The sequence below is a fragment of the Mesorhizobium sp. 2RAF21 genome (assembly GCF_052115345.1).
Taxonomy (GTDB): domain Bacteria; phylum Pseudomonadota; class Alphaproteobacteria; order Rhizobiales; family Rhizobiaceae; genus Mesorhizobium; species Mesorhizobium terrae.
The window spans coordinates 332,342-387,531 of sequence record NZ_JBFRGM010000001.1; the positions used below are offsets into that span (position 1 = coordinate 332,342).

Genomic DNA, 55,190 nt, shown 5'->3' on the forward strand with positions numbered 1-55,190 from the left:
CCGAGAAGGGCCTGGTGGTTCCGGTCGTCCGCAATGCCGACCAGATGTCGATCGCCGAGATCGAAAAGGAAATCGGCCGCCTTGGCCTCGCCGCGCGCGATGGCAAGCTGTCGGTCGCCGACATGCAGGGCGGCACCTTCACCATCTCCAATGGCGGCGTCTACGGGTCGCTGATGTCGACCCCGATCCTCAACGCGCCGCAGTCGGGCATTCTCGGCATGCACAAGATCCAGGACCGTCCGGTCGTGGTCGGCGGACAGATCGTCATCCGCCCGATGATGTATCTGGCGCTCTCCTACGACCACCGCATCGTCGACGGCAAGGAAGCCGTCACCTTCCTGGTACGGGTCAAGGAAAGCCTCGAGGATCCGGAGCGGCTCGTTCTGGATCTCTAAGGCCCCGCTTCCATTTGCTGCGCGGAGAAGATTATTCTCCCTGGCCGGTCGAAACGACCGGCCGGCAAACGACTTTCGCTTGTAACTGATCATGGCGAGGCGCTCCGCGTCTCGCATCAGGGGGACAAGGAATATGGAAGCTGTTGCAGCATCGACTGAAGTCTGGGTTCTTGGCTGGAGCGCCGCGCTCCTGCTCGTACAGGTCATCGCCCAGGCTTCCACCATCGGCGATCTCGGCCCGAAATACCTGTTCAGCGCCCGCGACGAAAACCGCGTCTCGAAAAACGTTTTGGCCGGGCGCCTTCTGCGTGCCTTGCGCAACCTGCTCGAGACCTATCCGGCCTTCATCGCCCTGGTGCTGGCGCTTGCCCTCACCGGCAAGACCGGCGGCATCGCCGCCACCGGCGCGGTGGTGTGGATCGTGGCGCGCGTGCTCTACCTCATTGCTTATGCGGCGGGCATACCTGTCGTTCGCACAGTGATCTGGACCGCCTCCATCGTCGGCCTGGCGATGATGCTGGTCAGGCTGCTCGGCTGACACGGCAAGGGAATTGATCGGGGAAATAATGGAAGCAGCGGCGGCGTCGGTTGAGATTTTGGTCCTGGGCCTGAGCGTTGCGTTCCTGATCGCCCATATCCTGGCACAGGCGCTGGCGCTCGATCTTTCCGGCGATATCAGCGTCAGATATCTGCTCGGCCCGCGCGATCAGGGGCGCCAGACCAACAGCGTGCTGGCGGGACGGCTGACGCGCGCGCTCGGCAACCTGCTCGAAACCTATCCCGCCTTCATCGCGCTGGCGCTGGCGCTAGCCGTCACCGGCAAGACCGGCGGGCTTGGCGCCACCGGCGCATGGCTGTGGTTTGCCGCCAGGATCGTGTATCTCGGTCTCTATGCGGCGGGCGTTCCGGTCCTGCGCACCATCGTATGGTTCGTCTCCCTCCTCGGTCTCGTCTTGATGCTGGTCAGGTTGATGGCTTAGGACTGGGCAGGGCTGCGACGGGCAGGATATCGATCGATGCACTACGTCTATGAATTCCTCGGCCTGATGGCCGTCTTCTCGGTCCTGGTGGTCTCGCCCGGCGCCGATTTCCTGCTCGTCGTGCGGCAAAGCCTGGTGCACGGCCGGCGCACGGCCATTGTCACCAGCTTCGGCATCGGCGCCTCGCTGCTGTTCCACATCGGCTACACCATCCTCGGCATCGGCATCATCGTCGCCAAATCGCTGTTCCTGTTCGGTCTGCTGAAATGGGCGGGTGCGGCCTATCTCGTCTATCTCGGCTGGAAGTCGCTGCGCGCCGACACCTTCGAAATGCCGGACACGGCCGAGGCGACGACGCCGGCCGCGCCGCCTTCGGCATTGCGCTGCTTCCTGCTCGGCTTCGCCACCAATGCGTTGAACCCGAAGCCGGTGCTGTTCTTCCTGTCGCTGTTCACCGCGCTCGTCAGCCACGACACGCCGGCCACGGTGCAGGCGGTCTACGGTCTCTTGATGGCGGCAACGCTGATCCTGTGGTTCGTCGCGGTCTCGTCCTTTTTCACGGTTGCCTCCGTCAGGGCGCGTTTCCTTGCCTGGGGCCGCTGGTTCAACCGCGTCACCGGCGTCATCTTCATTGGCCTTGGCATACGCCTGGCCACGCAGCAGGCGAGCTGAGCGCCGCATGTCGAGGCTGTCGGTCCTGATCCAATCCCTGGCTCTGCTCGGCGCCTCGCCAGCACTGGCGGCGTGCCCGATCGAACTCGCCGTCTATGGCGAGCGCGAGCAGGCGGCGGAGATCGATTTCAGGCCGACCATGGGCTCGGCCACGACCACCAACACCTTCAAGATGGTGGTCGGCAAGGATGTGATGCTGGATGGCGTCGTCTTGTGGAGCGGCGATGCCGCCCGCCCACATGGCTCACTCATGCACCAATGCCCCGAAGGCGACGTCACCGGCGGGGAACTCGCGGCCTGCACCGTCTGGGAAGGCGTGATCTATACGGCCGACGCCAAGGGCGCGGTCGACCTTCTGCCCAATGAGCGCAAGGACGCGCCGGCCACGCTGATCTTCCCCGATCTCGCCGGACAGCTCGGCCGCTCAGCCATCCACGATAAATTGCCCAAACTGCCTTGGGATGTCTTTGCGCTGAAAGGCTGCCAGGAATGACCGCGCCCGGAAAAACCCTGCTCGTCACCGGCGGCAGCCGTGGCATCGGCGCCGCAGTGTGCCGGCTGGCGGCCGGAGCGGGCTACCGCGTCGCGATAAACTACGCCTCCAACCAGGAGGCAGCCGAAACGCTGGTCGCCGAGATCAAGGCCGGAGGCGGCGAAGCCTTCGCCGTCAAGGGCGATGTCGGCGACGAGGCCAACGTGCTCTCCATGTTCGAAACCGTCGACAAGCGCTTTGGATCGCTCGACGCCTTCGTCAACAATGCCGGCGTGGTCGATGCCAAGGCGCGTGTCGACGAACTGAGCGCCGCGCGCCTGGAACGCATGATGCGCATCAACGTCATCGGCTCGATCCTCTGTGCCCGCGAGGCGGTCAGACGCATGTCGACGCTGCGCGGCGGCAAGGGCGGCTCCATCGTCAACCTCTCGTCCGCCGCCGCGTTGCTGGGCTCGCCCGGCGAATATGTCGACTATGCCGCCTCCAAGGGCGCCATCGACACCTTCACCCTCGGCCTGGCCCGCGAGGTCGCCAATGAAGGCGTGCGCGTCAACGCCGTCCGGCCGGGCATCATCGACACCGAAATCCATGCCTCCGGCGGTCAGCCGGGACGCGTCGCGGCAATCCGCGACAGCGTACCGATGAAACGCGAGGGCAAGGCGGAAGAAGTCGCCCATGCCGTGCTCTGGCTTTTGTCGGACGAGGCATCATATACGACGGGCTCGATTGTGAACGTAAGCGGCGGCCGCTGACCGCCCAGCAGGAAGGACAGGACCATGGCTTATGACGTCGTCGTTATCGGATCTGGCCCGGGCGGCTATGTGTGCGCCATCAAGGCGGCGCAGCTTGGCCTGAAGGTGGCCGTGGTCGAGAAGCGCGAGACTTATGGCGGCACCTGCCTCAACATCGGCTGCATCCCGTCCAAGGCACTGCTGCACGCTTCCGAAATGCTGGCCGAGGCGCAGCATTCCTTCGACACGCTGGGCGTCGAGGTCGGCACGCCGAAGCTCAATCTGAAGAAGATGATGGCGCATAAGGACGCGACCGTGGCGTCCAACGTCACTGGCGTCGCCTTCCTGTTCAAGAAGAACAAGATCGACGCCTTCCGCGGCACCGGCAAGGTGGTCTCCGCCGGCAAGGTTTCCGTCACCGGCGAGGACGGCAAGGTCCAGGAGATCGAGGCGAAGAACATCGTCATCGCCACCGGGTCCGACGTCGCCGGCATTCCGGGCGTCAAGGTCGACATCGACGAGAAGGTCATCGTCTCGTCCACCGGCGCGCTGTCGCTGGAGAAGGTGCCCGGTCATCTCGTCGTGGTCGGCGGCGGCGTCATCGGCCTCGAGCTCGGCTCGGTCTGGTCCCGCCTCGGCGCCAAGGTCACCGTCGTCGAATATCTGGATTCCATTCTCGGCGGCATGGATGGCGAAGTGTCCAAGCAGTTCCAGCGCATGCTGGCCAAGCAGGGCTTCGAGTTCAAGCTGGGCGCCAAGGTCACCGGCGTCGCCAAGGCCAAGAAGGGCGCGACGGTCACGTTCGAACCGGTCAAGGGCGGCGCGGCCGAGACCATCGAGGCCGACGCTGTGCTGATCGCCACCGGCCGCCGGCCCTACACCGACGCGCTCGGTCTCAAGGAGGCCGGCGTTGAACTGGACGAGCGCGGCCGCGTCAAGACCGACAACCATTGGCGCACCAACGTGCCCGGCATCTATGCCATCGGCGACGTCATCGCCGGGCCGATGCTGGCGCACAAGGCCGAGGACGAAGGCGTTGCCGTGGCCGAAAGCATCGCCGGCCAGGCCGGTCATGTGAACTACGACGTCATCCCGAGCGTGGTCTACACCAGCCCCGAAGTCGCCTCGGTCGGCAAGACCGAAGAGGAACTGAAGAAGGCCGGCATCGACTACAAGGTCGGCAAGTTCCCCTTTACCGCTAATGGCCGCGCGCGCGCCATGCTGCACACCGACGGTTTCGTGAAGATCCTGGCCGACAAGGCCAGCGACCGCGTGCTCGGCGTGCACATCCTCGGTTTCGGCGCCGGCGAGATGATCCACGAGGCGGTGGTGCTGATGGAGTTCGGCGGTTCTTCGGAAGACCTCGCCCGCAGCTGTCACGCCCACCCAACCATGTCGGAGGCGGTCAAGGAAGCGGCGCTCGCCACCTTCTTCAAGCCAATTCACCTGTGAGGTCGCGGCGCGCGCCGCATCCTCGCTTCGCCCAAAAAGAAACGGCCCGCTTTTTAGCGGGCCGTTCTGTTTTCTGGTGTCCGGTTATTGAGCCGGAGCAGCCGGAGCCGGGTTTGCAGGCGCCGGCGCGGTCGTAGCGGGTGCCGGAGTTGCCGGAGCGGGAGCAGCCGGCTTGGCCGGTTCGGCGGCGGGCGCCGCCGGTGCCGGAGCAGGCGTGCTGGCTGCCGGAGCCTCGGCCGGTGCCGTGTGCTCGCCACCGCTGCGGCCGAAGACGAAATACGCGACGACGGCCAGAACGACGATTACGAGCGCGATCAGCCAGCTGCTGCCGCCACCACCGGAGCCGGAAGAGCTGTTGGATGAATCCGCCATGGGAAGTCCTCCTGGGAGAAAGTTTTCAATCAATGCCAATCAACGCGTCGCGCGTGATTGTGTGTAAAATTTAGAAGGTGCATGGGACCAAAACAACGACGGGACCATGAAAATCACCGTATCACCCAGCTTTTTCAGCTGCGGATCGGCGAAAACGCGCTTTTTTCAGCCCACGGCGGGTTTTTCTGCTGCGGAAAATCATGACGCGCCGAACAATCGAATCAAATGGCCAGCGACGTTTCGTCAGCTCGTTCTGGCACCGAAACGATACTATTTTCGGCTGGTTACAAGCTGGCTTCAGCCGGAGCGACCAATATGGCAACAGTGCAGGGTCTTTCGGACTATGCCGGGATATTGCCCGGTGCCAATTTCTTCGACAGCTTCGCGATCGAAATCGCCGGTGAGCAGCTCGACGCGCGAACGGCGGCGGAGCGCGTGATGTCGCGCAGGCCGGCCTGGGTCGACTGGTTGCTGGCGCTGCGCAACATCCTGGTCGGCCCCTTCGGCCTGAAGACCGGGCCCGTCGACATGCCGGCCGACCAGGAGGTGATCGGCCTGTTTCCGCTGATCAGCGAAAGCCCGTCCACCGTGGTGCTCGGTCTCGACGATCGGCATCTCGATTTCAGGCTGGTGGTGAAAGTCGACGCGTTGAGCGGCAGCAGGCAGTCGATCAGCGCTTCGACGCTCGTCGCCACGCACAACCTACTCGGTCGCGCCTATCTGGCCACCATCATGCCGTTCCACCGCGTCATCGTGCCGGCGATGCTGGCGCGGGTCGCCTGAAGGGCGATCAGTTCGCCGCCGTGACGGTGTAGCCGGCCTTGCGGAAATCCTCGACCAGTCCTTCCGCGCCGGGCAGATGCAGCGCGCCGACGGCCATGAACACATTGCCCTTGGCCAGGATCGGCAAGGCGCGCTCGGCCATCACCGTATTGCGCTTGTTCACGATGGCTTCCTCGAAGGCCGAATAACCTTCCTCGTCGCCCGCCACATCCGGCAGCGTTGCCCGAAACAGCGGCCAGATCATGCCGATGTCGCCGCGCTGGTAGAGCACGATCATCGTCTCCGACACGTCGTTGATCTTGTCGCCGAGCTTCAGCGTCTCCACCAGCCCCTTGATGTGCTGCTGCATCGGCAGCGAGGCCATGGCGCGCAGCTGGTCGGTGGCCGTCTCCAGCCCCTCCAAGCCCTTGCCGGACGCCTTGGCCTGTTCCGCCAGCTTGACGTCGAGCACCGGGGCACCGGCGCTCTTGCGGGCCATCTCGCAGGCCGGCAGCGAGACCATCGCCGACAGCATCCATGGTTTCATCTTGGCGACGCTCGCCGCCGGAATGCCGCGCGCATCGAGGCCGCTCTCCAAGATCTTGGCATCCTCCGGCGGCAGCAGCGACGTCAACGTCGTGCCGTCGGTGAACATCATCAAATCAGGCTCCCTGGCCAGGGCCCCCATCATCTTGCCCTGGTCGAGCACGTCGGTCGTCTCGATGATGACCGTATTGGCGCCGTCGAAAGCCTTCTGCGCCGCCTCCGGCAGGGTCACCACGCGCGGGTCGGTCATATGCATGGTGCCGAACAGCCAGGATGGCTTCTCGCCGGGCTTTTCCAGCCTCCACAACCGGCCCTTGCCGTTGGGCACGGCGGCCGCCTCCTTTTCGATCTTCGCATAGGTGGCGGGATCGCTCTTCTGCAGCGCGGCGACCATATCGGCGCCGCTGCACGACACCATCTCGGCATGCGCGCGGCCGGCGGCCAGCAGCGCCACGATCAGGAAGGACAGGAACAGAAGCACGTTGACCGCCGCGAGCAGCTTCAACGACAGATGCGCGACACGGTCGGTCTTGGTCGGAACGAGATGCATGCCAATCGTTCTAGGCGCCAAAGGCGGCAAAACGGTTAACCGCGCGATGAAAATTGTCACCGCCCGCTGGCAAGCCGGGGCTCAGGCGCGGGGATGCGCGGCTTCGTAGATATCGAGCAGGCGGGCGGTGTCGACGCCGGTATAGATTTGCGTCGTCGACAGCGAGGCATGACCGAGCAGTTCCTGGATGGTGCGCAGGTCGCCGCCGCGGCCGAGCAGATGCGTGGCGAAGGAATGCCTGAGCGCATGCGGCGTCGCCGTCTCCGGCAGGTTCAGCGCCGAACGCAGCTTCACCATCTCGCGCTGGATGATCGCCGGATTGAGCGGGCCGCCGCGCGCGCCGCGAAACAGCGGCCCGTCCGCGCCCAGACGATAGGGGCAGAGCTTGCGGTATTCGGCGATCGCCTGGAAGGCCACCGGCAGCACCGGCACCAGCCTGGTCTTGCCGCCCTTGCCGGTGACACGCAGCACCGTCTCCGAACTATGCGCGAGATCGGCCCCGGTGAGGCCGAGCGCCTCGGAAATGCGCAGGCCCGAACCGTAGAGAAGCGTCAAGACGGCGGCGTTGCGGGCTGCGATCCACGGTTCTTCGGCAAGCTGTTCGCCGGCCGAAACCACGCGCCGCGCATCCGCCGCGGTCAGCGGCTTGGGCAGCGATTTCGGCTGTTTCGGCGCGCGCAGTGCCACCGCGCCCGCCGCATTCACCAACCCGCGCCGTTCCAGGAAACGCAGCAGCGAGCGCACACCGGCCAGCCCGCGCCCCAAAGTGCGGGCGCCGGCGCCTTCATTGCGGCGCAGGGCGAGGAAACCGCGAAAATCGGCCGGGCGCAGCGCCGCGACATCGGCGATGCCCGGCGGACCGCCGCAATGGCCGGTCAAAAATTGCAGGAACTGGCGGGTGTCGCGCTCATAGGCTTCCACCGTCAGCGCCGACAGCCGGCGCTCGCCGGCCAGTGCCTTCAGCCAGCTTTCGCGAGCGGCCTGGAGGTCCGGTTTGGCGGCGATGAGGAATTCCTGCATTGGCAGAACAGGCCCGATTGAATAAGGCAGTATTTGCCGATCAGGTTAGCAAGCGATGAAGCGCAGGCGATGAGCAAACCGAAAAATCCGATCCAGATGGCCGTCATCGGTGCCGCGCACGGCATCAAGGGCGAGCTGCGCGTGAAGACCTTCACCGGCGACCCGCTGGCGCTCGCCGACTACGGACCGCTCTACGCCAGGGACGGCCGCGCCTTCGAGATCACCGATATCCGACCCGCCAACGAGGTGGTTGTGGTGCGCTTCAAGGGCGTCAGTGACCGCAACGCCGCCGAGGCGCTGACCGGAACGGAACTGTTCGTCGACCGCTCGGCGCTGCCCGACGATGGCGACGAGGACGAATTCTACCATGCCGACCTGGTCGGCCTCGCGGTCAGGGACGATACGGGTGCCGTCATCGGCAAGGTGGCGGCGGTGCAGAATTTCGGCGGCGGCGATATTCTCGACATTACGCTCGGCTCCCGCAAGGGCGTGCTGGTCCCGTTCACCCACGCCGCCGTGCCGGAAGTTTCGATTGCAGATGGCTTCGTGCGCCTCGACCCGGTCGCGGCCGGTCTTGTCGAGGATGAGGACGGCGACGGCGAACCGAACATCGGCCCGGCGCCCGGCGACGACGGTTTCGATGCGAAGCGCCGCCCACGCGGTCCGAAAGGTGCCGGGGGCAACCGGTGAGCTTCGCCGCTTCGGTTCTCACCCTCTATCCGGAGATGTTTCCGGGCGCGCTTGGCCTTTCGCTGGCCGGCCGCGCGCTGGAGCGGGGCGACTGGTCGCTCGACGCCGTCCAGATCCGCGACTTCGCCACCGACAAGCACCGCACGGTGGACGACAGCCCGGCCGGCGGCGGCGCCGGCATGGTGATGCGCGCCGACGTGCTGGCCCGTGCCATCGATCGCACCGGCCCGCAGGGCGACCCGCGCCCGAAGCTTTTGATGAGCCCGCGCGGAAAACCGCTGACCCAGGCGCGCGTGCGCGAACTGGCGGCCGGGCCGGGCGTCATCATCCTGTGCGGCCGTTTCGAAGGCGTCGACCAGCGGGTCATCGAGGCGCGCAACCTGGAAGAAGTCTCCGTCGGCGATTTCATCCTGTCCGGCGGCGAGCCGGCGGCGCTGGTTCTGCTCGATGCAGTCGTGCGGCTCCTGCCCGGCGTCATGGGCAACGAGCGCTCCGGCGAGGAGGAGAGCTTCGAGAACGGCCTGCTCGAACACCCGCACTACACCCGCCCGCAGGAATTCGAGGGCCGGCAAATCCCCGACGTGCTGATCTCGGGCAATCACGGCAAGATTGCCCAATGGCGGCACGAGCAAGCGGAAAAGCTGACGGCCGAACGCCGGCCGGATTTGCTGGCAGGCAAATCCTGAAGGCGCCTACGCCTTCAGGAAATAATACGCCGCCAGGAACAGCCCGACGGCGATGACGAAAATACGCACCGCGTTCTGCGGCACGCGCTTGGCGATCCACACGCCAAGGTAACCGCCGAGCGCGACGGCCGGGATCATCACCAGCGCCTGCGGCCATGACACCACGCCGCCCGACACGAAGATCAGGATGGCGACGGCGGCAATGACGATGGAGAACATGTTCTTCAGCGCATTGAGGCGGTGGTAGTCGCCGCTTTGGGTAAGACCGAGCGTCGCCAGCATCATCACCCCCATGCCGGCGCCGAAGAAGCCGCCATAGACGGCGGTGGCGAACTGCATCGCGGCACCCGCGACGGACCCGACGGCGGCCGGCCGGCCGGGCTTCGGTTTCGGCTTCAGCCATGGCCCGGCGGCGAACAGAGCGGTCGCGGCGATCAAAAGCCACGGCACCATGGCGCGGAACGACGGATTGTCGAGCGCCAGAAGCAAAAGCGCGCCACCCAGCGCGCCGATGGCCGAAACGATGCAAAGCAGCATGGCGCTGCGCCAGATCGCCCTAATGTCGCTCCAATAGGCCAGCGTCGAGGTGATGTAGCCGGGAAACTGCGTGATCGACGACGTCGCATTGGCCGCGATCGGCGGAATGCCAAGCACGCTCATCGCCCCGAAAGTGAGAAAGGTGCCGCCACCGGCGACGGCATTGACGATGCCGGAAAGCAGCCCGGCGACAAAGAGGATGGCGGCGTCGATGAACGTCAAGGCGTCGGCAAGCCCCTGTCGCAAGCAATGATGCGAGGTTTGATGATGCCAGATTTACGGGCCGCATCGCCTTTGCGCAAGCAAACTCAGCCCTTGCCGAGCAGCTCCAGCAATGCCTGCGCCGTCGCCCGGGGTGCCTCCTGCGGAATGTTGTGCCCGACGCCCGCCAGGATGCGCCGCTCGAACGGGCCGGAAAACTGGTGGCCGTCTTCCTCGTCCGGCGGGCCAACGCCGTCGTCGGCGCCGCACAGCGATATGGTCGGCACCGAAATCGGCGGTTGTTCGGCCAGCCGGTCCTCGACGGGCTGCAGGACAGGATCTCCCGGCGCGTAGCCATAACGGTGCCGGTAGGAATGGATAACGATGTCGACGAAATCGGGGTTCTGGAAGGAAGCGGCCGACAGCGCGAAGGCGTCCTCCGTGAACGCCCAGGTGGGCGACCACAATTTCCACAACAGCCGGGCCAGCGCGTCGCGGTTCTCGGTCAGACCGCGCACGCCGCGCGCCGAATGGAAATAATACTGATACCAGTAGCGGTGCTCGGTCTCGGGCGAGGCCGGGTTCACGGAAGCGGGGATGTTCTGGATGTTGTAGCCGTCGCCGGTGACCAGGCAGCGCGCCCGCTGCGGCCAGAGCGCCGCCACGATGCAGGCGGCGCGCCCACCCCAGTCGTAACCGGCCAGCGCCGCTTTCTCGATCGACAGCGCGTCCATCAGGTCGACGAGGTCCAGCGCCAGCGCCGCCTGCTGGCCCGAGCGCATCGTCTCGGAAGACAGGAACCGCGTCGGCCCATAGCCGCGCAGATAAGGCACGATGACACGATGCCCCTGCGCCACAAGGAGCGGCCAGACTTCGTCATAGCAGCGCGGATCGTAGGGAAAGCCATGCAAGAGGATGATTGCATCGCCGCCGGGCTCGCCATGCTCCTCATAGGCGATGTCGAGCATGGTGGCGCGGGCGAAGCGGATAGGGTAGGGTCCGGTCATAGGCGAGCTCCCCATAAGACCGCCTTTTTTGGCATTCTGGTGCTATTTGACCAACCGGCCACGCTAAAAAATAGCGTTGGACAGGTGACAAGAGCGCGAAATAGCGCTATGTGCCGCGCCGAACCGGACAAGCATCGTCCGGACCCGTCAACTATGGCGGTGTAGTCGCCCCTGCCTGACATCCTCGGATGAAGGGCATAACCGAGCGGTCCCGGAAGTCGATTTCAGGAACTGCAAGGCGAGCGTAGGGCGCTCTGACTGTCGGAAGAACAAGAAGTGGATTGTTAAGATGGATATCCTCCGTCAGCTCGAGGCCGAACAGGTCGCCAAGATCGAAGCCAAGCGCAAGCTGCCCGAATTCCAGCCCGGCGACACCGTGCGCGTCCAGGTGCGCGTCACCGAAGGCAGCCGCACCCGCGTGCAGGCCTATGAGGGCGTCGTCATCGCCCGCTCCGGCTCCGGCTTCCAGGAGAATTTCACCGTCCGCAAGATTTCCTACGGCGAAGGCGTGGAGCGCGTGTTCCCGGTCTACTCGCCGATGATCGAAGCGGTCGAGATCGTCCGCCGCGGCAAGGTGCGCCGCGCCAAGCTCTATTACCTGCGCGATCGTCGCGGCAAGTCGGCTCGCATTACCGAGAACACCGGCGTGCGCGCCCGCAAGCTGAACGACGAGGAGCGCGAGGCGCTCGCCGCCGAGAAGGCCAAGATCGAGGCCGAGAAGGTCGCCGCCGCCGAGGCTCTGGCTGCCGAGAAGGCCGCACAGGAAGCCGCCGAGAAGAAGGCTGCCGCCGCTGCTGAAGCCACGGCCGCCGAATAAGATTTTCGGACAGATACCGATTTGGAAAAGGCGGCTTCGGCCGCCTGCAGGGTGTCCGGAACCTGTTCTGAACCGGCGGCGCAGGGCGAACATCGAAGCAAGAGTGGGCCGCCGAGGTTCCGTCATTCCCGACCTCGTGAGCGACCGCAGGGAGCGGAGCGTGTCGGGAATCCATGCCGGAACGCTGATAGTGGCAAAGCGGTCCAGACCCGGCTTCAAACCGCTTTTCGCGATTTCTACGATTGGGGAATAGCGCGAAGGAGCAGCGTCCACATTCTGGCATCGTGGAAAACCGAACGCTGCATGTGGGGACACGCCGAAGCTCTCGGGCTGTTGCTTGCCTTGAGCAGGCCCGGTCCTTCAGCGTTCCGGCATGGCTTCCCGACACTCTCCGGTCGCTTCGCTCCCTCACGAGGTCGGGAATGACGGAGTTTCTGCGACCCGCACCAAATCCAATTGCCAGCCGAGCCCGATAATCATCCCCTCACTGGTTGACTTACATTATTTTGTACACTAATGATTTGTACACAAATTAATTGGAGATGACGATGTCCGCATTGTATTCCACCGAAGCCCGCGCCGTCGGCGGCCGCGCCGGCCATGTTAAGTCCTCAGACGGCCTGATCAGCCTCGACCTTGCCATGCCGAAGGAACTGGGCGGCAAAGGCGGCGCCACCAATCCCGAGCAGCTTTTCGCCGCCGGCTATTCCGCCTGTTTCGAAAGCGCCATGCGTTTCATCGCCGGCAAGCAGAAGCTTTCGCTCACCGACGCCGCGGTGACGGCGAAGATCGATCTTCTCCCGAACGGCGAGGGCGGTTTCCGGTTGGGCGCCGCGCTCACCGCTGAAACCAAGGGCCTCGACCAGGCCGCCGCCGAGGCGCTTGTCGCCGCCGCCCACAAGGTCTGCCCCTATTCCAATGCGCTGAAGGGCAATGTCGACGTCGCCCTGTCGGTGCAGGCCGGTTGAACGTGACGGGCACGATCGAGCATGGAACTGCGCCGGGCCGGGCCGAAACGCCCCGGCTCGACCGGCAGCTTTGTTTTGCGCTCTATTCGGCCAGCGGCCTGATGACCAAGCTCTACCGGCCGTTGCTAGCGCCGCTCGGGCTCACCTATCCGCAATACCTCACCATGCTGGCGCTGTGGGAAAAGGCGCCGCGCACGGTGGGCGAATTGGGCGACACGCTTGGCCTCGATCCGGCCACGCTGACGCCGCTGCTCAAGCGCATGGAGGCGGGCGGGCTGATCAACCGCCGCCGCGACCCCGCCGACGAACGCCGCGTGCTGGTGGAGCCGACCGCGCAGGGCGAGGCGCTGCGTACCGCCGCCAGCGGCGTGCAAGCGGCACTCGCCTGCCGCGTGCCGCTCGCCCCGGCCGAGCTCGCCGGCTTGCGCGAAACACTGAATGCCCTGATCGGCCAATTGCGCGCCGCGGAAGCCGGGACCGTCGAGACGGAATAAGGCTGCGGGATCGGGAGATAAATCGTCCCCGATTCCGCCATTCCTGGGTATCGATTTCCAGTTTCCTCCTGCCGGGCGCAGCGCGGCGGCTTGCAAGGCCGCGCCAGAAGGCTAATGTCGGCGCGATCCTTTTCGACCGCCGAACCCGCGCGGTCCATTTCCCGGGGGAAGTACCATGATCCGATCGAAACTCGTGCTGGCCGCGATTGCCGCCTGCCTTCTGGCGCCGTTCGCGGCCAACGCCCAGACCTTGCCCGATCTCGCCGGCAAGAAAGTCGTGGTGGTGACGGAAAACGCCTATCCGCCGCTGCAGTTCGTCGATCCCAAGTCCGGCAAGCAGATCGGCTGGGAATATGATTTCATGAACGAAATCGCCAAGCGGCTGAACTTCAAGGTCGAATACCAGAACACCTCCTGGGACGCGATGATCCAGGCCGTCGCCGACAAGCAGTACGACATCGGCATGACCGGCATCACCATCAATGACGAGCGCAAGGCCAAGGTCGATTTCTCCGACCCCTATATGCGCAACGAGCAGTTCATGCTGGTGCGCGGCGACGAAAGCCGCTTCACCGAGGCCAAGAGCTTCGCCGCGTTGAAGGACGGCCTGATCGGCGCGCAGCCGGGCACTTCGCCCTTCTACACCGCCGTCTATTCCGTGCTCGACGGCAATGAGCACAACCCGCGCATCAAGCTGTTCGAAACCTTCGGCGCCACCGTGCAGGCACTCAAGGCCGGCGACGTTGACGTGGTGCTGACCGACGGCACCGCCGGCAAGGGTTATGTCGAGGCTTCCGAAGGCAAGCTGAAGCTCATCGGCGGCCCGCTCGGCACCGAGGATTTCGGCTTTATCCTGGCCAAGGGCTCGGACCTGGTGAAGCCGGTCAACGCGGCGATCGCCGCGCTCAAGGCCGACGGCACGATCGACGCGCTGAACAAGAAGTGGTTCCTCGACTACAAGATCGGCCAGTAACAGGCCGTAGCCGGCTCCGTCGTCCGGCGGGGCCGGCGCTTAACCGCCAGTGGCGCCGTAGCGGCTGGCGCCAGCGTGGTCGACCACGTAGAGCCAGCTGCCGTCAGCCTGCCTGCGCACGATTTCGGCGGTGAAGCCGGAATAGAAGATGTCACCATTTTCATCGGCGAGCGAAAAGTCGGCGCGCAGCAGCGCGAGATCGCCATGCTCGACGCAGAAAGTGTTGTTCGACACCATCGTGCCCGGCAATTCGATGAGTTTCCGCAATTCCGTCGCGATCGCCGCCTTGCCGGTGAGACTGGCGCCGCTGGCATCGATCAGCAGCTGCGCGTCGTCCTCGTAGAGCGAAAGCAGCTCTTCCAGCCTGCCGGCGTTGCGCAGAGCGGCAAAAGTGCCGTTCATTTGCGCGGGTCGATAGACTTTCCTTGACATTGGCTTTCTCCTGTTTCGAGAACAGAACCATGTCGTTTCAGAACTATCCAAACGGGAACCCAACATGACCGAACCGGCGATTGCCTCAGCCAGCCCTGAGACGCCCATGCCGCGCCGGCCGGACCTGTGCCCGGTCGAGGATTGGCTGGCCTTCCTCGGTCATCGCTGGAACGCACTGGTGCTGTGGCATCTCTCGGCCGGCGCCAGGCGGCATGGCGAACTGATGGCCTGCCTGCCCAATATCACAGCGAAAGTGCTGTCGGAGCGGCTCGACGGCTTGTTGCGGCGCGGGCTGGTCGAACGCGACGCGGTCTCTGCCTTCCCGCGCGGCGTCGTCTATTCGTTGTCCGAAGGCGGCCGCCAGGTCGTTGCCATCCTCGATCGCTTCGAGACCCTGCCTTCTTCCTTTCGTGAGCCGCGACATTGATCCCGCCCGCGTCCGGCAAGCAGGCCAAGGAGTTTCCCTGGTGGCTCGCGGCGGCGGCCACCATCGCGGTCGTCGCGGCAATCGCGATCTTCACCAGCGACATCTATGCCCAGGTCTTCGGCACCGTCGTGCAAGGCATCGGCATCACCATCCTGGTCGCGCTCATCGCCTTCCTGCTGGCGGCGACGATCGGCCTCGGCATTGCCTTGATGGGTCTGTCGGGCTCGATCTGGCTGAGACAGATCGCCCGCTTCTATGTCGAGATCATGCGCGGCATCCCGGTGCTGGTGCTGTTGTTCTGGATCGCCTTCGCCGGCGTCCCAGCCTTTGTCGCCGGTTGGAACTTCGTCACCTTGCCGCTGCAGCAGGCCGGCTACATCGACGCGCTCCTGGTGCGCGAGGTCTCGCTTTTGTGGCGCGCCATCATCGCGCTCGCCTTCGGCTATTCGCCCTTCATCGCCGAGATCTTCCGCGCCGGCATCCAGTCGGTCGACGTCGGCCAGATCGAAGCCGCCAAGGCGCTGGGTCTCAGCCGTGGCCAGCGCTTCCGGCTGATCGTCATGCCGCAGGCGGTGCGGGTCATCCTGCCGCCGCTCGGCAACGACTTTATCGCCATCACCAAGGATTCTTCTCTCGTCTCGGTGCTCGGCGTCGCCGACATCACCCAGATGGGCAAGATCTACGCCTCCGGCTCGTTCCGCTTCTTCGAAACTTATTCGATCGTCGCTTATATCTACCTGACCCTCACGGTCAGCCTTTCGCTCGCCTTGAGAGCGCTGGAACAACGCATGCGGCGCAGCCAGCGCCCGGCGTCGTGATCCTGGGGTTTGCCCGCTACCCGCTGTGAAGCGCCGGGCGAACTTTAGAGCGACAACACCGGGTTGACGCCGACGCCGTTCCCTCCCACGCTGGCCCGACCAGGGGAGGAGACATGGCGATGGATACCGACAAGGCGCATGAAGCGCTGGACTCCGTTTATGGCGCCGGCTCGCCTGAAGCGCTCGGCCACGCCTATGCCGCCTGGGCGGCGAGCTATGACAGCGAAACCGCTTCGCTGGGCTATCTGCTGCCGTTCCTGATCGCCGCCTGGGTCACACGTTACGTGCCGGCGGGCGAGGGGCCGTTGCTCGACGCCGGCTGCGGCACCGGCCTGACCGGCCCGCAGCTCAAGGCGCTCGGTTATTCCAATCTCGCCGGGCTCGACCTCTCGGATGACATGCTGAAGGTCGCCGCCGGCCGCCAGGCCTATGGCGAGCTCAAAAAGGCGATGCTCGGCGGCCCGCTGCCTTGGCCGGACAGGCATTTCCGCGCCTTCTTCTCCACCGGCGTCTTCACCATCGGCCATGCGCCGGCGTCCGGCCTTCACGAGCTGGTGCGCATCACCAAAAGCGGCGGCCACGCCATCTTCACCGTGCGCGACCAGGTGTTGGATAAAGGCGGCTTTCGCGACGTCTTCACCGAGCTGGAGCGGGCCGGCAAATGGCGGCCGGTCGAGGAAAGCCCGTGGTTCCGCTGCTATGCGATCGCCGACCCGGACGCGCTGGTGAAGACCTTCGTCTTCGAGGTGCTTTAGCGAAGCGGCCGGCCGAAACGCTCAGGCATTGGGCGGAAAGCGGAAATGACCGTTGAGGCGGAAGGCGAACAGCGTGTCCTCCACCCTGGCGCCGGCGCCGATATTGTGGACGACCAACGGCCGCTGGCCGTCCGGCGTCATCCGGTCGGTGACGATGGCGATGTGCGGCAGGTTGCCCGGCAGGCGCTGCGTCACCAGATCGCCCGGATGGTAGGCCTTCGGATCGTCGACGACATCCAGCGCCGCGCCCTTGCGCCTGAAGAAGGTCTCCAGATTGGGAACGCGGCGATGGTCGATGTTGCGGTCCGGCTGCTTGCGGCCCAGATTTTCGGATAGGCGGAGAAGCCGGCGCGCATGTCCTCGTTGACCAGCCGCTGCAGGTCGATGCCGAACGCCTGGCGATAGGCCCGCACCACGACGTCGGTGCACACGCCGCGCTCGGCGGGAACGTCGCCGCCCGGATAGTCGAGCCGCACATAGGCCGGATCGTAGAGAACGGTCACGCCGACCTGGGCGAGCCCCGCGTCGACCAGTTTCATGCCCCAGGCCTGCGCCGGCGCAGCCGCCACCGGCCGCGTCAACAGTGCCGGACAGGCAGCCAGCACCATCGATTTCAGCACAGTGCGACGATCGACCATGTGACACCCCTCGATACGACGGTCAGGGCAATCGAGCTTTCGGGCTTAATTTTGACCGGAGCAGGCGCAATTGCCGACCGGGTGGATTCTTGATATGAGCCTTGGGCGATGGAAGAGCTTTTCGGCGATCCGGCCTATAAGGGCTTCGTGCTGCAGGACAAGAAGCGCCTGCCCGCGCGTTTTTTCGCCCGCATTTCCGGTACGCCGACCAGCCGACTTAGCTAGTAGCCGGCCGCGCCCGTTTGCCGGCGCGCATTTCGCATCTTCCTGCTTCACATCGACGGATTTACGCACATGAGCGCACCGCGCACCCTCTACGACAAGATTTTCGACGAACACGTGGTCGACCGCCAGGACGACGGCACCTGCCTGCTCTGGATCGACCGCCACCTCGTGCACGAAGTGACCAGCCCGCAGGCCTTCGAGGGCCTGCGCTTGGCCGGCCGCAAGGTTCGTCACCCGGAAAAGACGCTGGCCGTGGTCGACCACAACGTGCCGACCTCGCCCGACCGCGTGAACGGCATCAAGAACGAGGAAAGCCGCATCCAGGTCGAGGCGCTGGCGAAAAACGCCGCCGATTTCGGCGTCGAATATTATTCCGAGAAGGACCGCCGCCAGGGCATCGTCCACATCATCGGCCCCGAGCAGGGCTTTACCCTGCCCGGCATGACCATCGTCTGCGGCGATTCGCACACCTCCACCCACGGCGCCTTCGGCGCGCTGGCGCATGGCATCGGCACCTCGGAAGTCGAGCATGTGCTGGCCACCCAGACGCTGATCCAGAACAAGGCCAAGAACATGCTGGTGCGTGTCGACGGCCAGCTGCCGGAAGGCGTCACCGCCAAGGACATTATCCTCGCCATCATCGGCGAGATCGGCACCGCCGGCGGCACGGGCTATGTCATCGAATATGCCGGCGAGGCGATCCGCGCGCTGTCGATGGAAGGCCGCATGACCATCTGCAACATGTCGATCGAGGGCGGCGCCCGCGCCGGCCTGATCGCGCCGGACGAGACCACCTTCGCTTATGTGAAAGACAAGCCGCGCGCGCCGCAGGGCGAGGCCTGGGACATGGCGCTCGACTACTGGAAGACGCTCTATACCGACGAAGGCGCCCATTACGACAAGGTGGTGGTGCTCGATGCAGCCAAGCTGCCGCCCATCGTCACCTGGGGCTCCTCGCCGGAAGACGTCACCTCCGTGCTCGGCGTGGTGCCGAACCCCGACGAGATCGAGGACGAGAACAAGCGCAACTCCAAGAAGCGCGCGCTCGATTATATGGGCCTGACCGCCGGCACCAAGATCACCGACATCAAGCTCGACCGCGTCTTCATCGGCTCCTGCACCAACGGCCGCATCGAAGACCTGCGCGCCGTTGCCGCCGTTGCCAAGGGCAAGAAGGTGGCGGCGACAGTCAACGCCATGATCGTTCCGGGCTCCGGCCTGGTGAAGGCGCAGGCGGAAGCCGAAGGGCTGGACAAGATCTTCATCGAGGCCGGTTTCGACTGGCGCGAGCCGGGCTGCTCGATGTGCCTGGCCATGAACGACGACCGCCTCAAGCCGCATGAACGCTGCGCCTCGACCTCGAACCGCAATTTCGAGGGCCGCCAGGGCTTCAAGGGCCGCACCCATCTGGTGTCGCCGGCCATGGCTGCGGCTGCCGCGATCGCCGGTCACTTCGTCGACATCCGCGACTGGCACTGATCCGACCTCTTCCCGCTCCGACGGGAAAGGACAAGATAGCATTCAAAGGCCTCCGGCATCCCCGCCGGGGGCCTTTTGGCATTTGGGGCTGGCCCGTCGCGGCGGGAAACTATCTCTTGCATTCAACCGCTTGCCGAAGGCAGGAACGCCTCGTCATTCCCGACATGCCCCGCTCCTCGGGGTCGCTCACGCGCAACCGTTCGCCGCGCCGCCCTATTGCGTGTCGCGCATCTCCAACACATCCGAACCGCCGCTGTCTTCATCACCGTTCCGCCGGCCTCGGGTCGCGTTCCGCTTTTTGCCCGTTCTGAGCCGTCGCTGTTTTCACCGGCGTTACGGCATGGATTCCCGACACGCTGATGCGCCGGTGCGGTGCAGGATGTGGATTGGACGCGTGGAGGAAGGCGCAGGTCGAAAGAAAGAACCGTGTCTGTTCAGTCGCTTGGCGTTGATCGCACAAAAAACACGCCCGGATTTATTCACGCCACTCGCCTTCAGTCGACAATCGGCGCATCGCCCTCACGGGAACCTGGTGCGCACCGGGTATCAGGGAGGGCGCCGGTGCCGGACTGGCAGCGCTAACGGTGGCGGTGTCTGGTGACGAGCCCTAAGTCCGGGCCCTGGAAAAACCCGGCCGCCGAAAATGGCGGCTTCGAGGTCCGAAGTCTGCCGTCGCGAAGGACGGCGAGGTCGGTCCGGGGCAAGAACACCGGCGGGGCGCCCGGAAGGCGCCACGTACTATTACAGAGAGGCACCGACCCGGCGCCCCGCTTCCCACCTCCCTCAAGGGGAGTGTTTTTTGACAATGGCCAGGGCGGATTTCCGCAGCGTGGCGATGAATAGATGTATCAACGCAACCCCACCGCCGTCATTCCGGCCGAGCGCAGCGAGAGCCGGAACCCATTGGCCGCACCATCGTCGAGCGCGGCCCGGTCCTCGTTCTGAACCGTTCACGCAGCCGAACCGACGCCGCATGTTTCACGGCGATCCGTGCGAACTCAGGTCCGGGCCGTGCTCAATGCGCTGGGACCAATGGGTTCCGGGTCGGCGCTCGGCTTCGCCTCGCTTGCCCGGAATGACGAACGCGCGGGACGGGCTAGCTACCCAGCCCGCGACTGCGGGCCGCCGGTCGTCCGGCGCACCCACGTAGGTGAAGAGAGTTCCGCGAAGCGGACGAAAAGCCAACTGCTTGGCTTTTCGAACGACGAACGCCGCCGCAGGCAGCGCTGCGGCCTGTGAGCAAACCATCGGTCGAAGACCGCAAGCGCGACCGCGCGTCGCGCCTCGTGGCGCGCCCCGTCCGGAGCGAACCGCTAAGCGGAGACAGCGTGGGAGGAACTATCGGCCGAAGGCCGAGCCCGCGACTGCGGGCCGCCGGTCGGTCCGGCGCACCCGCGTAGGGTCAGCCGCCAGAGGCGGCGGTGCGACCCGTGAGCGGAATTAAGCCGCCTTCTTCTTCGGCTGGATCAGGCCGCGTTCGACCAGCAGCTCGGCGATCTGCACGGCGTTGAGCGCCGCACCCTTGCGCAGATTGTCGGAGACGATCCACATGTTGAGGGCGTTATCGAGCGTGGAGTCTTCGCGGATGCGCGAGATGTAGGTGGCGTCCTCGCCGGCGGACTCGATCGGCGTGATGTAGCCGCCGTCCTCGCGCTTGTCGATGACCAGGCAGCCCGGCGCCTCGCGCAGGATATCGCGCGCCTCGTCGGCGGTGATCGGCTTTTCGAACTCGACATTCACCGCTTCCGAATGGCCGATGAACACCGGCACGCGCACGCAGGTCGCGGTCAGCTTGATCTTGGGGTCGAGCATCTTCTTGGTCTCGGCCACCATCTTCCACTCTTCCTTGGTGGAACCGTCTTCCATGAAGACGTCGATATGCGGGATGACGTTGAAGGCGATGCGCTTGGTGAACTTCTTGGCCTCGACCGGGTCGGCGACGAAGACGGCGCGGGTCTGCGTGAACAGTTCGTCCATGCCTTCCTTGCCGGCGCCCGACACCGACTGGTAGGTCGCCACCACGATGCGCTTGATGGTGGCCGCGTCATGCAGCGGCTTCAGCGCCACCACCAGCTGGGCGGTCGAGCAGTTCGGGTTGGCGATGATGTTCTTCCTGGTGAAACCGGAAATCGCGTCCGGGTTCACTTCCGGCACGATCAGCGGCACTTCCGGATCGTAGCGGAACGCCGAGGAATTATCGATGACGACGCAGCCCTGCTTGCCGATCTTGGGCGACCATTCCTTCGAGATGTTGCCGCCGGCCGACATGATGGCGATGTCGGTGTCGGAGAAGTCGTAACCTTCCAGCGCCTTCACCTTCAGCGTCTTGTCGCCGAAGGACACTTCGGTGCCCTGGCTGCGCCGCGAGGCGATCGCTACCACTTCGCTCACCGGAAAGCCGCGCTCTTCCAGGATGTTCAGCATTTCACGACCCACATTGCCCGTGGCGCCGATTACCGCAACCTTGAAACCCATAGAAAAATTCTCCTGTCGCTCTCCGCTCGCTTTGCTTGGAGAAACCCGCCGGCCACTGCGGGTCTCGCCTCCCTCGGGCCAGACCCGGGGAGAGGGCGAGAAGGCCAAGGGAGATCAGACCGTGGTGACGGTGGTTTTTTTGGCCGTAGTTTTGGTCGAGGACAGGCGCGCGCGTTGCCGCTCTCCCGCAACCATGTTGCCATGGCCGGGGAAGTCGAATGCGAAAAGAGCCATGATGAGGCCGCGCATCGGGACGTTCCTGTTCGGGACGGGCTTTTACGCTGATTGCGAAAGGAGTCAATCGCAACGAAAGCCCGACGGCAAAGTTCGGCGCGCCTGTGGCGGTCAGATCACGTTGAGCTCGCGGAACGGCCGCCCTTGCGCCACGCGCGCATAGCCGAAGGCCGAACAGTCGATGCTGCGGTAGCCGCCATGCATGATGAGTTCGGCCAGCGCCTTGCCCACCGCCGGCGCCTGCTGCAGGCCATGGCCGGAAAAACCGTTGGCGAAGATGAAGTTCGACACTTCAGGGTGCGGGCCGATCACCGCGTTCTGGTCGAGCGTGTTGTAGTCGTAATGGCCAGCCCAGGCGCGTGTCATCTTGATCGCCTCGAAAGCCGGGATGCGGGTAGCGAGCACCGGCCAGATCGTCTCCTCGAACAGCGACCAGTCCGGCTCGAAATCGGTCGGGTCGGCGGCGGTTTCGCCCTCCTCCGGCTCGGCGCCGCCGGTGATGTAGACCGAACCTTCCGGCCGTACATAGATGCCGCTCGGGTCGACCAGCAGCGGCAGATCCTCGTAGCGCTCGCGGGCCTCGAACACGAAGACCGAACGCTTGCGCGGCTCCACCGGCAGTTCGAGCCCGGCCATGGCCGAGACCTTGCCGGCATTCGGACCTGCGGCGTTGACGACGATACCGGCCTGCAGCGTCTCGCCATTGTCGAGCGTCACCGACTGGACGCGGCCGTTGTCGCGAGCAATGGCGGTGACCGAGGCCGTGATCAGGTCGACCGACTTGGTCCGCAACGCCTTGCGGAACAGCTGCAGATAGGCGTGCGCGTCGAACCAGCCCTCGCCGGAGCGGCCATAGGCGCCGGCGGTGATGCCCTCCGCCGACAACCAGGCGAAACGACGCGTCAGCGCCTCGACGTCCTCCAGGACGATGTCGGCGCCTTCCGCCACCTGCACGTCGTGGTTGGCCTTCAGGATCGGCAGGCCGTTCTCGCCGGCCAGGATCAGATAGCCGCCTTCGCGGAAGCCGATATCGGCATCGGTGCCGAATTCTTCCTTGAGCCGCCGGAACAGCTTCAGCGTGAACTGCGACAGGCGGATGTTTTCAGGGATCGAGAACTGCTGGCGGATGGAGGCGCAGGACAGCGTCGTCGCCGCATGGGCAAATTGCGGATCGCGCTCGATCAGCGCGATGGAGCCGGTGAACCCTTCCTCGCGGAGGTAATAGGCAACCGAGGCGCCGACGATGGCCCCGCCGATGATCACGATGTCGTATTGCGCCATGAACTGAAGTCCCGAATTGCCGCGCTGAAGGAAAGCAGGTTCAGCCACCCTCCCGCAAGAGCTTGCAAGGGCCAGCTTTGCCGGGCAAGAAGACCAGATGGTTGAGATTTCCTATCGTCCGCGCCGCTCCGTGCTCTACATTCCCGCCGCGAACGAGCGGGCACTGGCCAAGATCCCGGCCCTTACCTGCGATGCGGTCATCATCGATCTGGAGGACGCCGTCGCTTCCGGCGAGAAGGCTTCGGCGCGTGACAGGCTGGGCGCGATCTTCGCCGACCGCCCAAAGCGACGCTGCGAAATGGTGGTGCGCATCAACCGCCTTGGCGGCGAAAGCGGCCCGGATGATCTGGCCGCGGCCCTTGCTTGCCGGCCCGACGGCATTCTCCTGCCCAAGATCGATACGCCGCGCGACATCCTGGAAGCCGGCGATGCCCTCGACGAGGCCGACATGCCCGACGAGGTCAAGTTGTGGGCGATGATCGAGACGCCCAAGGCGCTGATCAACATCGCCGCCATCGCCGAGCTTGGCCGCGATCCCGCCTCGCGGCTCGCCTGCCTGGTCGCCGGCACCAACGACCTGATCAAGGAGACCGGCATCCAGGCGACGCCGGACCGACGCTATCTGATGCCATGGCTGATGCAGATGGTGCTGGCCGCGCGCGCCGGCGGCATCGCGCTGCTCGACGGCGTCTACAATGATTTCCACGATTCGGCCGGCTTCCTGCGCGAATGCGCCGACGCTGCGGCCATGGGCTTCGACGGCAAGACGCTGATCCATCCTACGCAGATCGAGGCCGCCAATGCCGCCTTCTCGCCGTCGCCGCGGGCGCTGGCCGAGGCCCGCGCCGTTGTCGAGGCCTTCGGCAGGCCGGAGAACGCCGGAAAAAGCGTGATCGCGCTGGAAGGCCGGATGGTCGAGCGGCTGCACCTCGCCCAGGCCGAAAAATTGCTGGCGAAAGCCACAAGCATCGGCGCATGATCGCCGCTACCCTATACAGGACAGGACCCGCTCATGCGACTTTACCGTTTTCTCACCGCCGTCGACGACGCCACCTTCTGCCATAAGGTGACAGCGGCGCTGAACAAGGGCTGGCACCTCTATGGCTCGCCGACCTATGCCTACGACAAAAAAGAAAAGGCGATGCGCTGCGGCCAGGCCGTGGTGAAGGACATAGACGGCCAGGACTATGTTCCCGGCGAGACCAAGCTGAGCGACTGGTGACGGGCGGCCGCTGAGGCCACGCATCGAAAAGTCTATTCGACGGCCGCCTCGATCCGCTCCATGTCGTCGTCGGAGAGGCCAAAATGATGGCCGATCTCGTGGATCAGCACATGGGTGACGATGTCGCCCAGTGTCTCCTCGTTCTCGGCCCAGTAGTCGAGGACGGCGCGGCGATAGAGCGTGATGCGGTTCGGCCCTTCGCCGGTCGCCGGGTTCCAGCGTTCGGCGATGCCGCGCCCCTCGAACAGGCCAAGCAGGTCGAACGGCGTCTCCAGCGACAGGTCGTCCATGATCTCGTCGGTCGGGAACTCGGCCATCTGGATGACGATCTCGCCGGTCAGCTTGCGGAATTCTTCCGGCAGATGCGCATAGGCTTCCAGCGCCAGGAGCTCCATTTCCTCCAGGGAGGGTGAAAGCTCCCCATGCCAGGTGCGGGTCTTGTAGATGCGGGCCATTCTTTGTCCTTTGACATTCGGCATATAGGCCGTTGCGGCACAATCGGCAAATGCCGGACGCTCCGGAGACGAGTGCCCGCCTGGAAGAGGAATAAATTCTTCACGACTCCGCTTGACTCTCGTTCCGCCCTCTGGAATCTATAAGAACATAACAGGAACATATCGACGGAACGGAACACCATGGCGACAAGCGCTGTGGTGCGGGACACTGTTTTTGCCCTGCGCCGCCAGATCGCGAAAATCGAAGGAACACTGGCCGAGCGCCTCGACGCGCCTGCCGGCGATGCCTTCGACGCGGATCGCATGCTGGTTCGCCGTGGCGGCGTGGCCGAAAGCCATGGGCTGCTCGCGACGGGTGCCGGCCGCCTCGACGCCGCCCTGGGCGGCGGCCTGCCGAAAGCCGCCCTCACCGAATTCCATGGCGCCGAGACGCGCGACGCCGGCACCGTCGCCGGTTTCGCGCTCTCCCTTGCCGGCCTGGCCTTGAAAGCGGCGGGCTCGCCTGCCCCCATCCTCTGGGTCGGCACCGCCGAGATCTTCCGCGAGGCCGGCTTTCCTTACGCGCGGGGTCTTCAGGCCGGTTTCGGCATCGCGCCCGAGATGTTGCTTTATGCCGAGGCGCCAAAGCTCGTCGACGCCTTGTGGATCGCCGAGGAAGCGGCCGGGCTGACGGCGCTCTCGGCCGTCGTTCTGGAGCTGCGCGGCAATTCCGAACGGCTCGACCTCACGGCGACGCGGCGGCTGCATCGGCGCGCGCAGATGGCTGGCCGGCCCGTATTCCTGCTGCGCCAGGCAGCCTTCGCCGAACCGACGGCCGCCCCTGTCCGTCTTGTCGTCGCCCCCGCACCCGCCGCACCTCGCCTCACCGTCGCCGGACCGCTGGACGGCTCGATCGGCCGCCCGGCCTTCACCGTCACCATCGACAAGAGCCGCGCGGCACAGCCTGGACAATTCACACTGGAGTGGAACCCCGATGAACGCACATTCCTGGACAGAAAGCGCGTGGGCGGAACCGGCAAATGGCGAAGGGACGCGCAAGAAGGAGCAAAGGATCCTGTCGCTCTGGTTTCCGCATCTTCCGGCGGAGCGGATACTGCGGCAGCGCCTGGGGCGGTCGTGGCGTTCCCGCCCTTCCAGTCATCACCCACTGGTGATCAGCCATCGCGACCGCAACGCGCAACGCATCGCCGCGCTCGATGAACGAGCCGAGGCATTGCGCCTGAAACCCGGCATGGGCATCGCCGACGCCCGCGCCATGCATCCGGCGATCGACATCATCGAAGCCGATCCACAGGCGGATTTGCGCCTGCTCGAAAGCCTGGCCGACTGGTGCGACCGCTACACACCGCTGGTCGCCCTGGACGGTACCGACGGCCTGTTCCTCGACATCACCGGCTGCGCGCATCTTTTCGGCGGCGAACGCGCCATGCTGGATGAGATCCTGGCCCGGTTTTTCCATCAGGGTTTCGACGTGCGCGCCGGCATCGCCTCGACAGCCGGGGCTGCCTGGGCTGCCGCGCGATTTTCCAGGCAATGCATCGTCGAACGTGGTGATGAGGAGAGGCTCCTGGCACCCCTACCGCTGACCGCGCTGCGCCTCGATCCGCAGGTGCGCGGCAGCCTGGAAAGCGTCGGTCTTCGCACGGCAGGCGCCGTCATGGCGGCGCCACGCGCGCCGCTGGTGCGCCGTTTCGGCGCGACCCTGCTCCTGCGGCTCGACCAGGCGCTCGGCCGGCAGGATGAGGCGGTGTCGCCGCGCCTGCCCGTCGCGCCTCTTTCGGTCGAGCGGCATCTTGCCGAGCCGATCACCCTGACCGACGACATCGAGCGTCTGGTGTTCTTGCTCGCGACGGCGCTGAAAACCGATCTCGAACGGCGAGGCGAAGGCGCCAGGGCGCTCGCACTCCTGCTTTTCAGGGTCGATGGCGTGGTCAGCCGGCTTGTCGTCGGCACGTCGCGGCCGATGCGTGAGCCGCGGCTCGTCCAGAAACTGTTCCATGAAAGGCTGGCCGCGATCGCTGAGGATTTCGATGCCGGCTACGGTTTCGATCTCGTTCGCCTCGCCGTCCTGACCACCGCGCCTTTCGATATACGACAAGCCGACCTCGCCGGCGATGTCGAGGAAGACGAGGAAGGTCTCGCTCTCTTCGTTGACCGTATCCGTGCCCGCCTGGGCGATGGTGCCGTGATGAAACCGGTCGCCATCGAAAGCCATCTGCCGGAACGGGCCGTCACGACCATCCCCTACTGGGAGAACCCGCCGCAGCGTGTATCGCCGCCGAAGAAACCCGCCGCCCCCAGGAACCTGCCCACCACAACGCCTTTCCAGCCGGAACGCCCGATCCGGCTGTTCCGGGTGCCGGAACCGATCGAGGTTCCGGCCACGGAAATCCCGGATGGCCCGCCGCCGCAGTTCCGCTGGCGGCGCGCGCTGCACCGTGTCGCCAGCGTCGAGGGCCCTGAACGCATCGCGGCGGAGTGGTGGCGCAAGCAGGAGCCGACACGCGACTATTATCGCGTCGAGGATACGGACGGCCGCCGCTACTGGCTCTATCGCCAGGGCTTTTACAGCGATTCCGAACCGCCGCCGCGCTGGTTCATGCATGGGGTGTTCGCATGAAGACGGCCAACCTGCGCGCGCCATCTGCCCTGCCGGCCTATGCCGAGTTCGGCGTGCAGTCGAATTTTTCCTTCCTGCGCGGCGCCTCGCGCCCGGAGGAGTTGGTCGTGATGTCATGCGCGCTGGGCTACACCGCCATGGGACTTGCAGATCGTAATACCGTTGCCGGTGTGGTGCGTGCTTGGAGCCAATCGCGGCATATTCAGCTTTCCAACGAGACCGAGGCGGTTTGGCTGCCTTATCATCCCGGTTGCAGGTTGGTGTTCTGCGACGGTGTCCCGGATATCTTGGCCTATCCTCAGGACCGAACCGGTTGGGGGCATCTGTGCCGGCTCTTAACCGAAGCGAATCTTCGCGGAGAAAAGGGGGCTCCTCTACTTTATCTCGACGACCTCCTCAAAGGGGGTGACCATATATCTCTCGCCATACTGCCCCGTCTTTCCCCCGGCCAAGATGAACTACCGCTGTTATGCCGGTTGAAGGAACGTTTCGGTCGAAATCTGTGGCTCGCTGCCGCGCCCAAATATCAAGGCGACGACCTCTTTCGCATCGAGCAGGCTCAAGGTCTGGCACAAGCCGCTGGTCTGCCTTTCATGGCCACTAACGACATACTCTATCATTGCGCAGAACGGCGACCGCTGCAGGATGTGGTGACTGCGATCCGGCTCAACGTCCCTGTAGCCGAGGCTGGAATGGAACTCGCTGCAAATGCTGAGCGCCATATGAAGCCGACGCAAGAAATGGCTCGTCTTTTCCGTCGCCATCCACAGGCGCTTACCGAAACGCTGCGCTTCGCCGAGACCCTCAGCTTTTCACTACAGGAATTACGTCACAATTATCCCGACGAACCGACGCGCGATGGCGCAACGCCGCAGCAGGAACTGGAACGACTTGCCTGGGAAGGAGCAGTGGAGCGCTACCCTGACGGAGTACCGCAGCCCGTGTCCTCGCGTATCAGGGAAGAATTGGCCCTGGTCGGGCGAATGGGGTATGCGCGCTATTTCTTGACCGTACATGACATCGTTCGCTTCGCACGCAGCCGAGGCATATTGTGTCAAGGCCGTGGCTCTGCCGCCAATTCCGTCGTCTGTTACTGCATCGGTATAACGCCGGTCGGGCCTAATCAAATCCATGCACTTTTCGAGCGCTTCATCTCTGAAGAGCGTAACGAACCGCCCGACATAGATGTCGATTTCGAGCATGAACGCCGCGAGGAGGTTATCGCTTATATTTATGAGAAATATAAGGAAAAGCATACTGCACTTGCCGCGGCGGTGATCACCTATCGCGGCCGCTCCGCTTTGCGTGAGGTCGCCAAGGCAATGGGTCTATCCGAGGATGTCCGAAGCGCTTTGTCGAGTTCGATCTGGGGCTGGTATTCATCCGAACTTGGCGAGCGAGAGACCCAGGCCGGCGGTCTTGCCCATACGGACCCGTTGACCAGATATGTCCTCGATCTCGCCAACGAAATCATGGGCTTCCCGCGCCATCTCACGCAGCATGTCGGCGGTTTCGTCATCACCAAGGATCGCCTCGACGAGATCGTACCTATCGTCAAGACGGCAATGGACCAACGCAAGATGGTCGAATGGGACAAGGATGATCTCGACGCCGTTGGATTGCTTAAAGTCGACGTCCTGGCGCTCGGCATGTTGTCGTGCCTGAAACGCACATTCAGTTTGTTGAAAAGCCATTATCCCGCCGTCCGCGATCAATTCGATCGGCCGTATGAGCTAGCGACACTGCCGGAAGAGGATAAGCGTGTTTACGATATGATCTGCCGCGCGGATACGCTCGGTGTTTTCCAGATTGAATCACGCGCGCAGATGTCGATGCTGCCGCGACTGCGGCCGCGAGAGTTCTATGACCTCGTCATCGAAGTGGCTATCGTGCGGCCCGGTCCCATACAGGGCAATATGGTCCACCCCTACCTGCGCCGGCGGCAAGGAAGGGAAGAGGTCGAGTATTACAAGGACGAATTGAAGGAGATCCTGGGCAGGACCTATGGCGTACCGCTGTTCCAAGAACAGGCGATGAAGATCGCTATAGTTGCCGGCGGCTTCAAACCCGGAGAAGCGGACGAGCTGCGCCGCGCCATGGCAACGTTTAGACGCATGGGAACCATCGGCAATTACAAGGAGAAGATGATCGAAGGCATGGTCCGCAAGGATTACCCCCGTGAATTCGCCGAGCGCTGCTTCAAGCAGATCGAAGGGTTCGGCGAATATGGCTTCCCGGAAAGCCACGCCGCCTCCTTCGCCCTGCTCGTTTATGCCTCCTGCTGGTTCAAGACCTTTTATCCCGACGTCTTCTGCGCAGCGATCCTTAACTCGCAGCCCATGGGTTTCTACCAACCGGCCCAATTGGTGCGCGATGCGCGCGATCATGGTGTCGAAATCCGCGATGTCGACATCAATGCCTCGATCTGGGACTGCGCGCTCGAAAAAGCCTCGTTCGATCCCCAGCGCATCACATCTCGCCATGCCGAGATGCGCGGCGTCATTAAAACCGACCACGCCGTCCGGCTGGGATTTCGCCAGATCAAGGGGCTATCGGAGGATCGGATGCTGATGTTCGCGGCCCGGCGCGGCGACGGTTACGAATCCGTGCGCGATGTCTGGCTACGCTCCGGCCTCGATACTGACGAGATCGAGAAACTGGCCGAGGCCGACGCTTTCCGCTCGCTCGGCATCAGCCGGCGCGATGCGCTCTGGGCGGTGCGTGCGCTCGATGGCCGCAAGGCCACGGAAAGACTGCCTCTGTTCGATCAGCCGCAGATCAGGTTGCCCGAATTGGAGCCAGAGACGAAGCTGCCGATGATGCGACCGGGCGAGCACGTCATCCACGATTACCGGTCGCTCGGCCTGTCCTTGAAGGCGCATCCCGTCTCGTTCCTGCGCGACCGGCTCGCCCGCAGCGGCGTCACGCCGAATGCGCTGCTGTCTTCGGTGCCGGACGGCAGACGTGTCACGGTCGCCGGGCTTGTCCTCGTGCGCCAGCGGCCGGGCAACGGCAAAGCCATTTTTCTGACACTGGAGGACGAGAAAACCGTCGCGAATATCATCTTCTGGGCACGGACATTCGATCGATATCGCCCGGTTATCATGGGCGCGCGCTTCGTTCGCGTCACCGGCAAGCTGCAATGCGAGTCCGATGTCATCCACATCGTCGCCGACAAGATCGAAGATTTGACGCCCTGGCTCTCGTCGCTGCTGGAGACCGGGCAGCCGGATGCAGCGAATTCACCGGCAACTGGAAACAGGCTCTTGCCCGGGCCGTCGGACCAAAGCCGTACCGCCGACCGAGTGGATCGGAAAACAGTCCCCGAACAGGATTTCCCGACACATGCCGAAGACGCGCAGCGCGTCATGCCGAAGGGGCGTAATTTTCATTAGCGCGGCCTATCGCCAACCGCTGCGATCGACCTGCGTCATCTGGTCGCCACGGGGTTTGGAATGCATTCAGCCCTTGCCGGGTGCAATCGCCCGCGCCTCCGAAGGCAGCATGATCGGAATTCCGTCCCGCACCGGATAGGCCAATTTGGCGACACGCGAGACCAGCTCGCCGTGCTCGGCATCCCAGCTTAGCGGTCCTTTGGTCAGAGGACATACCAGCAGTTCCAGCAGCTTCGGATCGACGTCGATCTTTTTGCCTTCGCGATCGCCCATCCCTCGTCTCCCGTTCACGATCCTATTGCAGGCCGGAGCCGAAATCCTCGTTGTCGCGGGCCAGCGTCAGCTCCGTGATCGCGATCAACGTTTCGGCCCTGCTTTTCAGATCCTGTGCTTCCAGCAGCGCCTGCTTTTCGGCCGGCCCGTAAGGCGCCATCATCGACAGCGCATTGACCAGCATGGCGTTGTCGGCGCGGCTTACGCTTTCCCAGTCCGCTTCCAGTTCGTTGGCCTGCAGATAGGCGCGAAATGCCTTGAGCAAGGCGGTCCGGTCCACGCTGGCAGCCGAGGGGTCTTCGTCGAGATCGGCCAAGAAGGGCGCGATGCGGCATTGCCTGAACGGCGTGCGCACCGTGAGTTCCTGCGTGACGCGAAACCGGCATATGCCTTGCAAGGAAACGACGTAGCGGCCGTCGCCCGTTTCCATATAGGAGATAACCCTGCCGATACAGCCAACGCCGCTCAGTTCGGGTTCTCCGTCCTTGCGCAGAACGCCTTCCAGGTCCGGCTGGATCATGCCGATCAGGCGCGATCCGGCCAGCACCTCGTCCACCATTTGCAGATAACGCGGCTCGAAGATGTTGAGCGGCAATCGCCCGCCTGGCAGCAACAACGCTCCGCTCAGCGGGAAGACCGCGATCGAGGCCGGAAAATCCGCTTCAAGCCGATATCGCGCGTTTCCCGCTCGCATCCCTTCCTCTTCGTATGACCGTCTCGAAAGCCAAACACAGGTGTTGGCCCAATCGCGACGCCCAATCCGGGCGTCAGTGCGCGCAGGCCGCTTTAAGCGAAGAGCAGCGACGACAGCTTCCGGCGTGCCGAAAGTGTTGCCTCGTCGGCCATGCCCCAGGCTTCGAACAGCTGCAGCAACTGTGACCGCGCGCCATCGTCCTTCCAGCTGCGATCCGCCTTGATGATCGCCAGCAAATTGTCGGCAGCTTTTTCGCGCTCACCCAACGCATTCTGGATCATCGCCAGGTCAAAACGCGCCTCGTGGTCCTTCGGGTTTTCGGCGAGGCGTCGCTCAAATTCGGCCGGATTGCCGAGCGATGCCGCCTGGGCGGCAAGCGCCATGCGTGCGCGCAATGCGCTGATGGTCGGCGCGTCCGCCTTGGCTTCCGGCAATTGCGCGAGCACGGCCTCGGCGCCCGCGGTATCGCCCGAATCGAACAGAATTTCCGCCAACCCCGCGACTGCCTCGACAGTGTCGGGCGCCCGCTCCAGCACAGCCTGATAGATATCCGCCGCCGTCTGCACGTCGCCGGCCGTGCGTGCTTCGCCAGCCGCCGTCAGGGCCTCGGCCAGCTGCGCCAGGCCGTCGCCCTTGCCGCCGACACGATCGATGAATTCACGAATCTGGCTTTCGGGGACAGCGCCCATGAAACCGTCGACCGGTTGTCCGTTCTTGAAGGCGATCACCGCGGGGATGGACTGAATGCCGAGCTGACCGGCGATTGCCGGATGATCGTCGATGTTCATCTTGACCAGTTTGACCTTGCCACCGCCAGCATTGACCGCTTTTTCGAGCAGCGGGGTCAATTGTTTGCACGGGCCGCACCACGGCGCCCAGAAATCGACCAGCACGGGCTGGCGCCGCGATTCCTGAATGACGTCCGCGGTGAACGCCGCCGTCGTCGTGTCCTTGATCAGATTCTGGCCCGCGCCGTTCGCCGGTTCCGTCGAGCCACCCTGCCCGCCATACTGCACGGTCGTGGCATAGGCGTTGCTCATGCCGCCAAACGGATTTTGGTCGCTCATCATTCTGTCCTTTCGGCCGCGCATGCAGTGGCAGCCCGATCACGGATGCCGGTTGCCACCCAATGTGGCGATCACGCCGAGACTTTCAAGATAACAGGCTCATGGCCGGTTGCCTCGATGAATTTGATCAGGTCGGTCGCGGCGATCGATGTCGTTGCCTCATTGGTCAGCGGGTGGGCATTGATGACGGAATTTTCCATCAAAGCCTCATCCAGCACGATCTTCACCCGGTTTTCGCCGTCGTTGATCAGCCCGAAGACGGTCACCGCGCCCGGAACGACGCCGAGCAGTTCCATCAGCATCTCCGGCTTGCCGAAGGAGACGCGGCTTGAGGCACCGATCAGTTGGTGGATCTGCTTCAGGTCGACCTCGGCCTCTTCGTCGACGGTCACCAGAAAGAAATTGTCCTTCTTGTCCTTGAGGAACAGGTTCTTGGTATGCCCGCCGGCAATTTCGCCGCGCAACGCCTGGGAATCCGCCACCGTAAAGAGCGGAGCATGGCGCTGCGTCGACACTTCTATGCCCAATCCGGTCAGGAAGGCGAAAAGCTGATCTTCGGTTTTGGCCATCGCTGCCTCGTTATCTTTGTTCCGCTTCCCGCCCACCGGGCTTCGAGGCCGCAGTTTGCCTGCCTCCGTACCGATAGCGAACCTCAGACCCAATAATGTAAGGCGGGTCGGCCGCAAAGCCGATTTCGCCTGTTTTGGCGACGATGCGAATATGTGCATTTTTCCCTGTTGCAATCGTCACGCTCTTCGGCCATATAGGCCCGGCTTGCGGCCCAAAGCCGCGCGAGCGGGTGTAGCTCAGGGGTAGAGCACAACCTTGCCAAGGTTGGGGTCGAGCGTTCGAATCGCTTCACCCGCTCCAATTATCTTAACGGTTAAACGACATGGCCGCCTTCGGGCGGCCGTTTCGTTTTTGGCCGTAGGCCTATCGGTCGATCCGGGTTGAGAGGATGATCGAGGAGAGCGTGCGTTCCACGCCCTCCATTGCGCCGATGCGGTCTATGAGCGAATCAAGATCGCTGATCGACGCCGATTCCACCGTCACGATCATGTCGAAGCTGCCGCTGACCGAATGCAGCGTCCGCACCTGCGCGAGCGCCCGCAGTTCCTTGACCACGCGATCCGCGGCTTTTGGCGCCACCGTCAAAAGCACATGCGCCCTGACCAGTCCCTGTTCGTAGTCGGGCGCCAGCCTGACGCCGTAGCCGACGATGATGCCGCGTGCCTCCAGGCGCTCGATGCGGCTTTGCACCGTGGTTCTGGACACGCCCAGCCGGCGCGCCAGTTCGGCGGTCGACGCGCGGGCGTTCTCGCGCAGCAGGGCGATCAGGTCTCTATCGGCTTGACTAAGCATAATGACGACTTGGCTCGGCGAATTATTCGAAAAGGATCGGCGTTTCGCTCAATCGCACACTTCCATTCGTCCGGCAAACTGCGATTCCTCCGGTAAAGTTCAAATCGAAAAACTGGAGCAACCCATGAAGGAAATCGTCGTCGTTGGCGCCGGCAAGATCGGCTCGACCATTGCCGGCATGCTGGCCGAAACCGGTGACTATCGCGTCACCATCGTCGACCGCTCCGCCGCCCAGCTGGCGGCGCTGGAAGTACCGGCCGGTGTGGCTGCGGTCGAAACCGACATCGAAGCGGTCGGCGCCCTGGAAACCGTGCTCGCCGGCAAGTTCGCCGTCATGAGCGCCGCGCCTTTCCACCTCACCACCCGCATCGCCGAGGCCGCTGCCGCCGCCGGCGTTCATTATCTCGACCTCACCGAGGACGTCGCCTCCACCCGCCGCGTCAAGGAACTGGCAAAGACGGTCAAGACCGCCTTCATCCCGCAATGCGGCCTGGCTCCGGGCTTCATCTCGATTGTCGCCAACGATCTGGCCAGCCGCTTCGACAGCCTGGAGAGCGTGCGCATGCGCGTCGGCGCGCTGCCGCAATATCCGTCCAACGCGCTGAACTACAACCTGACCTGGAGCACCGACGGCGTCATCAACGAATATTGCGAGCCTTGCGAGGCGATCGTCGAGGGCGAGCTGATCGAAGTGCCGCCGCTCGAGGAACGCGAGGAGTTCTCGCTCGACGGCGTCACCTACGAGGCGTTCAACACTTCCGGCGGGCTTGGAACGCTGGCTGAGACTTTGAAGGGCAAGGTCCGTACGCTGAACTACCGCACAATCCGCTATCCCGGCCATGCCGCGATCATGAAGGCGCTGCTCAACGACCTTGGCTTGCGTCATCGCCGCGAGGTCCTGAAGGACATCCTCGAGAATGCCTTGCCGGCCACCATGCAGGACGTGGTCATCGTTTTCGTCACCGTGTCGGGTCGTAAGAACGGCCGGCTGCTGCAGGAAACCTACGCCAACAAGATCTACAGCCAGCGCTCTGGCCAGACCGTGCGCAGCGCGATCCAGATCACCACGGCGTCCGGCATCTGCGCCGTGCTCGACATGCTGGCCGACGGCAGCCTGCCGGCGCGCGGTTTTGTGCGGCAGGAAGACATCGCGCTCGACACCTTCCTCGCCAACCGCTTCGGCCGCGCCTATGCGCAGCACGAACGCGCCGGCCGCTTGGCAAGCTGATCATCACGCCGGGTTCGACGAGAACCCGACCAACGACTTCGAATAACAAAAGGGCTCGCCAACCATGTGTTGGCGGGCCCTTTTGTTATGCCGGTACCTATCTGGCCTAGATGTGCAAAGCGTGGCCGAGCGCCTTGAGCGCGGCCTCCGGGAAAGCCTCGCCCTGGGTCGGGTGCGCATGGATCGTGCCGGAGATGTCTTCCAGCCGAGCGCCCATCTCCAGCGCCAGCCCGAAGGCCGCCGCCAATTCCGACACGCCGTGCCCAACCGCCTGGATGCCCAGAACCAGATGGTTGTCGGCGCGCGCAACGACGCGCACGAAACCGGCCTCGCCGAGTTTGGTCATGGCGCGGCCATTGGCTGAAAACGGAAACTGTCCGATCTTCACTTCGCCGGCCTGCGCTTTCGCCTCGTCGGGAGCGAGCCCAACGCTGACCACTTCGGGATCGGTGAAACACACCGCCGGTATGGCGCGCTTGTCCCAGCTGCGTTTGTGGCCAGCCAGGATTTCGGCCACCATCTCGCCCTGAGCCATTGCCCGGTGCGCCAGCATCGGCTCGCCGGTCACGTCGCCAATGGCAAAGACGCCGCGCATGGAGGTGCGGCATTGGTCATCGATGCGGATGAACCTGCCAGCCATGTCGAGCTCGATCTGATCGAGCCCCCAGCCCTCGGTCACCGGCTTGCGCCCGACGGTGACGAGAACCTTGTCGGCAGCGATCTTCACTTCCTTGCCGGCAGCGGTTTCCACCAGCAGCGCGTCGCCCTTGGCCGAAAGACCCTTGGCCTTGGCTTCGGTCAGCACGTCGACGTCGAGTTCTCCGAGCCGCTTCGCGATCGGTCTGGTCAGCTCGGCGTCATATTGCGCGAGCAGGCGCGGCAGTGCCTCCACGACCGTCACCTTGGAGCCGAGCTTGGCGAAAGCCATGCCGAGTTCGAGGCCGATATAGCCGCCCCCGACGACGGCCAATCTGGCGGGAACCTCGGCTAACGACAGTGCCTCAGTCGAGGAGATCACCGACCCGCCGAACGGCATGAAGGGCAATTCGACGGGCGCCGAGCCAGTGGCGATGACGATGGTTTCAGCGCGGATCACCTGCAGTCCGGTTTCGGTCTCGACCTCGACCGTCTTGCCGTCATGGAATTTGGCCCAGCCCGAAACATGCTTGACCTTCGCCTTCTTCAGCAGGCCTGAAACACCATTCGTAAGCCGGCTTACTATACCGTCTTTCCAGGCAATCGTTTTGCCGAAATCGATCGAATGGCCGCTTGCGGTTATCCCGAGAGGGCTTGTGCCGGCCGTCATATGGGCCACCTTCTCGAACTCCTCGGCGGCGTGGATAAGCGCCTTGGATGGAATGCAGCCAATGGTCAGACAGGTGCCGCCGGGCCTTGCGGCTTCGACAATAACGGTATCGATGCCGAGTTGTCCGGCGCGAATGGCGCAGACATAACCGCCCGGGCCCGCGCCGATGACAAGCAGCTTGCAGGAGATATCCTTCATTGCCGTTTTCCCCGGTCAGACGCGCCGCCCTCGGCCGCGCGATGTATGGCAGGTTTCGCCATGGTCAGCCGTCCACGAAAATAAGCGCCGGCGTCTCGAGCAGCGCCTTGATGCGCTGGACAAACACCGCCGCGTCCCAGCCGTCGATGATCCGATGATCAAAGGAGGAGGAAAGGTTCATCATCTTGCGAGGCACGAACTGCGTTCCGTCCCACATCGGCCGGATCATCATCTTGTTGACGCCGATGATCGCCACCTCGGGGTGGTTGATGACCGGCGTGGTGACCACGCCGCCCATCGCGCCCAGCGAAGTGATGGTGATGGTGGAGCCCGACAGATCCTCGCGGGTCGCGGTGCCCGTCTTCGCGGCTTCCGCCAGACGATTGACCTCGGCGCCACAATCCCAAAGGTCGCGCGCTTCGGCATGTTTCACCACCGGCACGACCAGGCCGTTCGCCGTTTGCGCGGCAATGCCGATATGGATGCCGCCATGCTGATGGATGACCCCCGCCTCGTCGTCGAACAGTGAATTCAACTGCGGCTGCTCAGCGATCGCCTTGACCATCGCCCGCATCAGGAACGGCAGAAGCGTCAGCTTCGGCCGGTCGGCGCGCTTCTCCTTGTTCAGCGCCGCACGCAGATCCTCCAGCGCCGTCACGTCCACCTCCTCGACATAGGTGATGTGAGGGATGCGCGACTTGGAGAGTTTCATCTTCTCGGCGATCTTGCGCCGAAGCCCGATGACCTTGATCTCCTCGACCGCCTCATTGCGAGCGAGACCGGCGGCAGGCCGGCTGGTCTGCTGGCCGCGCGCCAGGAAAGCCTCGATGTCTTCGTGGCGAATGCGGCCGGCGGGACCGGTGCCTGCCACCTGCCTCAGATCGATGCCAGCTTCCCTCGCACGCAGGCGCACGGCCGGCGATGCAAGCGGCTTCTCTCCCTCGGCGCGCGGCGCGCCGATATTGGCGACGCGCTGCGCACTTTCCGCTAACGCCCTTTGCGGTTGCCGGCTGGTTTCGACCGGCTTCGCCGGCTCGGCCTTGGTTGGCGTTTCCTTTTCGGAAGATGCGGTCGCGGCCGGCGGTTTCGCCTCGGTTACTGGTGCCGACTGGTTGCCGGCAGTGACATTGCCTTCGCCCGCCACCTTCAGGCGCACGATGGGCGAGCCAATCGCCACGGTGTCGCCGATCTCGGCACCCAGCCACAGGATCTCTCCGTCCACGGGTGACGGAATCTCCACCGTCGCCTTGTCGGTCATCACCGCGGCAAGCACGGCATCCTCGCGCACGAGATCGCCAACCTTGACGTTCCATTCGACCAATTCGGCCTCGGCGACACCTTCGCCGACATCGGGAAGCTTGATGAGATATTCGCCCATGTCAGCTCTCCATCGTCGCAACGAGTGCGCGCCCCACGCGCGCCGGCCCGGGGAAATACTCCCATTCCTGCGCATGCGGATAAGGTGTGTCCCATCCAGCCACGCGCATGACCGGCGCCTCGAGGTGATAAAAACAGTTTTCCTGGACCAGCGCCGACAGCTCCGCGCCGAAGCCTGAGGTCAAGGTCGCCTCGTGCACGACAAGGCAGCGGCCGGTCTTCTTCACCGAATCGACGATGGTGTCGAGGTCGAGCGGCAGCAGGGTCCTGAGGTCGATCACCTCGGCGTCGATGCCGGTTTCCTCGGCGGCTGCCTGCGCGACATAGACCATCGTGCCATAGGCAAGCACCGTAACCGCCGAGCCTGGTCGCCGGATGACGGCCTTGCCGAGCGGCACGGTATAGTGGCCCTCGGCCACTTCGCCGAGATCATGTTTGGACCATGGCGTGACTGGCCTGTCGTGATGGCCGTCGAACGGTCCGTTGTAGAGGCGCTTCGGCTCCAGGAAGATCACCGGGTCGGGATCTTCGATCGCCGCGATCAACAGGCCCTTGGCGTCATAGGGATTGGACGGAACCACCGTCTTCAGGCCCGAGACATGTGTGAACAACGCCTCGGGGCTCTGGCTGTGCGTCTGGCCGCCGAAAATGCCGCCGCCGGTAGGCATGCGTATGACGATCGGACAGGTGAAGTCGCCGTTCGAGCGATAGCGCAGCCGCGCCGCTTCCTGTGTCAGTTGGTCGTAGGCAGGGTACATGTAGTCGGCAAACTGTATCTCCACACATGGCCGCAGACCATAAGCGGCCATGCCGATCGCCGAACCGACAATGCCCGATTCATTGATCGGCGCGTCGAAACAACGGTTCTTGCCATACTTGGCCTGCAGGCCCTGCGTGCAACGGAAAACGCCGCCGAAAAAGCCGACATCCTCGCCGAACACGACGACACGTTCGTCCAGCCCCATGGCGACATCCATGGCGTCGCGGATCGCCTCGATCATGGTCTTGCGTGCCATGGTTCAGACCCCTGCCTGCTGGCGCTGGCGCCTGAGATGCGGTGGCATCTCGGCGTATAGCCCTTCGAACATATCGCGGGTCGACGGCTTGCCGCCGGCATGCAGCGTGCCGTGCGTCTCGGCCTCTTTTTGCGCTGCGATCACCGTGTCCAGGATTTCGGTTTCCGCTTGCGCATGGCGCTCGTCGGACCAGACCCCGCGATGGATGAGATGGTTCTTCAGCCGCACCACGGGATCGCCCAGCGGCCAGGCTTCCGATTCCGCCTTCGGCCGATAGGCTGATGGATCGTCGGATGAAGAATGCGCGCCAGCGCGATAGGTGACATATTCAATCAGTGTCGGCCCGAGATTGGCGCGCGCACGCTCCGCCGCCCATTTCGCCACCGCATGCACGGCCAGATAATCATTACCGTCGACACGCAAGGCCGGAATGCCGAAGCCCAAGCCGCGCGCCGCGAAGGTGCCGACACCGCCGCGTGCGATGCCCTGGAAGGTCGAAATCGCCCACTGGTTGTTGACGATGTTCAAGATCACTGGCGCCTTGTAGGTCGAGGCAAACACCAGCGCCGAATGGAAATCCGATTCCGCCGTCGAGCCGTCACCGATCCAGGCAGCGGCAATGCGCGTGTCACCGCTGATCGCCGAAGCCATCGCCCAGCCCACGGCCTGGATATATTGCGTGGCGAGATTGCCGGAAATCGAGAAGAAGCCATGCTCCTTCGACGAATACATGATCGGCAATTGCCGACCCTTCAGCGGATCGGCCTCGTTGGAGTAGATCTGGTTCATCATGGTGACCATCGGATAGCCGTCCGCGATCAGCAGGCCGGCCTGTCGGTAGGTCGGAAAATTCATATCGCCCTTGTCGAGCGCCTTGCGAAAGGCGCAGCTCACCGCTTCTTCGCCCAGGTGCTGCATGTAGAAAGAGGTCTTGCCTTGGCGCTGCGCCATCTGCATGCGCGCATCGAAGGTCCGCAGCGTCATCATGTGGCGCAGGCCTTCGAGCAGCTCCTTGTCGGAGAGCATCCCCGACCATGGCCCGACCGCATCGCCGGCGCGGTCCAGGACGCGGATGATGGAGAAGGCGAGATCGCGGATGTCGCGCGGATCGACGTCGATCGGCGGCCTCGGAACCGAGCCCGCCTTGGGAATGGGAACATTGGAGAAATCGGGCGTTCCGCCCGGTCGCACCTCCGGTTCCGGAACGTGAAAACGTAACTTCCCAGCTTCGGCCATGGCTCCCGTCCTCCACTGTCACCTGGCGATGTTCGCACATCTTCGCCGCCGAAGCAGCGTCAAAGTACCTCCTTCGAACACCCCTGTTCTATCGCGCAGGGGCGGCCGACGGCGGCGCAATGTGGCAGGAATTCCACGTAATATCCCGTCTCTTCCTGGTCTTTGCCGGCAACAAACTGCATGGCGGATCGCCCGTTTGGGTTCGATAGCTGCAGCCGTTCGCCTTGCCGCAACATCGTGCTAAGGGACATTCATGGCACAGAAGAAAGCCTCGGAAGTCGATTCGTGGCTCGCACGGCCGGACGCGCGCGTTTGGCTGGTCCTCATCTATGGACCGGATCGCGGCCTGGTGGCTGAGCGTGCCCGCGCTTTTGCGGTGCGCACCGGTCTGCCGCTCGACGATCCCTTTTCCGTGGTGAAGCTGGACGCCGGTGAGGCCGACCGCGACGAGGGCCGGCTGCTGGACGAGGCACGCACCGTGCCGATGTTCTCCGACCGGCGGCTGCTTTGGCTTCGCAATGCCGGTGCCCAAAAAGGTCTCGCCGAAGACGTCAAGGCGCTATTGGCCGAACCGCCGCGCGACGCCATCGTCTTGATCGAGGCAGGCGATCTCAAGAAAGGTGTCGGGCTGCGCAACATCGTCGAAGCTGGCGACGGCGCCATGGCGTTGCCTTGCTATTCCGACGAGGCTCGCGACATCGACAGCGTCATCGACGATGAGCTCGGCAAGGCCGGCATGTCGATGACGCTGGAAGCGCGCCAGATGCTGCGTCGCAATCTTGGCGGCGACCGGCTGGCCTCACGCGGCGAGGTCGCCAAACTGACGCTTTATGCGCTTGGTCGCGGCGAAATCACGCTGGACGATGTGCAGGCCCTGACCGGTGACGTTTCGGGACAATCCTTCGACGATGCCGTGGATGCCGTTCTGGCCGGACAATTGGACGCGTTCGACACTGCATTTACCCGTCAATGCCAGGCAGGTGGCCAGCCTTTTCTTGCGTTGTCGGGCGCCATGCGCCAGCTCCAGGCCTTGCATGCGATGCGCGGAACGATGGATGCGGATGGCCGCAACGCCGCAGCGATTGTCGCTGCGCACAAGCCGCCGGTGTTTTTCACGCGACGCAGACTGGTGGAAACCGCGCTGCAGCGCTGGACCACCGACGCCCTGGCCAGAGCTTTGACCCGCCTGCAGGCCGCAATCCTGCAGACACGGCGACGGTCGGATCTGGCTGCTTCCATCGCCCGTCAGGCTCTGCTTGGTATCGCGGTGGAAAGCGCCAGGCTCAGCAACCGGCGCGCCGGATGACCGGAGCACCGCGGCGATCCAAAACAGAAAACCTTTTTGAAACAATATGTTAAAGCCATCCCCGGCGAACAGATCGGCGCAAACAGACCTCTCAGGGATGACCGGCCAGGATCAGCTCTGTTTCAGGCGCCGGCAGAGGTCGTCGAGCTGGTCGAGAGAACGGTAGGACACGCGCAATTCGCCACCACCGCTCTTATGCGCGATGACCACTTTCATGCCGGTGACATCCGATAGCAATCTCTCCAGCGCCAAAGTGTCCGGGTCCTTCTCGGCGGCGCCGGAAGGCTTGGCCTCGCGTTGCGCCTGAGCCGGCATCTGCGCCAGCGCTTCGGCCTGCCGCACGGAAAGCCCCTCTTCGACGATCCGCTTGGCCAGCGCCGCCGGATCCTGGGCGGTTACCAGCGTTCTGGCATGACCGGCGGACAACGAACCGTCGACCAGCATATCGCGGATGACATCCGGCAGTTTCAGCAGCCGCAGCGTGTTCGCGACATGGCTGCGGCTCTTGCCGATGACCTGGCCGAGATCGGCCTGGCTGTAGTCATGCTCATCGATCAGCTGCTGATAACCAAGCGCTTCCTCGACCGGATTGAGGTCCGCGCGCTGCACGTTCTCGATGATCGCCAGTTCCAGCGCAGTGCGGTCGTTCACATCGCGCACGATAACCGGAAGCTCGATCAAGCCGGCGCGCTGGGCTGCCCGCCAACGGCGCTCGCCGGCGATGATCTCATAGCGGCCCTGCTGGGTCGGCGACGGACGCACCACCACCGGCTGCACGACACCGTGCTCACGGATGGACTGCGACAGATCCGTCAGTTCCGCTTCCCCGAAATGACGGCGCGGGTTGCGTGGATTGGGGGTGACGAATTCGATCGGCACCTTGCCGTCCGCCGCCAGGCGCGGCTTCTCCGTCTCGACGGCCGCAGGACGGTCGATTTCGCCGATCAGTGCCGCCAGCCCACGGCCCAGCCGCTTTCTTGAGGGATCGTCGTTCATATTTGGTCTTCCGGATCGTTTCGGTATCGAATCGGTTTCAGGCGGCACGCAACTGACGTTCGCGGCGGATCACTTCAGACGCCAGTTGCAGATAGGCCTGGCTGCCTGAACATTTCAGATCGTAAAGGATGGCCGGCTTGCCGTAGGACGGCGCTTCCGACACCCGGACATTGCGTGGGATTATGGTCTCATAGACCTTGTCGCCCATATAGGCACGCACGTCCTGCACGACCTGATTGGCGAGATTGTTGCGCCCATCGAACATGGTGAGCACGATGCCCTGGATGCTGAGGGCCGGATTGATCGAGCCACGTACCTGCTCGACCGTTTCGAGCAGCTGGCTGAGGCCTTCCAGCGCGAAGAATTCGCATTGCAGCGGCACCAGCACAGAATCCGCGGCTGCCATCGAATTGAGCGTCAGCAGATTGAGCGACGGCGGGCAGTCGATCAGCACATAGCTGAACTTGTCCGAGGCGTGGATCGCATTGCGCAGCCGCAACACACGATCCGGCGCCGAGGCAATCTCCATCTCGATGCCGAGCAGATCGAGCGTCGACGGCACGATCGACAGGCCGGGCACGGCCGTCGGCATCGCCGCCGCTTCCAGGTCGAGCTGACCGGTGAGCACGTCATAAGAAGAAACCGCGCGGTCGCGACGATCGATGCCGAGACCGGTGCTTGCGTTGCCCTGCGGATCGAGATCGACGATCAGCACGCGCTCGCCGATCGCCGCAAGGGCGGTCGCCAGGTTGATGGCGGTGGTCGTCTTGCCGACCCCGCCTTTTTGGTTGGCGACCGTGATGATCCTTGGTCCGGTGCTGGTCATGGTTTCCCGCCAGAAGTTCATTTCGCGAGCGATAAGCTTTCCAATCAAGCCCTGCGCACATTGCGCAGATCAAGCACAACCCCTTGTGGGTCGATCAAGCTGCCATGTTTTAGCAGATCGAACCGCCAGCGGTGAGCGCTTTCTTCGATCTCCCGCTCATAATCCCGACCTTTATGGAACAGGGCGCGCGCGCCGGCAGCCAGCCACGGCTCGGCCAGCCCCAACAGGTCCGTCAAAGGTGCCAAGGCGCGAGCTGTCACCACCTCCGGCGCTTTCACGAACGGATAGGAATCCTCGATCCGCTTTGCCACGATCCGGGCGGGCAACCGAAACTCGCCTACCGTGGCCTGCAGGAATCCGGTTTTCTTGCGATTGCTCTCGACCAGATCGATCGTACCGCCGCGCTCGCCAAGCAGGAACGCCATGACGAGGCCCGGAAATCCGCCACCGGAACCGATATCGACCCATTTCGTGGCAAGCGGTTCGAGGGCCGCCAACTGGGCGCTGTCAAGAATATGACGCTGCCATATCTCGGCTTCCGTCGATGCCGCAATGAGATTGATGCGGTTGTTCCATTTCAGGAAATGCGTCTCGAACGCACGCAGGCGCTCGAATGTTTCACGTGAAACGTGTCCCGCCACATCCTGTAGACTCTCAAAGGATGCAGTGCTCAAGCGGCACCCTTTTGTGCCAGCTCCGCGTTGCGGATATGGGCGACGATAACCGCCAATGCGGCGGGCGTCATGCCTTCCATGCGTTGCGCATCCGCCACCGAACGCGGCCTGCGGTTGCTCATTTTCTGCTTGAGTTCGTTCGACAGACCCGACACCGCCGCGAAGTCCAGATCTTGCGGGATCAACCGGCTTTCCTCATGACGCATCTGTTCGACATCGGCTTTCTGCCGACCTAGGTAGACGGCATATTTCGCTTCAATTTCAAGAGCTTCCGCTGTCTTGACATCGACAGCGCCAAACCTGTCGTCGATTTGGCCGAGCAGCGCAACATCAACATCCGGATAAGCCAGCAGTTCGTAAAGCGAGCGCCTCACCCCGTCGCGATTGATTTCGATGCCAAACCTGGCCGCCTCATTCGGCGTCAGCTGGATCTCTTGCGCCAGCGCCCGCGCCCCGTCCACGCGATCCCGAACTTCCTTGAATCGCTGCGCGCGATCCGCCGACACGATGCCCAGTTCGATTGCCTTCGGCGTCAACCTTTCATCGGCATTATCGGCACGCAACGACAACCGAAACTCCGCCCGGGAGGTGAACATCCGGTATGGTTCGGCGATGCCGCGGCTAGTCAGGTCGTCAATCATCACGCCGATATAGGCTTCGGTGCGGCTCAGCACGACCTCCTCGCCACCAGAAGCGCGGCGAGCGGCGTTCAGCCCGGCGACCAGACCCTGGGCGCCCGCCTCCTCATAACCGGTCGTCCCATTGATCTGACCGGCCAGGAACAACCCTTTGACCCGTCGGGTTTCCAGCGTCGGCAACAGTTCGCGCGGATCGACATGATCATATTCAATAGCGTAGCCCGGCTGCAGCATATGCGCCCGCTCCAGGCCCGGAATGGTCTTCAGTAAATCCAGCTGCGCGTCTTCCGGCAACGAGGTCGAAATGCCGTTTGGGTAGACGGTCGAATCGTCAAGCCCTTCGGGTTCCAGGAATATCTGGTGCCCCTCGCGATCACCGAACTTGACAATCTTGTCTTCGATCGACGGGCAATAACGCGGGCCGACACCTTCGATCTCGCCGGAATACATAGCCGAGCGACTGAGATTGGCCCTGATCACCGCATGCGATGCCGGCGTCGTTCGCGTTATGCCGCAATCGATCTGCGGGTTGCGAATTCGATCCGTCATCAGAGAAAAAGGCACAGGGTCGTTATCCGCTGCCTGGCTCTCCAGCGACTTCCAGTCGATGGTACGCCCATCGAGCCGTGGCGGCGTACCCGTCTTCAAGCGCCCGAGATTGAAGCCGATGCGCTCCATCGTCGCTGACAGGCCCATCGACGCCTGTTCGTTCATCCGCCCGGCCACGATCTTGCGATCGCCGATATGAATGAGGCCACGAAGGAAGGTGCCGGTGGTTAATACCACCGCGCCGCAAGGCAACCTGCGTCCGTCCGCCAGAAGCACCGCTTCAACGGAGCCATTCTTCACTTCGAAATCAAGCACTTCGCCCTCGACGACGTCGAGGTTGGCCTGAGCGCGAATGGCATCCTGCATGGCCAGCCGGTAGAGCTTGCGATCAGCCTGCGTGCGCGGCCCGCGCACGGCCGGGCCCTTCCTGCGGTTGAGCAGGCGGAACTGGATGCCGGCCGCATCAGCGACGCGGCCCATCAGGCCGTCCATCGCATCGATCTCGCGAACCAGATGCCCCTTGCCAAGGCCGCCAATCGCGGGATTGCAGGACATCACGCCGATGGTGTCGAAACGCAGCGTAACCAGAGCCGTACGCGCGCCAGCGCGCGCCGCCGCACTGGCTGCCTCGCATCCGGCATGGCCGCCGCCAACCACGACTACGTCGTAGCTGTTGCTCATCGTCTTGGCTCCTGGAGTTTCGTTGTCGATTTCATGTTCCTAGAAACGAGTCGTGTCAAGGAAAAGCAATTTGGTTTCACGTGAAACATCATGAGACGGTCACCTGCCCAGGTGTTTCACGTGAATCACCTTCTTTGACACGGAAATGTTTCACGTGAGTCACTTGCCGATACAGAACTGCGAGAAGATGACGTCGAGCAGATCTTCGACACCCGCCGTGCCGACGATCCGCCCGAGCCTATCCCCCGCGAGCCGCAGATCCTCCGCGCGAAGTTCCTGAAATGCGTCGCTTTGCCCAGCCGCGTGATCGATAAAACTCCGGCTCGCCTCCAACAGTTCCACATGGCGCAGGCGCGACGGCAACAGCTCTCCCGTCGTCCCAGCAGCCTCATTTGCCAACCTGCCCAGTTCATCGAGGAGGCCTGCCAACCCGAGCCCCGAAACCGTGGAGACAGCGAGATCATACCTCCGTTCTCCGTCCTTAGGCGCAGCTTCAATCAGGTCGGCCTTTGTCCCAACGCGAAGAACCGGCACACTCGCAGGTACCTCCAGCGATGTAATCGGTCCTGTCATATCCTCAAGCACGATCAGCAGGTCGGCTTCGTTCGCGCGTTCCCTGGCGCGTCCGATCCCGATCGTCTCGACCTTTCCTGCCTGCTCCCGCAAGCCTGCCGTATCCGTCAACCGCACCCTCAAGCCACCAAGATCAAGCGCAACTTCCAGAAGATCGCGTGTCGTGCCTGCTTCATCGCTGACAATCGCCACATCACGTTTGGCCAAAGCATTGAAGAGGCTGGACTTACCTGCGTTCGGCGCACCTAGAATGACGACATCGAAACCTTCACGAAGGATTTCTCCGGCATGGAACCCCTTAACGTGTTCGCCGATCTCGCTAGAAAGCTTGTGCATATCAGCCCAGACGCTCGCCGAAACCGAACCGGGCACATCATCTTCGTCCGCGAAATCGATCTCGGCCTCGATCATCGCCCGGGCGTGGATAAGCCGCTTGCGCCAGTCTTCGTAAAGCTTGCTTTGCGCTCCGCTCGCGCTCAGCACGGCAAAACGACGCTGCGCTTCCGTCTCGGCATTGATCAGGTCGGCCAACGCTTCCGTCTCGATCAAATCGACCTTGCCATTGAGAAAGGCCCTGCGGGTGAACTCGCCGGGCTCCGCATGCCTGATGCCGTCGATGGTCGTGAGCCTCTTCAGCAATGCTGCCACCACGGCGCGCCCGCCGTGCACCTGGAATTCCGCGACATCCTCCCCCGTAAAGGACGCCGGGCCTTCGAAGAAAACCACCAAACTTGTGTCGATTACGGTGCCGTCGGATTGCTTCAGTTTCCGCAGGTGAGCCGTGTGCGAGAGCGGCACTGAACCAGATATCGTTTCGAGTGCGAATCGAACCTGTGGGCCGGACAGGCGAACCACGGCGACGCCGGCAGGTAGTTTACCGCTCGAGAGTGCGACGATCGAATCCGAAAATCTCATTTGTCCGCTCGTGGAAATCCCCTAACGTCAGCGCCATCGCAACAGGGCGCTTGCCGTGACGCTACCGCAAAGAAACATGCTGGCCGATGAGGCGAGCCCCTATCTTCGCCAACATGCCGAAAACCCCGTCCATTGGCGTGCCTGGTCCCAGGCCGCGCTCGACGAAGCCAGGGCGTCCGATCGACCAATCCTGCTCTCGATCGGTTATGCCGCCTGCCACTGGTGCCATGTGATGGCGCATGAAAGTTTCGAGAACGCCGAAATCGCAGGCGTCATGAACCGTCTGTTCGTCAATATCAAGGTCGATCGCGAGGAGCGGCCCGATATCGATCAGATCTATATGGCGTCGCTCTCGGCCATGGGCGAGCAAGGTGGCTGGCCGCTCACCATGTTCCTGACGCCAGACGGCAAGCCGTTCTGGGGCGGAACCTACTTCCCACCAACGTCGCGATACGGTCGGCCAGGCTTCGTGCAGGTACTGGAGGCCGTCGATAAAGCCTGGCGCGAAAAGAGGAGCAGCATCGCCCAAAGCGCGGACGGCCTGGTCGCCCATGTCGCGGCACGCTTGTCGTCGGCTGAACCAAGGACCGCACTGACAAAGGATACCCTGGATGGCCTCGCTGCGGGCATCCAGGGCATGATCGACTGGCGTGGAGGTGGCCTGTCCGGCGCGCCGAAGTTCCCCAATGCGCCCTTCACGACCACGCTCTGGCTGTCCTGGCTGCAGACGGGCAATACGACCCGCCGCGATGCCGTCCTTCTCGGCTTGCGCAAGATGCTGGCTGGCGGCATCTACGACCATGTCGGCGGCGGCCTCTGTCGTTATTCCACGGACGCCGAATGGACGGTGCCGCATTTCGAGAAGATGCTGTACGACAATGCTCAGCTCCTGCGCCTGGCCAACTGGGCCTATGCCGAGACGGGCGATGAACTGTTTCGGCACCGAATCGAGGAGACTGTCGCCTGGCTTCTGCGTGACATGCGCGTCGACGGCGGTGCATTTGCGTCGAGCTATGACGCCGACAGCGAAGGCGAGGAAGGCCTTTATTACTGCTGGACAGACGGAGAAATCGCCGACGCTCTCGGCAGCGATTCTGGCTTGTTTTCCAGATACTTCTCGCTGGTCAGTCCCTCGGCCTGGGAAGGCAAACCGATCCTGCGCCAGACTGGCGAGCAACGCGACGCTAGTGTAACCGATCACGCTGTTGTTGCTGGCCTCAAGGCCAAGCTGCTGGCCAGCCGCTCATCACGCATCGCGCCCGGGCGCGACGACAAGGTGCTGGCCGACTGGAACGGACTTGCCATCACCGCACTGGCCGAATGCGGGCGTTCATTTGGCCGAACCGACTGGATCGAAGCCGCTGCCCAAGCCTTCTCGACCATTCTTTCAGCGACTGAAAACGGCCGTATCCCCCACTCCATTCTCGGATCGAAGAAGCTGTTTCCCGCGCTTTCCGGCGATTATGCCGCTCTCATCAATGCCGCGGTTGCCCTATTTGAAGCAACACACGACCAAAAATATATCAATATTGCCAAAGGGTTGGCTGAACAACTCGACCGCTGGCATGACGACAGCGCCGGAACCGGGCACTTCCTGTCCGCGTCCGACAGCGCCGATGTTCCGATCCGCATCCGTGGCGATGTCGATGAAGCCATTCCCTCCGCCACCGGACAGATCGTTGAAGCCTTGGCGCGGCTGGCGACCGCCACTGGCGATCTGGCCTTGCAGGACAAGGCCTATATCGTCGCCGAGCACGCTATGGGCCGCGCGTCCAAACAGGCCTACGGCCAGGCCGGCATCGTCAATTCCTGCGTGCTGGTGCTCGAGCCCTTGAAGCTTGTCATCATCGAAAGCTCCGACAATCCAAGCCTTGTTCCGGTAGCGAATCGAAATCCGGACCCGCGCCGCGTCGATCTTATCGTGCCGCTGGGGGACGCCGCACCGGGTCTGCCCGGGGGTTTGGTCCCGACCACCGAGAGGCCGGGGGCTTATTACTGCACCGGCCAGGTCTGCCTGCCGGTTGTCACCGAACCGGAGGAACTCGAGCGTCTCCTGCGCCGCAAAAGTGGGTAGGATCGGATGTCACAAACCAGAGTCAAATAATTTTCTATAATTTATACAATAGGTTACGCGGAAGCATCCGCAACCTGGCACCGGTTTTGATACACAACAGGGTCCAGAAATACAAAACGCGCCCGTTTGGGCGCGCCTTGCCTTGAAAATCGTCCATTACCGTTCGCCGGTAATAGAAACCTGATCAGGTGTTCATCGAATCGAAGAAGTCGCCATTGGTCTTCGTCTGCTTCAGCTTGTCGATGAGGAACTCGATCGCGTCGGTCGTGCCCATCGGTGCCAGGATACGGCGCAGCACGAAGATCTTCTGCAGGTCCGCGCGCGGCACCAGGAGGTCCTCCTTGCGCGTACCGGATTTCAGGATATCCATCGCCGGGTAGATGCGCTTGTCGGCCACCTTGCGGTCGAGCACGATTTCCGAGTTGCCGGTACCCTTGAACTCTTCGAAGATCACTTCGTCCATGCGGCTGCCGGTATCGATCAGCGCGGTGGCGATGATGGTCAGCGAACCGCCTTCCTCGATGTTACGGGCGGCGCCGAAGAAACGCTTCGGCCGCTGCAACGCGTTGGCGTCGACACCGCCGGTCAGCACCTTGCCGGACGACGGCACCACGGTGTTGTAGGCGCGGCCGAGGCGGGTGATCGAATCAAGCAGGATGACGACGTCGCGGCCATGCTCGACCAGGCGCTTGGCCTTTTCGATGACCATTTCGGCGACCTGAACGTGGCGGGCAGCCGGCTCGTCGAAGGTCGAGGACACAACCTCGCCCTTCACCGAACGCTGCATGTCGGTGACTTCTTCCGGACGCTCGTCGATCAGAAGCACGATCAGATAGCATTCGGGATGGTTGGTGGTGATCGAGTGGGCGATGTTCTGCAGCAGCACCGTCTTACCCGTGCGCGGCTGCGCCACGATCAGCGCACGCTGGCCCTTGCCGAGCGGTGCCACCAGGTCGATGACGCGCGGCGAGATATCCTTAGTGGTCGGGTTCTCGACCTCCATCTTCAGCCGCGAGGTCGGATAGAGCGGCGTCAGATTGTCGAAATGGATCTTGTGCCGGATCTTCTCCGGGTCGTCGAAATTGATGGTGTTGACCTTGAGCAGCGCGAAATAGCGTTCGCCTTCCTTCGGGCTGCGGATCGGTCCTTCCACGGTGTCGCCGGTCTTCAGCGAGAAGCGGCGGATCTGGGAGGGTGAAATATAGATATCGTCCGGACCCGGAAGATAATTGGCGTTGGCGGAGCGAAGGAAGCCGAAGCCGTCCTGCAACACCTCGACGACGCCGTCGCCGATGATCTCGACGTCCTGCGCGGCCAGCTTCTTGAGGATCGCGAACATCAGCTCCTGCTTGCGCATGACGCTGGCGTTCTCGACCTCGAGCGATTCCGCGTAAGCGATCAGCTCCGGCGGCTTCTTGTTTTTGAATTCGGTAAGTTTCATTTCCTGCATGAGAGGAGCCTGAATGTAAAAATGGGAAAATGGGTCGGCGGGTGAAAAAGTGCCGAACGCAACCGGAAGGCGGGAATTGAATGCGGTGCGTGACGAGGAGAGACCCGTCTTGTACCGTCACACTATCCAAAGAGCAAGGCGCGAAATTATGCCTCGGCTCAAGCTTTTTGCCGCTTCTGGCGTGCCTGGGTTGAGAAAGACAAACCCGCGGACAAGAATTTCCTCGAAACCGGCCTGCCAAGCCAAGATTTCGAACCCCTACTGCGTCGACCAGAAAATCGGAATCGATTTTCGGCAGGCACAATGCAGCGGATTCAAAAAGTTCAGGGCGCCCTTTATGCGCCCGCTTGGACGCGCCGATGCCTCAGAACGGCTTCACGATCACCAACACGACGATGACGATCATCAGCAATGTGGGGATCTCGTTGACGATCCGCCAGTGCCTCGCTGGTTTTTCATTGCGGTCCTCGGCGAATTTGCGCACCGCGCCGACCAGATAGCCGTGCACGGCCGAAAGCAGCACCACGGCACCGATCTTGGCGTGCAGCCAGCCGCCGTGGAAGCCGAAGCCCTTCCATGCCAGCCACAGGCCAAAGGCCCAGCTGATCACCATGGCGGGGTTGATGATGCCGCGCAGCAGGCGCCGCTCCATCACTTTGAAGGTCTCGGACTGTTCGGAGCCGCGTTCAGTCTCGGCATGATAGACGAAGAGCCGCGGCAGATAGAGCATGCCGGCCATCCACGAGATGACCGCGATCACATGCACGGCCTTGGCCCAGGGATAGAAATCGGCCGGCGCCAACAGATAGAGCAGCGCGGTGAGGAACAGGAAGATGGCGATGGCGATGGCTGCCCGCCGCAGTGCCTGACCACCGCTGCCCGTATTTTCGGTTGCGCTCATCGACGGCTCCTCACCTGTTTCACCATCGCCTCGACATGGGCAATCGGCGTCTCCGGCGTGATGCCGTGGCCGAGGTTGAAAATCAGCGGCCCGTCGCCCAGCGTGTCGAGGATCGCCGCCACACCCTCCTCCAGCGCCCGTCCGCCGGCCACCAGCCGCAGCGGATCGAGATTGCCTTGTACGGCGCCGCCCTTCTGCAGCGCCTTCGCTGCGGTCAGCGGCACGGTCCAGTCGAGGCCGAGGCCCGTTATACCCGTCAGCGAGCGATAGGACGCATAGTTGAAACCGGCACCCTTCGGAAAACCGATGATCGGCACTTCGGGATAGACCGCACGCACCCGCCGCACGATCTCGGCTACCGGCTCCACGCAGAAGGCCTGGAAGGACGCCTCGTCCAGAACCCCGGACCAGGAATCGAAGATCTGCACCACATCCGCGCCCGCCTCGATCTGGCGGATGAGATAGGCGGCGGACTGCTCGGCCAGCACCGCCAACAGGCGTCGCATCGCCTGCGACTCGCGATAGGAAAACAGCCTGGCCGGCGCCTGGTCGGGCGTGCCATGGCCGGCGATCATATAGGTGGCCACCGTCCACGGCGCTCCGCAGAAGCCGATCAGCGTCGTCTCCTCAGGCAATTTACGGCGCAGTTGGCGCACGGTTTCGTAAACCGGGGCCAGATTCACGTGAAACAATTCGGTGTCGAGTTCGTCGATCTCATCGGCCCGGATCGGCGTCAGAAGCGGCCCACGGCCCTCCTCGAAGCGCAAATCGCGGCCGAGCGCATGCGGCACGACAAGAATATCCGAGAACAGGATCGACGCGTCGAAGCCGAAGCGTTCGATCGGCTGCAGCGTCACTTCCACGGCAAGGTCTGGATTGTAGCAGAGGTCGAGAAAGCTGCCGGCGCGTTTCCGGGTCTCCCGGTACTCCGGCAGATAGCGGCCTGCCTGGCGCATCATCCAGAGCGGAGGTGGCGACACCGTCTCGCCCTTCAGTACCTCAAGAACGGTCCGTTTGGCTGCCATGCGCTCGCTTTCGAAAGCCTCTTATAAATCTAATAGGATTTTTAAAGAGTCTTCTAATTCTATGAGTCTGTTTGAATCGGGAATGCCGAGCTGTCCAGCATCGGCGCCTGAAATGCCAGCCCGCATAATGTCGCGTGTTGTTCTCCGCGCCCTTGGGAACAGTGTGGAAAAGTCGATTCTTCGTTCGGATTCAAGGTACTGGCCACCTCTTGCCGCGCGATCGCCTGTGGAAGGCTGACAGCCAGATTCCATCGTCCCCAGACTTCTCCCCAGACGCCCGAAAAAGCTGACAACGCCATCAATTGTGGACAAACAGGCATCTGATACAGTCGGCCGGACCAGACCGGTGCGTTTGCCCCCACTTGTCCACATTCACCCACAGCACCCCGCGAGCCCCTGTGAACAAACCCCAGAGCTTCTTCCACCTCCACCTGATTTCCGACGCCACCGGCGAGACGCTGCTGGCCGCCGGCCGGGCGGCATCGGCGCAATACAAGGATGCGCGCGCCATCGAGCACATCTATCCGCTGATCCGTACCGAGAAACAGCTGATGAAGGTGTTCGACGATATCGAGGAAGAACCGGGTATCGTGCTTTATACAGTGGTGGATCAGGCGCTTGCCCGCCGTATCGACGAACGCTGCGCCGCCATGGGCCTGCCCTGTGTTTCGGTGCTGGAACCGGTGCTGACCGTTTTCCAGTCCTATCTCGGCACCCCGGCCGGGCGGCGGGTGGGTGCCCAGCATGTGCTGGACGCCGAATATTTCCGTCGCATCGACGCGCTGAACTTCACCATGGAGCATGACGACGGCCAGTTGCCGATCGACATGGAACAGGCCGACATCGTGCTGATCGGCATTTCGCGCACCTCGAAGACGCCGACCTCCATCTATCTCGCCAATCGCGGCATCAAGACCGCCAACATCCCGATCGTGCTCGGCGTGCCGGTGCCGCAGGCACTGGTCGAGGCCAAGACGCCGCTGGTCGTCGGCCTGGTGGCCACCGCCGAACGCATCTCGCATGTCAGGCAGAACCGCCTGCTGGGTTCCACGCCCGGTTTCGATTCCAACGGCTATGTCGACCGCGCCGTCATCAACGAGGAACTGGCCTATGCCCGCCAGATATGCACCCGCCACGGCTGGCCGACCATCGATGTCAGCCGCCGCTCCATCGAAGAGACTGCCGCGGCCATTGTCGGGCTGATGCGCGAAAAGGCGCGCTAGCGCGCCTGAAAGGGCCGCGCGGGTTTTTCCTTCCAGTCTCGTCGGGCATGCTATAGCCGGGACGAAACAGCGCGCGGAGCAAACATGGCCGAGAAACTCATCCTCGCATCGGGCAGCCCGTTCAGGTTGACGATGCTGAAGAATGCCGGGCTCGATGTCGAAGCGGTGCCGGCTAAGGTCGACGAGCGCGCGCTCGAGGCACCGCTTCAAGGCAGCGGTGTGTCGCCCGAGGACGTTGCCGCCATCCTGGCGGAAGCCAAGGCGGTCGAGGTAAGCGAACGCCGGCCGGGCGCGCTGGTGCTGGGCTGCGACCAGACGCTGTCGCTGGGCGACGAGGTGTTCCACAAGCCGGCCGACATGGAAGGCGCGCGGCGCCATCTTCTGGCGTTGTCCGGCAGGACGCATCAGCTGAACAGCGCCGCGGTGCTGGTGCGCGACGGTGCGGTGCTGTGGCGGCATGTCGGCATCGCCAACCTCACCATGCGCAACCTCACCCCGGCTTTCATCGGCCGACATCTGGCGCGGGTCGGCCAGAAGGCACTCGCCAGCGTCGGCGCCTACCAGATCGAGGGCGAAGGCATCCAGCTGTTCGAAAAGGTCGAAGGCGATCATTTCACCATCGTCGGCCTGCCGCTGCTGCCGCTGCTTTCCGAACTGCGCAACCTGGGTGCCATCGATGGCTGATCGGAAGAAAGCTTTCGTGGTCGGTCATCCGGTCGCCCATTCGCGGTCGCCGAAGATCCACGGCCACTGGCTGAACAGCTACGGCATCGCCGGCAGCTACGAAGCGATCGATGTCG

The 55,190-nt window shown here is 63.4% G+C and carries 55 protein-coding genes, 1 tRNA gene and 2 pseudogenes (2 of these 58 running past the window's edge); 30 read left to right on the top strand and 28 right to left on the bottom strand.

Annotated features, from left to right (window positions below; all coding sequences use genetic code 11):
- The 7 genes from odhB to lpdA (AB4136_RS01730) all read left to right on the top strand — a co-directional run.
- Positions 1-395, top strand: the final stretch of a protein-coding gene (odhB, locus tag AB4136_RS01700) for a 2-oxoglutarate dehydrogenase complex dihydrolipoyllysine-residue succinyltransferase (protein ID WP_024923179.1). 832 nt of this gene lie to the left of the window's left edge; 395 of the gene's 1,227 nt are visible here — the last part of the coding sequence; its start codon lies beyond the left edge, outside the window; it ends in the stop codon at positions 393-395.
- Between the two features lie 133 nt (positions 396-528).
- Complete coding sequence (locus tag AB4136_RS01705; protein WP_024923180.1) at positions 529-933, top strand: MAPEG family protein; 405 nt, start codon at positions 529-531, stop codon at positions 931-933.
- Between the two features lie 28 nt (positions 934-961).
- Positions 962-1,375, top strand: a complete 414-nt coding sequence (locus AB4136_RS01710; RefSeq protein ID WP_024923181.1) for an MAPEG family protein — start codon at positions 962-964, stop codon at positions 1,373-1,375.
- Positions 1,376-1,411: 36 nt separating this feature from the next.
- Positions 1,412-2,047 carry a LysE family translocator gene (locus AB4136_RS01715; protein ID WP_024923182.1) on the top strand — a complete coding sequence of 212 codons (636 nt, stop codon included), beginning with the start codon at positions 1,412-1,414 and terminating at the stop codon, positions 2,045-2,047.
- A gap of 7 nt (positions 2,048-2,054) precedes the next feature.
- Positions 2,055-2,540, top strand: a complete 486-nt coding sequence (locus tag AB4136_RS01720) for a hypothetical protein (protein WP_024923183.1) — start codon at positions 2,055-2,057, stop codon at positions 2,538-2,540.
- Positions 2,537-3,292: an SDR family oxidoreductase gene (locus tag AB4136_RS01725; RefSeq protein WP_024923184.1), complete on the top strand. Its 756-nt coding sequence runs from the start codon at positions 2,537-2,539 to the stop codon at positions 3,290-3,292. Before AB4136_RS01720 ends, AB4136_RS01725 begins: the two co-directional genes overlap by 4 nt.
- Positions 3,293-3,316: 24 nt before the next feature.
- Positions 3,317-4,723, top strand: coding sequence for a dihydrolipoyl dehydrogenase (gene lpdA, locus AB4136_RS01730; protein ID WP_024923185.1), 1,407 nt, complete (start codon positions 3,317-3,319; stop codon positions 4,721-4,723).
- A gap of 84 nt (positions 4,724-4,807) precedes the next feature.
- Here lpdA (AB4136_RS01730) and AB4136_RS01735 read toward each other — a convergent pair whose 3' ends face one another.
- The gene (locus AB4136_RS01735) at positions 4,808-5,095 is read right to left on the bottom strand and encodes a hypothetical protein (RefSeq protein ID WP_024923186.1); all 288 of its coding nucleotides are present in this window, start codon (positions 5,093-5,095) and stop codon (positions 4,808-4,810) included.
- A gap of 315 nt (positions 5,096-5,410) precedes the next feature.
- On the opposite strand from AB4136_RS01735, the gene AB4136_RS01740 reads away from it, so the two are divergent.
- Entirely contained in the window at positions 5,411-5,878 is a 468-nt protein-coding gene (locus tag AB4136_RS01740) for a DUF2867 domain-containing protein (RefSeq protein WP_024923187.1), read from the top strand.
- A gap of 7 nt (positions 5,879-5,885) precedes the next feature.
- Here the strand turns inward: AB4136_RS01740 and AB4136_RS01745 are convergent, their stop codons facing one another.
- Positions 5,886-6,953, bottom strand: coding sequence for a TraB/GumN family protein (locus AB4136_RS01745; protein ID WP_024923188.1), 1,068 nt, complete (start codon positions 6,951-6,953; stop codon positions 5,886-5,888).
- A gap of 81 nt (positions 6,954-7,034) precedes the next feature.
- Positions 7,035-7,973, bottom strand: coding sequence for a tyrosine recombinase XerC (locus AB4136_RS01750; RefSeq protein WP_024923189.1), 939 nt, complete (start codon positions 7,971-7,973; stop codon positions 7,035-7,037).
- Between the two features lie 69 nt (positions 7,974-8,042).
- Here AB4136_RS01750 and rimM point away from each other — a divergent pair, with 69 nt between their 5' ends.
- Complete coding sequence (rimM, locus tag AB4136_RS01755) at positions 8,043-8,663, top strand: ribosome maturation factor RimM (protein ID WP_024923190.1); 621 nt, start codon at positions 8,043-8,045, stop codon at positions 8,661-8,663.
- Positions 8,660-9,349: a tRNA (guanosine(37)-N1)-methyltransferase TrmD gene (gene trmD, locus AB4136_RS01760; RefSeq protein ID WP_024923191.1), complete on the top strand. Its 690-nt coding sequence runs from the start codon at positions 8,660-8,662 to the stop codon at positions 9,347-9,349. The genes rimM and trmD overlap by 4 nt, the downstream gene beginning before the upstream one ends.
- A gap of 6 nt (positions 9,350-9,355) precedes the next feature.
- Here trmD and AB4136_RS01765 read toward each other — a convergent pair whose 3' ends face one another.
- Positions 9,356-10,108: a sulfite exporter TauE/SafE family protein gene (locus AB4136_RS01765; protein WP_137900354.1), complete on the bottom strand. Its 753-nt coding sequence runs from the start codon at positions 10,106-10,108 to the stop codon at positions 9,356-9,358.
- An 86-nt stretch (positions 10,109-10,194) separates the two neighbouring features.
- Positions 10,195-11,094 carry an alpha/beta fold hydrolase gene (locus AB4136_RS01770; protein ID WP_137900353.1) on the bottom strand — a complete coding sequence of 300 codons (900 nt, stop codon included), beginning with the start codon at positions 11,092-11,094 and terminating at the stop codon, positions 10,195-10,197.
- A 289-nt stretch (positions 11,095-11,383) separates the two neighbouring features.
- On the opposite strand from AB4136_RS01770, the gene rplS reads away from it, so the two are divergent.
- From rplS to AB4136_RS01790, 4 genes are all read left to right on the top strand, one after another.
- Complete coding sequence (gene rplS / locus AB4136_RS01775) at positions 11,384-11,911, top strand: 50S ribosomal protein L19 (RefSeq protein ID WP_024923194.1); 528 nt, start codon at positions 11,384-11,386, stop codon at positions 11,909-11,911.
- Between the two features lie 548 nt (positions 11,912-12,459).
- On the top strand, positions 12,460-12,879 hold the full coding sequence (locus AB4136_RS01780) for an organic hydroperoxide resistance protein (protein WP_024923195.1): 420 nt from the start codon (positions 12,460-12,462) through the stop codon (positions 12,877-12,879).
- Between the two features lie 2 nt (positions 12,880-12,881).
- Entirely contained in the window at positions 12,882-13,373 is a 492-nt protein-coding gene (locus AB4136_RS01785; RefSeq protein ID WP_441930152.1) for a MarR family winged helix-turn-helix transcriptional regulator, read from the top strand.
- Positions 13,374-13,548: 175 nt separating this feature from the next.
- Positions 13,549-14,346, top strand: a complete 798-nt coding sequence (locus AB4136_RS01790) for a transporter substrate-binding domain-containing protein (protein WP_024923197.1) — start codon at positions 13,549-13,551, stop codon at positions 14,344-14,346.
- A gap of 39 nt (positions 14,347-14,385) precedes the next feature.
- Here the strand turns inward: AB4136_RS01790 and AB4136_RS01795 are convergent, their stop codons facing one another.
- Positions 14,386-14,778 (bottom strand): YybH family protein, encoded by a 393-nt coding sequence (locus AB4136_RS01795; protein ID WP_441930154.1) that lies wholly within the window; start codon positions 14,776-14,778, stop codon positions 14,386-14,388.
- A 64-nt stretch (positions 14,779-14,842) separates the two neighbouring features.
- Here AB4136_RS01795 and AB4136_RS01800 point away from each other — a divergent pair, with 64 nt between their 5' ends.
- The 3 genes from AB4136_RS01800 (at position 14,843) to AB4136_RS01810 (ending at position 16,778) form a co-directional block, all read left to right on the top strand.
- Entirely contained in the window at positions 14,843-15,205 is a 363-nt protein-coding gene (locus AB4136_RS01800; protein ID WP_137900352.1) for a winged helix-turn-helix transcriptional regulator, read from the top strand.
- A complete protein-coding gene (locus tag AB4136_RS01805; RefSeq protein WP_171020911.1) occupies positions 15,202-16,023 on the top strand; it encodes an amino acid ABC transporter permease in 822 nt (273 codons plus the stop codon). The genes AB4136_RS01800 and AB4136_RS01805 overlap by 4 nt, the downstream gene beginning before the upstream one ends.
- Before the next feature lie 119 nt (positions 16,024-16,142).
- Complete coding sequence (locus AB4136_RS01810; RefSeq protein WP_137900351.1) at positions 16,143-16,778, top strand: class I SAM-dependent methyltransferase; 636 nt, start codon at positions 16,143-16,145, stop codon at positions 16,776-16,778.
- Between the two features lie 21 nt (positions 16,779-16,799).
- Here the strand turns inward: AB4136_RS01810 and AB4136_RS01815 are convergent.
- A pseudogene (locus AB4136_RS01815) lies at positions 16,800-17,416 on the bottom strand (DUF1287 domain-containing protein).
- Positions 17,417-17,710: 294 nt separating this feature from the next.
- Between AB4136_RS01815 and leuC the strand changes: the two are divergent.
- Positions 17,711-19,120 (top strand): 3-isopropylmalate dehydratase large subunit, encoded by a 1,410-nt coding sequence (leuC, locus tag AB4136_RS01820; RefSeq protein WP_137900349.1) that lies wholly within the window; start codon positions 17,711-17,713, stop codon positions 19,118-19,120.
- Between the two features lie 1,440 nt (positions 19,121-20,560).
- Here the strand turns inward: leuC and AB4136_RS01825 are convergent.
- The 3 genes from AB4136_RS01825 to AB4136_RS01835 form a co-directional block, all read right to left on the bottom strand.
- Positions 20,561-21,595 carry an aspartate-semialdehyde dehydrogenase gene (locus AB4136_RS01825; RefSeq protein ID WP_024923255.1) on the bottom strand — a complete coding sequence of 345 codons (1,035 nt, stop codon included), beginning with the start codon at positions 21,593-21,595 and terminating at the stop codon, positions 20,561-20,563.
- A 114-nt stretch (positions 21,596-21,709) separates the two neighbouring features.
- A complete protein-coding gene (locus tag AB4136_RS01830) occupies positions 21,710-21,844 on the bottom strand; it encodes a hypothetical protein (protein ID WP_275040855.1) in 135 nt (44 codons plus the stop codon).
- Positions 21,845-21,940: 96 nt separating this feature from the next.
- Positions 21,941-23,110: an NAD(P)/FAD-dependent oxidoreductase gene (locus AB4136_RS01835; protein ID WP_024923256.1), complete on the bottom strand. Its 1,170-nt coding sequence runs from the start codon at positions 23,108-23,110 to the stop codon at positions 21,941-21,943.
- Positions 23,111-23,207: 97 nt separating this feature from the next.
- Between AB4136_RS01835 and AB4136_RS01840 the strand changes: the two genes are divergently transcribed.
- Both AB4136_RS01840 and AB4136_RS01845 read left to right on the top strand, forming a co-directional pair.
- Positions 23,208-24,089, top strand: a complete 882-nt coding sequence (locus AB4136_RS01840; RefSeq protein WP_024923257.1) for an HpcH/HpaI aldolase/citrate lyase family protein — start codon at positions 23,208-23,210, stop codon at positions 24,087-24,089.
- Positions 24,090-24,122: 33 nt separating this feature from the next.
- Entirely contained in the window at positions 24,123-24,332 is a 210-nt protein-coding gene (locus tag AB4136_RS01845) for a DUF1737 domain-containing protein (protein WP_024923258.1), read from the top strand.
- Between the two features lie 32 nt (positions 24,333-24,364).
- On the opposite strand, the gene AB4136_RS01850 is transcribed toward AB4136_RS01845, so the two are convergent.
- The gene (locus tag AB4136_RS01850; protein ID WP_024923259.1) at positions 24,365-24,787 is read right to left on the bottom strand and encodes a metallopeptidase family protein; all 423 of its coding nucleotides are present in this window, start codon (positions 24,785-24,787) and stop codon (positions 24,365-24,367) included.
- A gap of 180 nt (positions 24,788-24,967) precedes the next feature.
- Here AB4136_RS01850 and AB4136_RS01855 point away from each other — a divergent pair, with 180 nt between their 5' ends.
- Genes AB4136_RS01855 through AB4136_RS01865 form a run of 3 tightly spaced genes read left to right on the top strand, consistent with a single transcriptional unit; the run spans position 24,968 to position 30,802 of the window.
- Positions 24,968-25,987 carry an ImuA family protein gene (locus AB4136_RS01855; RefSeq protein WP_024923260.1) on the top strand — a complete coding sequence of 340 codons (1,020 nt, stop codon included), beginning with the start codon at positions 24,968-24,970 and terminating at the stop codon, positions 25,985-25,987.
- Positions 25,938-27,407 carry a Y-family DNA polymerase gene (locus AB4136_RS01860; protein WP_024923261.1) on the top strand — a complete coding sequence of 490 codons (1,470 nt, stop codon included), beginning with the start codon at positions 25,938-25,940 and terminating at the stop codon, positions 27,405-27,407. Before AB4136_RS01855 ends, AB4136_RS01860 begins: the two co-directional genes overlap by 50 nt.
- Positions 27,404-30,802 carry an error-prone DNA polymerase gene (locus AB4136_RS01865; RefSeq protein WP_024923262.1) on the top strand — a complete coding sequence of 1,133 codons (3,399 nt, stop codon included), beginning with the start codon at positions 27,404-27,406 and terminating at the stop codon, positions 30,800-30,802. Before AB4136_RS01860 ends, AB4136_RS01865 begins: the two co-directional genes overlap by 4 nt.
- A 66-nt stretch (positions 30,803-30,868) precedes the next feature.
- Here AB4136_RS01865 and AB4136_RS01870 read toward each other — a convergent pair whose 3' ends face one another.
- From AB4136_RS01870 to AB4136_RS01885, 4 genes are all read right to left on the bottom strand, one after another.
- Positions 30,869-31,075, bottom strand: a complete 207-nt coding sequence (locus AB4136_RS01870; protein ID WP_024923263.1) for a Trm112 family protein — start codon at positions 31,073-31,075, stop codon at positions 30,869-30,871.
- Between the two features lie 22 nt (positions 31,076-31,097).
- The gene (locus AB4136_RS01875; RefSeq protein WP_024923264.1) at positions 31,098-31,769 is read right to left on the bottom strand and encodes an LON peptidase substrate-binding domain-containing protein; all 672 of its coding nucleotides are present in this window, start codon (positions 31,767-31,769) and stop codon (positions 31,098-31,100) included.
- A 92-nt stretch (positions 31,770-31,861) separates the two neighbouring features.
- Positions 31,862-32,836: a thioredoxin gene (trxA, locus tag AB4136_RS01880; RefSeq protein WP_137900343.1), complete on the bottom strand. Its 975-nt coding sequence runs from the start codon at positions 32,834-32,836 to the stop codon at positions 31,862-31,864.
- Between the two features lie 71 nt (positions 32,837-32,907).
- Positions 32,908-33,405 (bottom strand): prolyl-tRNA synthetase associated domain-containing protein, encoded by a 498-nt coding sequence (locus AB4136_RS01885; RefSeq protein ID WP_024923266.1) that lies wholly within the window; start codon positions 33,403-33,405, stop codon positions 32,908-32,910.
- Between the two features lie 226 nt (positions 33,406-33,631).
- Here AB4136_RS01885 and AB4136_RS01890 point away from each other — a divergent pair.
- Positions 33,632-33,706: transfer RNA gene (locus AB4136_RS01890), tRNA-Gly, on the top strand.
- Between the two features lie 63 nt (positions 33,707-33,769).
- On the opposite strand, the pseudogene AB4136_RS01895 reads toward AB4136_RS01890, so the two are convergent.
- A pseudogene (locus AB4136_RS01895) lies at positions 33,770-34,222 on the bottom strand (Lrp/AsnC family transcriptional regulator); the annotation flags it as partial.
- Positions 34,223-34,322: 100 nt separating this feature from the next.
- On the opposite strand from AB4136_RS01895, the gene AB4136_RS01900 reads away from it, so the two are divergent.
- Entirely contained in the window at positions 34,323-35,426 is a 1,104-nt protein-coding gene (locus AB4136_RS01900) for a saccharopine dehydrogenase family protein (protein ID WP_024923268.1), read from the top strand.
- Positions 35,427-35,532: 106 nt separating this feature from the next.
- On the opposite strand, the gene lpdA (AB4136_RS01905) is transcribed toward AB4136_RS01900, so the two are convergent.
- The 4 genes from lpdA (AB4136_RS01905) to AB4136_RS01920 all read right to left on the bottom strand — a co-directional run bounded on the left by lpdA (AB4136_RS01905) (position 35,533) and on the right by AB4136_RS01920 (position 40,559).
- Entirely contained in the window at positions 35,533-36,930 is a 1,398-nt protein-coding gene (lpdA, locus tag AB4136_RS01905; RefSeq protein WP_024923269.1) for a dihydrolipoyl dehydrogenase, read from the bottom strand.
- A gap of 64 nt (positions 36,931-36,994) precedes the next feature.
- Positions 36,995-38,308 (bottom strand): dihydrolipoamide acetyltransferase family protein, encoded by a 1,314-nt coding sequence (locus AB4136_RS01910; protein WP_024923270.1) that lies wholly within the window; start codon positions 38,306-38,308, stop codon positions 36,995-36,997.
- Position 38,309: 1 nt separating this feature from the next.
- Positions 38,310-39,323 (bottom strand): alpha-ketoacid dehydrogenase subunit beta, encoded by a 1,014-nt coding sequence (locus AB4136_RS01915; protein WP_024923271.1) that lies wholly within the window; start codon positions 39,321-39,323, stop codon positions 38,310-38,312.
- A 3-nt stretch (positions 39,324-39,326) separates the two neighbouring features.
- Complete coding sequence (locus AB4136_RS01920) at positions 39,327-40,559, bottom strand: 3-methyl-2-oxobutanoate dehydrogenase (2-methylpropanoyl-transferring) subunit alpha (RefSeq protein ID WP_024923272.1); 1,233 nt, start codon at positions 40,557-40,559, stop codon at positions 39,327-39,329.
- A 253-nt stretch (positions 40,560-40,812) separates the two neighbouring features.
- Between AB4136_RS01920 and holA the strand changes: the two genes are divergently transcribed.
- Positions 40,813-41,865: a DNA polymerase III subunit delta gene (holA, locus tag AB4136_RS01925; protein ID WP_024923273.1), complete on the top strand. Its 1,053-nt coding sequence runs from the start codon at positions 40,813-40,815 to the stop codon at positions 41,863-41,865.
- A 111-nt stretch (positions 41,866-41,976) separates the two neighbouring features.
- Here the strand turns inward: holA and AB4136_RS01930 are convergent, their stop codons facing one another.
- From AB4136_RS01930 to mnmE, 5 genes are all read right to left on the bottom strand, one after another.
- Positions 41,977-42,861: a ParB/RepB/Spo0J family partition protein gene (locus tag AB4136_RS01930; protein WP_024923274.1), complete on the bottom strand. Its 885-nt coding sequence runs from the start codon at positions 42,859-42,861 to the stop codon at positions 41,977-41,979.
- A 37-nt stretch (positions 42,862-42,898) separates the two neighbouring features.
- Positions 42,899-43,687, bottom strand: coding sequence for a ParA family protein (locus AB4136_RS01935; protein WP_024923275.1), 789 nt, complete (start codon positions 43,685-43,687; stop codon positions 42,899-42,901).
- 44 nt (positions 43,688-43,731) lie between these two features.
- Positions 43,732-44,361, bottom strand: coding sequence for a 16S rRNA (guanine(527)-N(7))-methyltransferase RsmG (rsmG, locus tag AB4136_RS01940; protein WP_137900342.1), 630 nt, complete (start codon positions 44,359-44,361; stop codon positions 43,732-43,734).
- Complete coding sequence (mnmG, locus tag AB4136_RS01945; protein WP_024923277.1) at positions 44,358-46,229, bottom strand: tRNA uridine-5-carboxymethylaminomethyl(34) synthesis enzyme MnmG; 1,872 nt, start codon at positions 46,227-46,229, stop codon at positions 44,358-44,360. Before mnmG ends, rsmG begins: the two co-directional genes overlap by 4 nt.
- A 159-nt stretch (positions 46,230-46,388) precedes the next feature.
- Positions 46,389-47,717: a tRNA uridine-5-carboxymethylaminomethyl(34) synthesis GTPase MnmE gene (gene mnmE, locus AB4136_RS01950; RefSeq protein ID WP_024923278.1), complete on the bottom strand. Its 1,329-nt coding sequence runs from the start codon at positions 47,715-47,717 to the stop codon at positions 46,389-46,391.
- Between the two features lie 76 nt (positions 47,718-47,793).
- Here mnmE and AB4136_RS01955 point away from each other — a divergent pair, with 76 nt between their 5' ends.
- On the top strand, positions 47,794-49,791 hold the full coding sequence (locus tag AB4136_RS01955) for a thioredoxin domain-containing protein (protein WP_244437885.1): 1,998 nt from the start codon (positions 47,794-47,796) through the stop codon (positions 49,789-49,791).
- Between the two features lie 184 nt (positions 49,792-49,975).
- On the opposite strand, the gene rho is transcribed toward AB4136_RS01955, so the two are convergent.
- The 3 genes from rho to hemE form a co-directional block, all read right to left on the bottom strand.
- Positions 49,976-51,241 (bottom strand): transcription termination factor Rho, encoded by a 1,266-nt coding sequence (gene rho, locus AB4136_RS01960; RefSeq protein WP_024923280.1) that lies wholly within the window; start codon positions 51,239-51,241, stop codon positions 49,976-49,978.
- 364 nt (positions 51,242-51,605) lie between these two features.
- Positions 51,606-52,142 carry a protoporphyrinogen oxidase HemJ gene (gene hemJ, locus AB4136_RS01965; protein ID WP_024923281.1) on the bottom strand — a complete coding sequence of 179 codons (537 nt, stop codon included), beginning with the start codon at positions 52,140-52,142 and terminating at the stop codon, positions 51,606-51,608.
- Entirely contained in the window at positions 52,139-53,167 is a 1,029-nt protein-coding gene (gene hemE / locus AB4136_RS01970) for a uroporphyrinogen decarboxylase (protein WP_024923282.1), read from the bottom strand. The genes hemJ and hemE overlap by 4 nt, the downstream gene beginning before the upstream one ends.
- Before the next feature lie 398 nt (positions 53,168-53,565).
- Here hemE and AB4136_RS01975 point away from each other — a divergent pair, with 398 nt between their 5' ends.
- The 3 genes from AB4136_RS01975 to AB4136_RS01985 form a co-directional block, all read left to right on the top strand.
- A complete protein-coding gene (locus AB4136_RS01975; RefSeq protein WP_024923283.1) occupies positions 53,566-54,390 on the top strand; it encodes a pyruvate, water dikinase regulatory protein in 825 nt (274 codons plus the stop codon).
- A gap of 84 nt (positions 54,391-54,474) precedes the next feature.
- Complete coding sequence (locus AB4136_RS01980) at positions 54,475-55,074, top strand: Maf-like protein (protein ID WP_024923284.1); 600 nt, start codon at positions 54,475-54,477, stop codon at positions 55,072-55,074.
- Positions 55,067-55,190 carry the start of a shikimate dehydrogenase gene (locus AB4136_RS01985; RefSeq protein ID WP_024923285.1) on the top strand. The gene runs 716 nt beyond the window's last position, so only the first 124 of its 840 coding nucleotides appear in the window; the start codon lies at positions 55,067-55,069; its stop codon lies beyond the right edge, outside the window. The genes AB4136_RS01980 and AB4136_RS01985 overlap by 8 nt, the downstream gene beginning before the upstream one ends.

Excerpts from the sequence above, each read along its gene's own strand:
- AB4136_RS01705 (WP_024923180.1), top strand. The coding sequence starts at position 529 with ATGGAAGCTGTTGCAGCATCGACTGAAGTCTGGGTTCTTGGCTGGAGC.
- AB4136_RS01710 (WP_024923181.1), top strand. The coding sequence starts at position 962 with ATGGAAGCAGCGGCGGCGTCGGTTGAGATTTTGGTCCTGGGCCTGAGC.
- AB4136_RS01715 (WP_024923182.1), top strand. The coding sequence starts at position 1,412 with ATGCACTACGTCTATGAATTCCTCGGCCTGATGGCCGTCTTCTCGGTC.
- AB4136_RS01720 (WP_024923183.1), top strand. The coding sequence starts at position 2,055 with ATGTCGAGGCTGTCGGTCCTGATCCAATCCCTGGCTCTGCTCGGCGCC.
- AB4136_RS01725 (WP_024923184.1), top strand. The coding sequence starts at position 2,537 with ATGACCGCGCCCGGAAAAACCCTGCTCGTCACCGGCGGCAGCCGTGGC.
- lpdA (WP_024923185.1), top strand. The coding sequence starts at position 3,317 with ATGGCTTATGACGTCGTCGTTATCGGATCTGGCCCGGGCGGCTATGTG.
- AB4136_RS01735 (WP_024923186.1), bottom strand. The coding sequence starts at position 5,095 with ATGGCGGATTCATCCAACAGCTCTTCCGGCTCCGGTGGTGGCGGCAGC.
- AB4136_RS01740 (WP_024923187.1), top strand. The coding sequence starts at position 5,411 with ATGGCAACAGTGCAGGGTCTTTCGGACTATGCCGGGATATTGCCCGGT.
- AB4136_RS01745 (WP_024923188.1), bottom strand. The coding sequence starts at position 6,953 with ATGCATCTCGTTCCGACCAAGACCGACCGTGTCGCGCATCTGTCGTTG.
- AB4136_RS01750 (WP_024923189.1), bottom strand. The coding sequence starts at position 7,973 with ATGCAGGAATTCCTCATCGCCGCCAAACCGGACCTCCAGGCCGCTCGC.
- rimM (WP_024923190.1), top strand. The coding sequence starts at position 8,043 with ATGAGCAAACCGAAAAATCCGATCCAGATGGCCGTCATCGGTGCCGCG.
- AB4136_RS01770 (WP_137900353.1), bottom strand. The coding sequence starts at position 11,094 with ATGACCGGACCCTACCCTATCCGCTTCGCCCGCGCCACCATGCTCGAC.
- rplS (WP_024923194.1), top strand. The coding sequence starts at position 11,384 with ATGGATATCCTCCGTCAGCTCGAGGCCGAACAGGTCGCCAAGATCGAA.
- AB4136_RS01780 (WP_024923195.1), top strand. The coding sequence starts at position 12,460 with ATGTCCGCATTGTATTCCACCGAAGCCCGCGCCGTCGGCGGCCGCGCC.
- AB4136_RS01790 (WP_024923197.1), top strand. The coding sequence starts at position 13,549 with ATGATCCGATCGAAACTCGTGCTGGCCGCGATTGCCGCCTGCCTTCTG.
- AB4136_RS01795 (WP_441930154.1), bottom strand. The coding sequence starts at position 14,778 with ATGTCAAGGAAAGTCTATCGACCCGCGCAAATGAACGGCACTTTTGCC.
- AB4136_RS01800 (WP_137900352.1), top strand. The coding sequence starts at position 14,843 with ATGACCGAACCGGCGATTGCCTCAGCCAGCCCTGAGACGCCCATGCCG.
- AB4136_RS01810 (WP_137900351.1), top strand. The coding sequence starts at position 16,143 with ATGGATACCGACAAGGCGCATGAAGCGCTGGACTCCGTTTATGGCGCC.
- leuC (WP_137900349.1), top strand. The coding sequence starts at position 17,711 with ATGAGCGCACCGCGCACCCTCTACGACAAGATTTTCGACGAACACGTG.
- AB4136_RS01825 (WP_024923255.1), bottom strand. The coding sequence starts at position 21,595 with ATGGGTTTCAAGGTTGCGGTAATCGGCGCCACGGGCAATGTGGGTCGT.
- AB4136_RS01830 (WP_275040855.1), bottom strand. The coding sequence starts at position 21,844 with ATGCGCGGCCTCATCATGGCTCTTTTCGCATTCGACTTCCCCGGCCAT.
- AB4136_RS01835 (WP_024923256.1), bottom strand. The coding sequence starts at position 23,110 with ATGGCGCAATACGACATCGTGATCATCGGCGGGGCCATCGTCGGCGCC.
- AB4136_RS01840 (WP_024923257.1), top strand. The coding sequence starts at position 23,208 with ATGGTTGAGATTTCCTATCGTCCGCGCCGCTCCGTGCTCTACATTCCC.
- AB4136_RS01845 (WP_024923258.1), top strand. The coding sequence starts at position 24,123 with ATGCGACTTTACCGTTTTCTCACCGCCGTCGACGACGCCACCTTCTGC.
- AB4136_RS01850 (WP_024923259.1), bottom strand. The coding sequence starts at position 24,787 with ATGGCCCGCATCTACAAGACCCGCACCTGGCATGGGGAGCTTTCACCC.
- AB4136_RS01855 (WP_024923260.1), top strand. The coding sequence starts at position 24,968 with ATGGCGACAAGCGCTGTGGTGCGGGACACTGTTTTTGCCCTGCGCCGC.
- AB4136_RS01865 (WP_024923262.1), top strand. The coding sequence starts at position 27,404 with ATGAAGACGGCCAACCTGCGCGCGCCATCTGCCCTGCCGGCCTATGCC.
- AB4136_RS01870 (WP_024923263.1), bottom strand. The coding sequence starts at position 31,075 with ATGGGCGATCGCGAAGGCAAAAAGATCGACGTCGATCCGAAGCTGCTG.
- AB4136_RS01875 (WP_024923264.1), bottom strand. The coding sequence starts at position 31,769 with ATGCGAGCGGGAAACGCGCGATATCGGCTTGAAGCGGATTTTCCGGCC.
- trxA (WP_137900343.1), bottom strand. The coding sequence starts at position 32,836 with ATGAGCGACCAAAATCCGTTTGGCGGCATGAGCAACGCCTATGCCACG.
- AB4136_RS01885 (WP_024923266.1), bottom strand. The coding sequence starts at position 33,405 with ATGGCCAAAACCGAAGATCAGCTTTTCGCCTTCCTGACCGGATTGGGC.
- AB4136_RS01900 (WP_024923268.1), top strand. The coding sequence starts at position 34,323 with ATGAAGGAAATCGTCGTCGTTGGCGCCGGCAAGATCGGCTCGACCATT.
- lpdA (WP_024923269.1), bottom strand. The coding sequence starts at position 36,930 with ATGAAGGATATCTCCTGCAAGCTGCTTGTCATCGGCGCGGGCCCGGGC.
- AB4136_RS01910 (WP_024923270.1), bottom strand. The coding sequence starts at position 38,308 with ATGGGCGAATATCTCATCAAGCTTCCCGATGTCGGCGAAGGTGTCGCC.
- AB4136_RS01915 (WP_024923271.1), bottom strand. The coding sequence starts at position 39,323 with ATGGCACGCAAGACCATGATCGAGGCGATCCGCGACGCCATGGATGTC.
- AB4136_RS01920 (WP_024923272.1), bottom strand. The coding sequence starts at position 40,559 with ATGGCCGAAGCTGGGAAGTTACGTTTTCACGTTCCGGAACCGGAGGTG.
- holA (WP_024923273.1), top strand. The coding sequence starts at position 40,813 with ATGGCACAGAAGAAAGCCTCGGAAGTCGATTCGTGGCTCGCACGGCCG.
- AB4136_RS01930 (WP_024923274.1), bottom strand. The coding sequence starts at position 42,861 with ATGAACGACGATCCCTCAAGAAAGCGGCTGGGCCGTGGGCTGGCGGCA.
- AB4136_RS01935 (WP_024923275.1), bottom strand. The coding sequence starts at position 43,687 with ATGACCAGCACCGGACCAAGGATCATCACGGTCGCCAACCAAAAAGGC.
- mnmG (WP_024923277.1), bottom strand. The coding sequence starts at position 46,229 with ATGAGCAACAGCTACGACGTAGTCGTGGTTGGCGGCGGCCATGCCGGA.
- mnmE (WP_024923278.1), bottom strand. The coding sequence starts at position 47,717 with ATGAGATTTTCGGATTCGATCGTCGCACTCTCGAGCGGTAAACTACCT.
- AB4136_RS01955 (WP_244437885.1), top strand. The coding sequence starts at position 47,794 with ATGCTGGCCGATGAGGCGAGCCCCTATCTTCGCCAACATGCCGAAAAC.
- rho (WP_024923280.1), bottom strand. The coding sequence starts at position 51,241 with ATGCAGGAAATGAAACTTACCGAATTCAAAAACAAGAAGCCGCCGGAG.
- hemJ (WP_024923281.1), bottom strand. The coding sequence starts at position 52,142 with ATGAGCGCAACCGAAAATACGGGCAGCGGTGGTCAGGCACTGCGGCGG.
- hemE (WP_024923282.1), bottom strand. The coding sequence starts at position 53,167 with ATGGCAGCCAAACGGACCGTTCTTGAGGTACTGAAGGGCGAGACGGTG.
- AB4136_RS01980 (WP_024923284.1), top strand. The coding sequence starts at position 54,475 with ATGGCCGAGAAACTCATCCTCGCATCGGGCAGCCCGTTCAGGTTGACG.